The sequence below is a fragment of the Rhodomicrobium lacus genome (assembly GCF_003992725.1).
GTDB lineage: Bacteria > Pseudomonadota > Alphaproteobacteria > Rhizobiales > Rhodomicrobiaceae > Rhodomicrobium > Rhodomicrobium lacus.
On the sequence record NZ_RZNF01000012.1, the window covers coordinates 855599 to 907017 of the forward strand.

A 51419-nucleotide genomic window follows, 5' to 3' on the forward strand; every position below is an offset into this window, starting at 1 on the left:
TCTGCCCCGTCGCCAGCGCGATGAACTCGTCCGGCGTCTGATCGATGATCGGGAACGTGCCGTAGTGGATCGGCACCACCACGTCGAAGTGGAAGAACTTGCGCGCCGCGAACGCCGCCTGCTTCGCGCCCATGGTGAAGCGGTCGCCGATGGGCAGGAAACCAACCTTCGGGGAGTAAAGCGCGTCGATCAGCGCCATGTCGCCGAAAATGCCGGTGTCGCCCGCATGGTAGATCGTCTTGCCGAGGCCCTCGATCACAACGCCCGTGGGATTGCCGAGATAGACGGCCTGGCCGTTCACGCTGGTCGACGACGAATGAAACGCGTTCACGAAGCTCACCGACACGCCGCCCCCGAGATCGATGGCGCCGCCGGGATTGCCGACTTCCACCTTCTCCACGCCCTGCGCCGCGAGATGCATCGCCAGCTCGTACACGGCGACGAGCGTCGCGCCGGTCTTCTTGCAGATCGCCACCGCGTCGCCCACGTGGTCGTCATGGCCGTGCGTCAGCACCACATGCGTCGCGCCCGCCCCCGCCTCGTCCACGGAGCCCGTGAATTTCGGATTACCCGTCAGGAACGGGTCGATCAGGATGACGTGACTGCCGTTTTCCGCGCGAACGGCGGAGTGCCCGAACCATGTCAGCTTCATTGCAAATCTCCCGAAGATGAGCGACGAGTAAAAGCGGTGCCCGCACTATATGAAAATGCGGCGCGCCCGCAATTTGTAAAAAACTCCCGCAGGTGACTTTCGTGCCCTCCGAACTCGTGCCGCTTTCCGACCTTGTCTTGAGGCTCAAACGCGACGAGCGGCTGATGGGCCTCGATGTCGGCACCAAGACCGTGGGGCTTGCGCTTTCGGACGTGATGCGCCAGATCGCGTCGCCGTTCGACACCATCCGCCGCACGAAATTCACGGCCGACGCGGTGAAACTGCTGGAACACTGCAAGGCGCAAGGCGTGGGTGGCCTCGTCGTGGGCCTGCCGGTGAACCTCGACGGCACGGAAGGCCCGCGCGCACAGTCCACCCGCGCTTTCGTGCGAAGCCTCGGCGCGCTCACGGATATGCCGATGGCGTTCTGGGACGAGCGTTTGTCCACCGCCGCCGCCGAGCGCGCGCTCTTCGAAGCGGACGCGAGCCGCAAGCGCCGCGCCGAGGTCATCGACAAGATGGCCGCCGCCTACATCCTGCAAGGCGCTCTCGACCGCGTGAACTACGCATGACCGCGATCCTCGAAGCGCTCGCGCCGCTGTTTCTCATCACGGCGCTGGGTTACGGCCTCGCGCAGACGCGCTTTGGCGGCGAAGCCTTGTGGCGCGCGCTCGACACCCTTGTGTTTTATGTGCTTTTTCCCGCGCTCCTCGTGAAAACGCTGATGCGCGCCGACCTGCACAACGTGCCCGCCGCCGACTACGTTTTCGTGTCGATCGCGTCGGTGACGATCATGGCGGGGGCCTTGCTCGCGGGTTGGCTCTCCTTCGGCCGGCCGATCTCCGGCCCAGCCTTCACAAGCTTCATGCAAGGCACGATCCGCTTCCAGAGCATTGTTTCGGTCGCCGTTGCGTCGGCACTGTTCGGCGAACGCGGGCTAACCTTCGCAGCGCTCACCGTGGCATCCGTCATTCCGACGGTGCAGCTATATTCGGTGCTCGCTCTGTCGGTGTTCGGCGAAGGCGCGGCTGAAATGAGCGTAGGGCAAGCCGTGCGTCGCGTGGCGCTGAACCCGCTGTTTCTGGCCTGCGTCGCCGGTCTGATCCTTAATGTGACAGGCGCGCCTGACTTCGCGTTTCAGACGCTGTCGCTTCTCGGCTCCGCATCCATCGGCTTGACGCTGCTTTCGGTCGGCGCGGGCTTCAACATGGGCGCGGCGCGGGCGGCGATGAACCTCGTAGCGGCGAGCGCGGTGCTTCGATTGGTCGTCATGCCGCTGCTCGTGTTCGGGCTGTCCTGGATCGCGGGGCTTTCGGGCATCGCGCGCACTGCCGCCGTGATCGGCGCAGCGGTGCCAACAGCCGCTTCCGCCTACACGACCGCGCGCATCATGGGCGGCGACGCGCCGCTGATGGCGCAGATCGTGACCGTGCAGAGCATTGCGTCGATAGCGACGCTTCCCTTATTCATCTGGCTCGCGCAGAACGCACCGTAAATCGACCATTCCCGCGGACGCGGAACGAAAGGACCGGAAAGAGCGATGGCTCTGAACGAAAAAGATCTGTGGTTTGCCGTATTTCTCGGCGCGAACATCTGGATTGTCTGGGGCGCGGCGCTCCTCGCCGGCTATCTGTGCGGCTCGATCCCGTTCGGCTATTTGTTCAGCCGCATGGCGGGGCTGGGCGATATCCGCAAGATAGGCTCCGGCAACATCGGCGCGACCAACGTGCTGCGCACGGGCAAGAAGAGCCTCGCGGCGGCGACGCTGTTTTTCGATGCGGCGAAAGGCTTCGTGCCGGTTCTTATCGCGCGCCAGTATCTCGGCATGGAGGCGGCGATGGCCGTCGCGCTCGGCGCATTCCTCGGCCATCTGTTCCCCGTGTGGCTCGGCTTCAAGGGGGGCAAGGGCGTCGCAACCTATATCGGTGCGATCACCGCGCTATATTGGCCGGCGGGCGCGTTCTTCTGCGGGCTGTGGCTCGTCATCGCGCTTGTGACACGCTACTCTTCGCTTTCCGCCCTTGTCGCAGCGGCTGCGACGCCGTTTTTCGTGCTGGCGATGACATCGGTGCCGCTTTTTATCTTTCTGCTTGCACTTTCAGCGGTTCTCATTCAACGCCATCATCAGAATATCCGTAAACTGATTGACGGCCATGAATCAAAAATCGGCCAGAAAGCCGCGCCAGCGAAAGGCGCCTGAAGACCAGCCCATCGAAAGGCCCGCGCCTTCGACATCGGGAGCGGCGGGACAATCCGACGATGCCGCCGCAGATGTGAGTGCCGCCGGAACTTCGGCTTCCGGATCTTACGGCGCGGCGGCCGACAGCGAACCGCCACCCGGGTCTCGCCGGAAGCGCCGCGTCATGGAAGCTGCGCCAACGCTTCAGGACGGGGACACCGGCTTTCCCGAAGTGCCAATTGCCGCCCCGACGGGTCTGCGAGAACCCGAGGCCGACTTCGACCGTTCGCCGGAGCCGTCCCATGCAGGCAACTCGCACCGCGCGCCGACGCACCGCGAAAAACGCGATCGCCTCCGCCTCATTCGCACGCCACATATCGGCACGGTCACCTTCTGGCAGCTCATCGCGCATTTCGGATCGGCGACCTCGGCCATCGACGCGCTGCCGGAATTCGCAAGGCATGGGAGTCGCGTCTCGCCGAAAAGCGTGCCCTCGATCGCGGCAGCCGAGGCCGAGCTGGAGAGCGCGCAAGCTGCGGGATTGACGCTCATCGCGGTCGGCGAAGCGGGCTATCCTCCGCTGCTCGCGGAAATCGAAGCGCCGCCGCCTCTCCTTTATGTCAGGGGCGACCCGCGCATCTGGCAAAGGCCAGCCTTCGGCATCGTCGGCTCGCGCAACGCGTCCGGCGCGGGACTGAAATTCACAGCCGAAATCAGCGCCGAGCTTTCCCGCCTCGGTGTGCTCGTGGTGTCTGGACTGGCGCGCGGCATCGACGGGGCGGCGCATCGCGGCGCGTTGCCTTTCGGCACTTGCGCGGTCCTGCCGGGAGGCCTCGATCGCATCTACCCTCCAGGGCATGCGGGACTTGCCGCCGACATCGCGAGGAACGGTCTGCTTGTGGGGGAATGTCCTCCGGGTTTCGTCGCCCGCGCGCAGGATTTCCCGAGACGCAACCGCATCATCTCTGGCGCCAGCCTCGGCGTGCTGGTCGTCGAGGCCGCCGAGCGCTCAGGTTCGCTGATCACGGCGCGTCTCGCGGGGGAGCAGGGCCGCGAGGTGTTCGCAGTGCCCGGTCACCCGCTCGATACGCGCGCGGCCGGAACGAACCGGCTCATCAAGGAAGGAGCGGTGCTGACCACCTCCGCCGAAGACATCGTCGCGGCGCTGAAGGACCGGCTTGGCGACTGGGCCCGCTTCCATATCGGCGCATCCACCCCCGGGATCGACCCGGAAATTGCGGCGATCCACAGCCCTCCCGCCGACTCGAACAGGGTGGGCGACGGGCTTACGTCTCTGGACGAGACCATCGCAAGCGTTCTTCAGTTGCTCAGTCTCTCCCCCATCGCCATAGACGATCTCTGCCGCATGACGGGAAAGCAAACCCGCGAAGTTCACGCCGCAATCGTTTCCCTCGACCTGGCAGGGCGCCTTGAACGACGCGGCTCAAGCCACATCGTTCTGCGGGCTTGAAATACCGCGACGCGCATTTTTGTTTTCGCTCTCGACGGCGTTCAAACGGTTCCGTCGGTCGAACGGACACTCAGACCTGACAATGAAAGCGCGCCTCTTCTTCCGCGACGGAGATAAGGTCCGCCAGCAGCCGGAACTGCGACTTCGCTGCGACAACGCGCAGGGACGACAGGAGAGAGGCGATATATTCCGCCGCTTCGGCAGGCGTCATCTCGATCACATCGTCATCATACACAGCATCGGTTTCCCCGATGCTGTCTTCGGCCATGACGTGTGCGAGATAAAGTTGTTTTCGGCGCGCATTCATTTCACTCAAACCTCGCCAGATAGGGAACTGCTACTCAAGAATGGCTGGACAATTTTACCGTTAGTCAACTATAGGTTGCGAAAGATGGGGTTAGCAAGAGCGGCCTTTCGCGCCGCTTCGTTAAAACATTTTTTCCGCAAAACAGAGTGGCGCTTCGGCCACTATAGCCTTCAGCTCGATGCAAAATGCGGGTTGCGGCGTGGATTTGCCCTCATCGTGGCGTTACCGTCGCGCAGCAGTACGCTGCCGTTTCGCAACGGAGGGCCTCATTCGCAACGCGACACTCGTTTTCGATCTGGATGGAACGATCGCCGACACGGCGGGCGATCTGATCGAGGCCGCCAATGCCGCCCTTGCGGCGCAAGGCTTTTCCCGAGCGTCCGCGGCTTCCATCCGGAAAGGCGTCGGATACGGCGCGAAAGCCATGCTGCAGGCGGCTCTCGCCGAAACGGGCGAAACAGCCAGTGAAGCTGCATTGTCGGATCTGACGCACCAACTCGTCGAGTTTTACGAGCAACGCATTGCGGTTCAGACGACGCTCTTCCCCGGCTTCCTCGACGCCGCACGGACGCTTCGTCACCGTGGCGCGAAGCTCGCGCTCTGTACGAACAAGACCGAGAGGCTCATGAGGCGGCTTCTTTCAGAACTCGGCATAGCCTCGCTTTTCGACGCATTGGCGGGGCGCGATACCTTCGATTTTCACAAGCCGGACCCCCGCCATGTCACCCACCTTGTCGCGGCGGTCGGAGGGCGGCTGCCATTCGCGGCGATGATCGGGGACAGCGAAGCCGATGTGGCCGCCGCGCGCGGCGCGGGCATTGCCGCGATTGCCGTCCGTTTCGGCTATGCGGCGTTGCCGGCGGAAGAACTTGGCGCCGACGCGGTGCTTGAGAGCTTTTCGGAGCTTCCGGATCTCGTGGAGCGCCTTCTCGGTCGGGTGGCATCCGAAGCGTAAGCCCGATCCGTGAAAAATGTTGCGCAGCCGAACCTTTTGACGGGAAGCTACCTTTGTCGAAAGCAGCAAACGTCCCTTTGGCCCTCGCGCGGTTTAAGAGATGACAGGAGTTTGGCAGGAACTGGCCGAAAGCCTCCCTCGGCATTACTGGATCTTTTGGATTTGCGCCGCCGTCGCGCTTTCGATCGCGGTTTGCAGCTTCCGTTCGCGAAGCTACGGCCGGAGCATTCTGCGTCAGGCACCCGGCAGCCGGATCGCGCTGGCGGTGGATGAGACGTTCGTGCCGTCCGACCGCTTTGCGGGGTTCGTCCATGAAGCGAGCGGCGCTTCATTCGTTCTCATCGATTTGCCGCTCGTGGCGTTTGAGCAGTTCGGCAAACTCGGCAATGCAGCCGAACGCCTCAAGGCAGAGGGCGTCGGCGCCATATCACGGCATCTGCTGCCTTCGCGGGGCGGCGACTACATCTATTTTCGCGGCGAGCAAACGACGCCGGTCCGCGATTATGCGAAGTATATTCTCATTTTTCGCGAAGCCGGCGCGACGGGCATGGTGACGGCAAACATTCCGGTCGCGGTGCTCTCCTCGGGCGCTGTCACAGAGGCCCGGATCGAGACGATTCTCGCGTCGGCGACGATCCGTCCCGCGACTGCGGAAGCGAAGCCGCTCTTCTCGATGTCATATAGCGGACCGTTCGTGGAAGACCTCTCGCTGCTCGGGACCACCAAAGGATACCGTCTCAGCGCGGCGGCGATGGCGAACGGTGGCAAAGGTCGCGAGCCGCAGCCGCTTTTCCTCGTGGCGCCGTCTTTGGCGGGTGTCCCTGTTACAGACCTCGGCGAGTTCGCGCGGCGCGCCTTCGACGGCATCGAACAGTTTCGCGACAAGCAACTCCTTGAGACGAGCCGAGCAAAGATCGACGGGCTCGATGCGGTCGAAGCAATCGGGCGAGGGACGGATGGCGGCACGGGGCGGCCCACGCTCCTGTTTCAGGTCATCGTCGCGGCCAAGAAGGGCGGATATTTCCGGCTGCTCGGTCTCGCGCCTGAGGATGCGCGCGGAGAATACTTGCCGGAATTCAGAAAAATGGCACGCGGCTTCAGGCCGCTCGACTGAAGGCGCGCCGCCTCGACGTCCGCTCGCCGTTTGCCGTGCAGGCCGGCTTACCGGCCCGGTATCTTTTGCAAAGCCGCCCCAATCCGGCGATTTACAGGAAACGCGAGCAAAGGTAGTGTTGCGGCGCCGGTCCCGTAGCTCAACAGGATAGAGCACCTGCCTTCTAAGCAGGGGGTTGGAGGTTCGAGCCCTCCCGGGATCGCCAATTTTTTCAAGGCATTACCGCAGATGCTCGCACACAAATGATCGCTTCGCCCATGAAATGCCCATGAAATGGCGGTGAAAGGCGGAATCGCTCTCTGCTTGGTGGGGCTTCTGGTGGGCTCCGACCTGCCCGCCCGCATCACTGTCATCGACGGCGACACGCTGCGCTACGATGGCGTGACCTATCGGCTCATCGGTATCGATGCTCCAGAGATCCGGCGTGCGAGGTGCGATGCGGAGCGGACGCTGGCAATGCTGGCAAAGGCGCGGCTCGCGCAACTCGTAGCCGACCCTTCGGCCACGATCGAGACGCACAAACGCCGCGAAAAATACGGGCGGACGCTCGCGCGGCTGCGTGTGCGCGGTGTTGACGTTGGCGCGACGCTGGCAGCCGAGGGCCTCGCGCTGCCCTATGATGGCCGAACCAAACCGGATTGGTGCTCACGCTGACGCTGGCAGGCGCCATGTTTTCGGCGCGGTCACGTCGCCGTCGCTATCCATTTGTACACCGAGCTGTCGCGCGGCGGTGTAGAGCGTGCCGACGCTTATGCCCGCCGCGGCCGCCGCGACTTTGAGATCGGTGGCGAGCTTCGGCCCCTCGGCGAGCATACCTCGCAGCCAATCCGCCGCGCTCGTGAGCGTTTCCGAGGCCGCGCGGCGAACGGGGCGCGGCGTGGGCGGTTGCCCCTCGTACATCCCGCGCGGGAAATAATCGGCAACCGGTTCGCCAGCGTCGACAGGCTCGAACCGCACACGGCTCGTCTCGATGCCGCTCGGCAGCGTCACGCCCTCGATGCGGTAGGCGAGCTGCGCGTCGTCAGCCGCATTGTTGACGCCGACCGCGATCAGGAGCCGCCGCTTGCGCTTCGGGTTTGGTTCCGGGTCGGCCGGGTCGAGCACAACTTTCCACGCCGCCCTCGCCGCCCGGCGATAGGCTTCGGAGCCCGAGAACGCATCGCCCGCGCCGCTCTTGCCGGTCACGTGTGTGACGCCTACCACGGCCACACGCCGCTCGCGGCCCCATTCGAGGAGCGGCGCCAGGCGCGCGCGCACCGTCACCTCATCCGTGCTCGACGGCCCGAAAAACGAAATGAAGGGCGACAGCACCACAAGGCGGAGATCGCCGACCGCGCGCGCATGCGCTTCGAGCTTGCCGATCTCGCGCGACAGGTCGAGCGGACCGCCGAAGGCGATGCGGCTCATGTCCGCGCCCAGCGCCTCCAGGCGAGGCTGCACATCCTGCGCAACATCGTCCTCCAGTTCACAGATGAGCGCCGATCCGCGCCGCGCCCGCTCGCCGCCCGGCCATGCGTCGCCGCGCGATAGCGTGGCCGCGGCGAACAATGCGATTTGCGATTTGCCCATTTTCGGCGCGCCGCCGAGCAGGGTCACGTCCCCGCGTGCGACGATGCCGGGCCACACCCATTCGCGCGCCTCGGCTCGCACCGATGCTGCCGCGACGAACGGCGATACGGGCGGCGCCATCGGGGGCACCGATGGCGCAAGCTGATAATGCCCGCGCGGGGGCGGCTGGATTGGCGCAGCATGTGGACTAGGCCGAACCGCACGCCGCCAAACTAGTCCACCGCAGAACACGGCAGCTCCCGTGCCCGCGATAAGCGCGAGCAAAAGAAGGCCTGCGCCATCGTCTGCAGATTGTGAACGCTTGAATCTCTTCTGTTTTTCAATGCGATATTCCAGCCGCAACGCCTCCCGCGTCGCGGCCAGCTCGTCGGATAACCGCTCGCGCTCGGCGCAGGCCGCATCGATCCCCGCCGAGCAGGCCCGCTGCGCGCGAGCGATAGCCGCCTCGATCTCGCGCGGCAGCGAAACCCCGCCGCCGAGCTGCGCGAGCAGCGACGCGTGGCGCGTTTCGAGGTCGGCGAGCGGCGTGAGATCAACAGCCCACACAGCACCGGCGGCAAGCGCGAGCGCGCTCACCCCGGCCGCGACTGCCTTTAATCGAGTGTTATTTCTTGTCGCCATCAGGCGGTGTCCCCTCGTCGACGGTCACGTCAACGGAGGAGACACGCGGGATGCCACGCTCGCGCAGGTAGGACTCTGCGTTCTCGATAGCGAGCGACAGCATATAGGCCGACAGCGTGAGCCCTTTCCGCGCGGCGACGGCTTTCAGGGTCTCTTTGTCTTCGGCGCTGCAGCGAATGAGTATCGACACTTCTTTTGCCATGCGGTCGTTTTTTCAGATCCGCGCGCTCCCTGCAATCCCGTCGTTGACGTTTGTATAACGTTTGTATATACAATTGCAATACAAGCGCAAGGCAAAATGTCGTGCGCCGCGCAAAAGTTGCGCGCTTGCAACGGAGAGAGCCATGGGTTTTTTTGGGAGCCGAGCGCCCGCGCTCAAACTCGAACTCACCATCACGGATCAGAACAGGCACTGGCGGCGAGACCAGCGGGCAGAACTCGCGCGGCTGCTGCGCGAGTTCGCGGCCTACACCGAACACAACGGCGTCATCCCCGCTCAGCAGGCGCTGAATATTGCGGACCCGGAAACGGGCCACTCGGTCGCGCAGGTCGTGAGGGTGGCGCGATGATTCATTACGCAATCATCGCCGCGTCGACCGCGCTCGGAGCGTATCTCGCGCCCGATCGGCGCGGCGACCTCGGCGCCGCCATCGGCGGAGCCATGGGATTCATGGTCGGCTGCGCCCCGCTGTTGTTGGCGACCGTAGCCCGTCACGCGCCACACCAGATGCGCGGCATCATCGCCGAGATCGGCGTCGTCGCCGCGATCCTCGTTGCGATCACGGTCGCGTGGACCGTCGATCCCGCGTCGCGCGACCTATATGGCCGCATCGACACACGAGCTGGGTGGTGGGGTGAGAAATGAGCTGGTTCAGCAAAACCAAGCGGCGCGGCACGAGCGCGCCGCCATCATCCGCCACCGGCGCGCTCGTGCCGTACAGCGGCAAACCGCCCGCCACGGTACCCACGCCCGAACCGCAGCCGGTGCGCGTCGAGCGCGTCGGCGCATCGTTGCCAGCCGTGGCTGGACGGGGCACTCACCTGCCCCAACCGCACCCGGCCACCCCGCCAATATACCCTCCTCCGCCCGCGCCGCCTCGCGCGCCGCACGGATACGGCGGCCATGTCGTCGGGCTTGGCGAGAAATGTTGTCTCGGCTGGCGAGTCGTCGCCCAGACGGATACGGACGGCGTGGAGCGGCTGACGTGTCGCCAGACTTTTGGAGCCCCGACGCGCAATGCGCGCGGAGAGGTGATCTACGATCCCTACAGTTTCGAGATCGCCGAGCACAGGCCGTACGAGGAAATCTGTCCAGCGCTGCGCGAGGAGGCGCCTGGACGGTGCTTCCTGAAATACGGGCGGAAAAACTGGAAAATCATTTAGAGAGCAAAGCCATGTTCTGGAAAAAATCAAAAAAGGCAGCGTTGCCGTCCCCGCAAACTACAGGCCGGGACCTTGTCCCGTCAGGCGGATGGAGCATGCCGGCTCCGACCCATATTTCCACAGACGGCGCTATCGCCTCCCAGTTTCCGGTGCAGTTACCGGCGGTTCAGCCGGCTGCCCCCGAGCAGGTAGCGCGCGCTGAGCGCGTGCCGGACGGTCAGCGTCGCTCGTTGACTCTCTTCCGCCAACAGCCGCCTGCGCCTCCATCCCCGCCCGCTCCGCCCAGCCATTATGACGGCGGTGGGTACGGCGGGGGATCTAGCGGGGGGAACTATCCGACCGCGCAGGCTCGCTGCTTTTTGGGGCAGTTCGTCACCAAACGCCGCGAGGAATATTACGATGGCGAGGGGCGCGTCTCACATTACGGACACGACATCCTGTCGTGCTCGACAACGTATGTGCACCATCAGGTGTATTATGGCGGCGAATACGGCACCGAAAACATCCACCGCGGCTATCACGAAGTCTGCCCCGCTCGCGGGAGCGGCCACGGATGTTTTTTAGTATCTTGAATATACCTGCATTATTGCGAAGCAAAAGCGCGGTCAAAACTGCGCTTTTTTTGTTTTTACATCGATAATTAAGTTTTTCACTTTACGAATACTGTTTTTTCGTTATTTTACAGGGCGCAAACAAAAGCCGCGCTCGGGGCTGGCACCCCGGCGCGGCGGAACCCTCTGGTAAGGAGAGAGCAATGCACACTACAACACCCGGATGGCGCGTGCAACTGGGCACCGGAGCCGTCCTGTTCGCGATGGCGGGCGCCGCCACGGCCATCGATCTCGCAAACAACATCGAATATGGCGCAACCTACTCCACCGAACTCGCTGCGATCATGGGCCTCGCGGCCGTCGGCCTCGTCGCGATCCCGACCGCCGCGAGCGCGCTCGGATGGTCACGCCACCTGAAACTCGCAACCGCGCTCTGCGTCGTGCTCACCGTGTGGGCCGCCGCGAATGCCTACACCGCTAAACAGGGCGCGGCGATCCTCACCGCCGAGGGCGCGCAGGCCCGCTATGCCGCCGCCCAGGCCGACGCCAAGCGCGCGCGCGAAACGCTGGCCGCGATCGCCGAACGCGGCCAGGCCGAGGAGCTGACGCGCCTCCTCGCCGACGCCGCGAAGGTGCGCAAGGCGGCGTGCCGCTACTCCGGCACGGCCTGCGACACCGCGCAGGCATCCGAGCGCACGCTCACGCAGCGCCTGTCCGACGCGAAAGCCCGCGACAAGGCGGAAGCCACGCTCGCGCTGGCGGAGGGAAAAGCGGAAGCGGGCCCGGCCGAGGCGTCGATGCTCGCGACCGTGATCGCGGCCCACGTCGGCGCGGACGCGTCGTCCGTGGCGCGGTGGATTTCCGTCATCCTCGCCGGGCTGTCGATCACCGTCACGCAGGCTCTGGCGCTGATGGCGGGCTATGCGGCGAGCCTCATCGGTGGAGCGCTCGCGATGCGCAAGGCGGCTGCGCCCAAGGCCAGGCGCGAGCGCGGCGCGCCCGCTCCCACCGGCGGCACGAAAGAGCCGCTGCCCGCGAACGTCGTCACGCTCGACGCGCATCGCCACTCTGTCAAAGCGTGGCTCGGTGAGGCGACGGTTGCCGGCGGGGAGATGCGGGGCGGCGAGGCGCTGAAGGCCTACAAGCGCTGGGCGGGCCGGATGGCCGACAGCGTGGACGCGGCGCAGATTCGCTCGATCCTCGCGGAGCTGACGGGCGCGGTCGAGCGCCGCAACTCGGGCTTCGTGGTGCGCGGTCTGAGCCTGCGCACAGCGTCCGCGCCGATCGAGGCCCGCGCGGCGATTTAATTGTGTTTGAAAAACACAATTCGGGCGGGGCGCGTTGCCCCGCTTTTTTTGTTTTACGCTGCTATTTGTTGTTGACACATAGGGCAATATGCCCTATGTTGGTTTTGTCAGCAGGGCAATAGTGCCCGCCCAGAAAGGGATCAAGACAATGGCTAACTACTCAATCGCATATTCTTGTGGTCACACCGCCGACAAGCAGCTTTACGGCAAGCACGACGAGCGCCAATCCTATATCGCATGGGCGGGCAAATCAGGTATCTGCCCCGCTTGCGCGGCCGCGAACGCGCAACGCGCCGCCGAGGCCGTTGAGAGTGAGTACGCCCTGCCCGCGCTCGCGGGCTCCGACAAACAGGTTGCATGGGCGCGCAAAATCCGCGCCGAGAAGGTGGGCGAGGCCGTCAAATGGATGGATGCCGTCGCCGCCAAGGTTCCGGAAGCCAAGCTTGAAGCTTACGCTGAGCAACGCGCCCGCGCACTCCAAGCGTTCTTCGCCAAAACGTCAGCGTCGTATTGGATCGATAACAAGGACGCGAATGGCCGCACACTAACTGAGGCGGCTTACAAGGAAACGCTCAAGTGAGTGGCAGCATTTCAATCGCGGGGCAGCCGGGAGGCTGCCCTTACGAAAGCGCACAAGAACCAGACGGCGCGGGCGATACCGCCATCGCCGCCATTGAGGCGCTTAATGAGCGCATGCAGGCGCGCAAACTGTTCGGCTTTCTCGGTCCGTCACTCGTCTCAGCGACCTACTACGATTGGCCTGTGCATGACACCTCGTCCCATGGTGCCGCCTACTATTCGCGCCGCGCGCCACTCTGGATTAGCTGTGATCCATCTATCGCCTACGGCGTGCCGCGCGTTATCGAGTTCGAGTGGGCCGTCCTTTGGCGTACCGACGATTGGTATGAGGTCGGATGGCATCCTTCCTACGGTATTCACGGGCTCGTTGGAGGGTGGGGAGATCTGATCTGGGACGCGCTCAACCCCGGCAAGCGGATGGCAGGTCAACGACGCTATTAATGGAGGCGGCCTTGTGCACCCTTACCCACATCACTCTGCTGACCGGGCACGCTGCCACCTTTGATCGTGGCACTGTACGCGACGACGTGCTCATGCAGTTGCAGCCGCTCGTCGATCTTGGGCAGGGTGCAGTTCCTGCGACCAGACTACTGGTCGACATTTTGCGGCCCATAGATTCCCGCACCTCTCGCCCTATCAACGGGAGTGCCGGATTTATCTTGTTCTGGGAGCGACGCGCCCATGAAACACAGGTCGCGCGGTGTATGGTGTGCTGGCTTGAGGCTACATCGCGTGACGCATGGGATTTGGCTTGTGTCGCGCAGCGAGCGTCCGGCGATGCCGCCCATCCTTTGAGCCGCCGGCCGTCAACCGTGCCATGGCTGGCGACAGCTCTTTCCGCGCAGACAGAGATTATGCCCCGCGAAGAGATGGCGGCGCTGGGCGATCTGACGCGCTCGCTGGCGTGGACGATCATCGAAACCCCGCTGTGAGAAGGACAACATGACGCCCGAAGAACTAAAGGCCGCCCGACGCTCACTCGCGATGGTCGGCAGCCGGAATGCCTGGATGAGCTGCGCCGAGATGGCCGCGCTGATGCGGCTGAAAGGCGCGTCGGCCGGGCGGACAATCCGCCGATGGGAAGACGGCAGTCAGGATGTGCCGGGACCGGCCATCGCGCTGCTAGAGACACTCCTGCGCAGCCGTGAAGCTCGCGAAATAAACGGCGTGCTCCTTAAAAAGGATGATTGACACATAGGGCATTATGCCCTATATTGATGCGGGGAACGGGTGTATCAGACCCGCCGCATCTGCCCTGCTATCTTTCTCCCCCGCGGCCCGCCCGTGAGCCCCGCCATCGAGCGGGACTTCCGTTTTCACAGCACCCGCCACGCCACGGCGAACGCCACACCCGCCGCGCTCGCGATCAGCATCCCGTCGCCCACCAGCGCTAATGCGCGAGCAGCGCCGCGAGCGCCCGCGACAGGGCGCCCGCGTTGAGCACGTGGTCCAGCGCAAACGTCCCCGACAGGGCCGCCGCCCCGCGCAGGAGACGCCACGCCGCGTCCCGCATCTGCGATTCCGTCGCCTCCAGAGACGCCAGCCGTTTCTCGTGGCTGTCGCTCGCGATCTCCACCGTGGTGAGGCGACGCTCTGTCCTCAGCAAACGCTCCAGCGCCGCCATCAGCCAAGGGTCGTGCGAAGAATGGTCCGCGCCGTTCGGTTTCATAGCTCACGCTCATTGTCCGCTCCCGTCCGCCGGCGCGGGCGAGTGTTTTGCGCAGGCGTCATAGGTCGATGCGAGGCGCAGGCCCGCGCGCTGCGTTTCGACGAGCTGCAACTCGCGCCCGTCGATCCACTGTTTCAGTCGTGGGGCCGTCAGATCGCCCGGCGGGGCGGGCACGGGATTCCGGCGAAACGGCGCGGTATCCTGAGGGCGTAGCTCCGGGCAGCGCGTCGGAGCGAGGTCAACGGCGACGGGCGTCGCCGGTTTTTCCGCGCAGCCAGCTATCGTCAGCAGGCAGCACGACAGTGTCAAAACCCTGAGTTTGGGGGGTGCTTTCATGGCGGGCTTTCTCCAGTTCGGCCGCCCGCTGTTCGAGCGCAGCCGCGTCGGCTTGTTCGGACGCATTACGCTCGGCTTCGATGCGCGTCCGCTCCAGCACGGCCGCGTCTTCGGCTGCCTGCGTCACCTGCTCGATCGCGGCGCGGCTGATGTAGTGGTATTGCGCCCAAGCGCGGATGCCGAGGAGCGCGGCGAGGATAAGCACGCCAATGATGACGGCGCGGGCGAGGCGATCCGCCCACGCCGCGAATGCGGTGGCCACGGTTTGCGTCCACGCGTAGGAGATGGCGGAGAGTAGAATCACGGCGTTGCCCTTCCTTCCTGCACCTCGGAGAGGCGTTGTTGCTGGGCGCGGTGGAACACGAAATAGAGCGCGGCGAGACCGACCGCGCCCGCGATCCAGAGGCTTTGCGAGGCCCATCGCACGGTGTCGGCCACCGGCTCGACGAGGCCGCGCGCGTCACCGAGGAGATGCGGCACGCTCGACACGTCCGCCTGGCTCAGCGCTTCCGAACCGCCGAGGAGCGTCGCCGCCCATGCCGCCGCGCGCTTGCCGAACGAGAGAGTCCGCGCCTGCGTGTCGCCGCGCATCTTGAGCGTGTCGGCTGTAAGTTCGGCGCGCGCTGAACGGTCGAATGGCGCCGCGCGGCGCAGCACGTCGTCATAGGCCCCGACGCGCCAGCGTCCGTCCGTGTCCGGCAGGCCCTCGCGCTGCTGGAACACCAGCACCGCCGCCTTCGTGCGCTCGCCGAATGTGCCGTCCACGATCCCGACCGCATAGCCGAGATCCGACAGCGCGCGCTGCACGCGCCGCACAGCCTCGCCGCGCTCGCCGTCCTCGAGTACGCCGTCAAAGGCCGGATCGACCGCCGCCGGCCGCCCGTCGCCGATCACCGCCCAGATCCGCGCGAACGCGTCGCGGCGCGCGTCGAGACCATTCGGCGAGAGGGTGCTCGTCGGCGAGCCGCAGTTGATGCCGCGCGCGCAGGCGAGCACCGCGTCGCGGGTCGGCCCACGGTCGGCCCAGTCGTTGAGGCCGAGGTCGATCCACTCCTGCAGCGCGATTTTGAGCGAGATCGACGCGACCGCCGCCTTGTCCGGGTCTTTCACGAGGTCGACGCCCGCGATTGCCGAGCGGTTTGCGTAATTCTCGCGGCCGGTGAGCTGGATTAGCCCGCGCCCGCGATAGCGCCAGCCGTCGCGCGACAGCTCGCCCCGATTGCCGAGGCGGTTCGCATAGGCGCGGCTCAGCACCTGCTGCGGTTTGTTCGCATAAGCGCGAGCCTGCGCGGGCGTGAAATGCGTCGGGAAAATTTCGAGGAGGCGCGCGGCGCTGAAATTGCCGCTCTCCTCCGTGATTTCCAGATCGCCCGTTTCCGCCGCGAGCTGCGCGAGGAAATGCGCCATGCGCAGAGGCGTCGTGACGCCGTACTGCTCGAACAGCCGCCCGCCTTGTGCGAGCGCCTGCACATAATCGCCTCGCGCCCGTGGGAACAGGGCGCGCAGTATCGGCTCGGTGAGCGTCACCGCCATTGGAATCCCCCTTGTTGTTTCGTGAATTAGAGCGTGGCGGCGAGTCGAAAGATGTCGTCGACCGCGCCGCCGGATTTGCCGAGCGCGACGCCCATCGCGGCAACGAGTGGATCGTCACGATGGATTTCCCGGGCGAGGCCGAAATCGCGCTTGGCTATCGGGTTTGCGTCGAGCGCTGCCCAGAACGCATCTTCGGTCCCTGCCTGTCGCAGCGCGCGAACGAGTTGCAGCGGCGAGACGCTCGACGGCACCGGCTCCGGGATTTCGGGCGCCGGTGCGGGCGTGTTTCCAGCCGCCAGCCACTCCTGATAGCGCTGCCAATCCGAATTCGCCGGGTCTGATGGGATGACCGCCCCGTCGTCGCGGATCACCGAACCATTCTGTGTGCAAATATACATTTACAGCTCCGCCGATAGTTCAAAAACAACGCTATTATACGCGCCGGAAGACTGTGTGCTTGGTGGCCACGCTTTGAAATAATTTGGAGTGATTTCTGTCGCGAACGTCGTTGGATTTGTCCAAGGGCCTCCGTTATACGCTGAGACTGTGCTCAGCACGGTCGGAGATGCTCTCATTTGAATCTGGGCAGCTATTACACATCCACCGTAAGTTGCGATTCCGGCCGACATGAACGTCAAACCAACTAATTGGTAATATCTCCTGGCGAGCTGCACCTCGGTTGAGGGGTCCAAAATTTCTGGAAGCGGCGGAGCGCCATTCAGCCCCGCCGCGATTCCCGGCGTGGCGCGTACGTCCGCGCGCCCGACGCGGACGTAACCGCTGGCGGCATTGAGCGCGGCGCCGAATTGCAACTGGATTTGCAGGCCGTTGGCGATGTTGCCGTTTGGAACAAAAGTATAGGAGACAACACCCGTCGCGCCCGCCGCGATTGGCTGCAGATTGGTCGCGGCGAGATCCGCCGTCACCGTCCCGAAATTGTCGCGAGTCGAGGCGTAGCCCGTGGCGATTTTTGGCGTGATCGCCGCCGACGTGCCGTTATACACCGCAAACTGCACCGTGACGGGCTGCGCCGCCAGCGCATAGGTCAGCAACGCGGCCGACAGGTAGCTCTCGATGCGCTGTTGCAGCGTGCAGGCGGTAAGGCCGGATGCGCAATTGATCTGGAGGGACGATCCGGCGAGACCGGTATTCCAGACCTGCGACCAGGCGGCCGCAGCGCCCGTCGCCGCGATCTGCCAGCCGTCGAGCGTATAGGCTGTCGCGCCGGCGGCGACCGAACCTGACGTGCCGCGTTGGGCGATGGCGAATGAGCCGTTGCGGAATTTGTTGAGCGCGTTGCGCAGCCGCGTGTCGGAGCCGAGCACCGCCTGTTCCGGCGTCGCGTTTCCGCTCGACGGCACGTCGTGTGTCGCCGCGGTCCCGAGGGCCGCCAGCTCAAGCGCGGTTCCACCCGCATTCGCGCGGAGGATTTTGCCCGCGTCGCCGGTTCCCGCAGGCGTGGGCAGCACGGCGGCAAGCTCAAGCGCGGTTCCACCCGCATTCGCGCGGAGGATTTTGCCCGCGTCGCCGGTCCCCGCAGGCTCCGGCAGCGCCGCGAGCGCGTCTATAAAATCCGCGAGGCGCAGCGCGAGATCGGTTGCCAGCGTCCAGCCCGGTCCGGTGCGCATGATCGCGTAGGCGCCGCTCGTCACCGTCGTTCCCGCATACGAGGACGCCAGAGTGAGGTGCGTGTCGTCGGCGACGGTCGCCACCTCGTGCCAGCTCGCACCGCCGTCGAACGTGATCGCGTCGCCCGGCTTGACCTGCGCAAGCCACGCGGTCGCGCTGCCGGTCACAGCTGTGCCGCCGCTGGAAACCGAAGCGGTTCCCTGCCGATACCAACCCGCCATTTCGAGATCCTCAGGTAAACGTGCCGACGTACAATTTATAGGTGAGCGTCAGCGGCTTGATCGTGATCGAGTAGCGCTGCGATCCGCTCAGCGAAACATTGGGGCAGTAGAGCCGCACGCGCTCGTTGAGCACCGCCTGCCCGCCTCGCGCCATGAAGGTGTAGAGCGCGTACAGCCCCGGCTGCCCGTGCAGGGTCGGTTGCGTGATGGACGGCGCGAAACCGTCGAAATAATGCAGATAGGTGCCGTTGGCGACGAACCAGCCCAGATTGACCACGCCCTGCGCGACAGAGGCATCCGCGCGGAATGCGCCGATGACCGTGTTTGCCGCCGTGTTGACGTTCGCGAGCAGCCAGTCCTGATCCACGTCAACAGAAGCGCCGTCATTTTTGGTGAGCCACGCCTCGCGCTCCGGCAGCGTGATGCTGCCGGTGAGATAGTCTGTGCCGTTAAACCCTTTTTCGTTGGTGTCGAACACCACGTCGCCGTTGGTGTCGGCGATCCAGATCCGGCCGGCCTGCGCGTGAAAGCTCATGTGATTTTTTTCACGATTTCACAGTCGGCCGTCCACGTGCTCGCAGTGGTGAGCGCATAAGCGCCGGCGGCGCCGCCGTCATAGCTCGTCTGCTGCTTCACGACGCCGTTGAGCGCCCAGCGGAACACCGATTGCGTAAATGACTGCCCCGAGACAGCCGACGTGTAGAACGTGAAGGTGCGCCCCTGCGCGATCGGCGTGCCGACGCCTGCGGGCGCGCGCCGCAGGTAGCGGCGCGTGCTGTCGAATTTGCCGCCGCCCGCGATGAATCGGTGCGGCTCGATGCGGATCAGGTCGGTCATTGGAGGATCAGGTCCAGAATATCGATTTCATAGGTGAGCGTGATCGCCGGGAACCCGCCCGTGCGGTGGCACCACCACACCGCATGCGCCACCACATGCGTCGCGTCGGCGCCGAGCGTCACGAAGCGCCCCGCGCCATATTGGTCCATCTGCACCGGCACCGAGCCGCACCAACCGACAGCCGGGCTCGTCAGCCTGCCGAGCACGGCAGGGATGCCGGACCGCCCGTGCGCGAACAGCACGATAGCGGGGTTCGTGTAGGCAGGCCCAGCGCTCGCGGCCAGCGCGGGCAGCGTGAAACTCCCCGTCACAGTCTGGATCACCGTCGGGTAGGCGAGGTCGCTGTGAAAATACAGCCGGTCGAGATGGGCTTGCGGATCGTTGAAAGGCGCGAGATCCGTGCCGGAGAAGATGGCAACCTTGCCGCCTCCCGCCGCGCTCGCCTTGAGGGTCATGGTCATGAGGCGTTGGTCGAGATCACAAATTCTTTTGTGCTTAGGTCCATGTACATCAGCCCGTCCGGCGATTGCAGCCGCCCCGCCGTGACAACGCCGAGATTCGCTACGATCGCGCTGAGAGTGGCGACGTTGAGCGCCCGCGCCGTGATCGTGCCGTCCGCGAGCATGTCCCCGCGCAGCACGAGCTTCGGCGTGCCGTCAACATCGGCGATGGTGAACACCGGCACCGCGTCACCGCCATCGGCTGCGGGCAGCGCAACCTGAAACCGATCCGCAACCACAACAAACTCACTCGACGCGTTTTCGCCGGAAAGTTGCACCGCGCCGAGCACGTGGCCGTTCACGTCGACGGCAATGCCCCACATCGCGGATTGCCCCGCGACCGCCTGCATGACCTCTGTCACCTCTGCGCTGAGCGCGCCGCGCTCCGCGCGCAGCGAGCGGACTTGCTCCTGCGAGGTGAGCATTGCGGATATCGCCGCCTCGGCGTTGCGCTGTGCCTGCGCGGTGATATCCGCCGACACCGCTGCGACGGACCCTTCGACCGTGTTGGCCGCCGTGGTGAGCGACAGGCGGAACCGCGTCTGCGCATCGAGCGACGCCTCGGACACCGCCCCCGGCGCGACCGTCGTCGCTTCGGACGTGACCGCCGCCGCGACAACCTGCGACGACGCGGCCGAGGTCGCGGCTACCCACGGCGTCCACGACGTGCCGCGATCCGGGACCGCGTGGAGCGTCGCCCGCACCTCGTACGTGCCGCCAGATTGCACGCCGGAAACCCACGTCACCGCGCCGCTTTCGGGCGCGAGGCAGGTATATTCGAGCACTTCCGTGCCGCCGACGAGACGATATTGCAGGAGGATCGAATCCACCTGATCGTCCTCGGGCGGCGTCCACGTGACGGCGAGAGCCGGGCATGAGACGCTGCTGCCCTCTACCGTGATTGTCACCGCCTGCACGGTGAGATTTTCGACCGGATAGGCCGTCACGCCGCCAGACGGAAGCGGCACGGGCGCGGTGATTGACAGCTCCTGCGACGACGGCTCCCACGCATAGGCCGCCGCCTGCGTCTCTACGAGTGCCACAGCCACGGTCGCGTCCGGCTGCACCGAGATCGACTGCACCTCCCAGATTTTGTTCGTCCAGCCGTAGCGGGTCGAATTCCACACGATCCAGTCCCCCGCTTCGAGGAGCATCATGTGCGCGCGGCCCGTGAATTTCACCGTCGCCTGATTGCGGGCGAGCTGGCGGTAGATTTCGAGGATGCGCTGCCCCTGCGTGGCCGAAGTGACGTAAACGAGGTCGTAGCTCGACTCGAACCGCACGCCGCCGTCGAGCGTCTCGTCCTCGGTCGAGATGCGCGGCGGCAGAGCTTTGCTCTCATAGTAGTCGGCGGGGCTCGTGAACGAGCCGAACACCGCGTTTGTGAGGCTCGTGCGCGGCTGTTTGCCCGCGAATTCGAGCGGCGCCGACGCGATCAGATCGTCATCCGTGATCGTCAACACGGGCGAGCGTGCCGCGCCGACGCACGGGCGCACCTCGCCCCCGCTGTCGATTTCCTTGCCGCCCCACGTCGCCGCGATATCGCGGAGCACGCTTGTGTGATTGCTCCCCTTGGTAGCGATCACGGCGCCGATGCGGTAACGCGGCTCTGTGCCGCCCGCGCGCAGCGCCACCGGTTCATCGCAGGCGTTCGCGGCCTCGGTCGCGGCGTCCAGCGCAATCGCGCTCGCGGGCGTCGACATGCCGCCGATGCGCTGGCCGTGAACATAAACGCCCGTGCGATAGGCGTACCAGGCGAGCACGGGATTCTGTGTGAATTTCCACGTCGACGGGTCCGACGCCGATTGCTCCGCGTCGCGCCAGTCGTAGAGCGCCGCGCCGCGTACCACGAACCTGAATTTCGGGATTCCGCTCTGGAACGTGTTCTCGTCGTAGGAGAGCTGCAGGCGCACATAGCAGATGCCGGTGCCGATGCACTGAGCGTCCCACGCGCCGTCCGCCGCCTGCGACACGAGCCCCGCGTCCGCCGCCGTTTGCGTGCCGTCGTAAAACCACACGCTGATGCGGTTGCCCCACTCGCTGATCGTGCCCGATGTCGCAGCCGGGTCCCACGTGACGTATTCCCCGTTGATGATGATCGCCTCCAGCCCATCGCAGGGGTGATCGGCCAGCGCGAACACGAGATCGAGGTTTTTCAGCCGGTATTTGCTGTTGCTGCCCCAGGTGTTGAAATAGACGAGGCTGCCCGCCGTCGCGGCGGTGCCGAAAATAACGATGCGCGGCTCGTCGGTTTCGAGCGACAGAGACAGGTTGCGCCCGCGCGACGCTGACGCCGTCGGGAACAGAATTCGCGCCACCATGCCGAGGCCGACCGCGACCGCGCCGTTGACGAGCGCCGCGCCGACGGTTGCCGCGACGCCGGTCAGGCCGATTGCACCCGCGATTGCAACCCCTATGAACGCCATCGGTAAACCTCGAAGAGAACGCTGCGGCAGCGGGCTACCGGTCCGGATTCCGATCTCGTGAAGCCGTGTGGACCAAGAAGAATTAAGGGCGAAACCAACCTGTCCTCGATATAATCTGGCCTCGGATAGCCCACATCGCCGTCGCGCGCGTCGGACGGATCGACCGCATCGAACCTGTCGATCACCAGATCCCGCACGCTGCGGTAACCGTGGTTGCGCAGCGCCAGAAGCGCGGACGCCGCAGCCGGGTAGCCGCGCAGGCCCTTGAGCGGATCGCGGCCCGTGGCGGCGAGCAGTGGATCGGCAAAAAGGGTCGCGCAGTCGAAAACGCCCCATCGGAACGGCATTTCGAGCTGCGCGCGGACGATGGCCTGCATCATGATTTTGGCTTGCCCCACACGATCGTCTGCGACACTGCCGCGCTCACCTGTTTGTAAAACCCGTCATTCGCATTGATGAGCCGCTGATCGGCGTCGGAGCGCACGCGCGCGCCGGTGCGCGTCAGCTCGCGGCTGACCGGCTCGGCTTTGACGGTGAGCGTTGCGGTGCCGTCCGCCTGCTCGCGGCGCACGATCTGGTCGACAACCCCCGTGAACCAGCGACGCACCGCCAGAAACGCCATCGTCTCGATGTCGAGAAACGCCACGCTGACCGTGACGGGCCGCTGGTGATAGTGCTCGGTCTCGGTCATGATGAGCGCCTGCGTGTCGACGCCCGAGAAAACGACATCGACGCCGCGCACGCTCATGTCGGCCACGCTCGAAAACGCGCTGATGCTGAACCGGCCCGCGCCGCCGATATAGGTGCGCCCGTCGACGTTCACGTCATAAACGTCATCCCAGAATCCGTAATTGCCGCCGCCCAGCTCGAAATAGACGAGGTTGCGCCGCGCGAAGCGGCCAGCCTGCAGAGCCGCCAGCGCGGCCGTGTCGATCGATCTCATTTGAGCGCCTGATATCCGGTCCACTGGATCGAGGTCACGCCGTCGAGCGTGGTCACGGCGTTGATCGTCGCCGGGTCGATGACGGCGTTGCACCACGCGCCGACGAGGCGCGCGTTGCCCGCTCCGGTCACGAAACCGGGCCGCAGCGCCGGTTCGACGGTGACGGTCAGCGCGCCCGTGCCGCTCGCGACGCCACCCTCGATGACGCGATGCAGCGCGACGCTCGCGGCGGTCGGGAACGATATCCAGTCTCCCGGTGAGGCGACGTAGCCCACGGGGAGAGCGCCGAGCGTCACGGTCGACGCCGTCGCGTCGGCAGCCGTGAGATTGGCCGTGCCGTCGAACGATCCGCCGCCCGGGCGCGTGAGAGTCGCCACACCGTCAGGATAGGCGACAGGGTTCTGAAATCGCGCGTCGGTCCCCTGGAAATAGCGCAGGCCGCCGCGCAGGGAGGCGAGCCACGCTTCCCACGCGTTGGCATCCGGCGCGAGGAGCGGCACCGTCTGATAGGCGAATTTCCACGTCGCCGGGCCGAGATTGGCCACCTGCACGAGGCCGCCGCGCGTCGTCGCGCGCGTGTCCATCCGCTGCAGCGTGACGGTGCATTGCGCGATTTGCGCCACATCGAGGAGCGCGCGCGGGTAGGTAATCGTCACCGGATAAATCCTCGCTGTGTCGCATCCTGCACGGCTGCCACGGCGCGCGCAGGCAGCTCAGCATGAAGGCTTGCAATCGCCGCCTTGATCTGCTCGACGCTCTCGGGATAGGCGCCGCGCGCATCGATAGTGATCGGCATCGAGACGTGCGTCGTTCCGGCGCTCTGACCCTTCTTCAGGATCGTCTCGCCCTCTTCGAGGATCGTGGGCACCTCGCGGGGCAGCAACCCCGCAACGCCGCCCTCGTGATAGCGTACAGCGCCCTGAAAGACCGACGCCGAGACCATGCGCGACGCGCCGCCCTCGCCAGCGGTGCCGCCATCGTGAAACACGCTCGCCAAGAGCGACGGGACAACGCCCTGCTGCCCCGTGATGCCGCTCGTCTTCGTCCCGAACAGGGGCTGCATCACCGCGAGCTGAAACTCAAGCTTGATGAGATCCTGCAAGATTTGCTTAAATAGCTCTTCAGCCGAAAACTTCGAGCCGTTCACCCACGATGAGAACGCACTTTCGAGGTCTTTCGAGATCGTTTCGCTGATGCGCTTGAGGCCCTGATATTCTTCCTCGTAGAGCTTTTTCACCTTCGCGGCGGTGACGTCGGCCATGCGCTGGCGGGCCGTCTCGAATTGTTCGTTCGAGATCGCCTTTTCATCGAGCAGTTTCTGAAACCGTCGCAGTTCTTCCTGCTCTTCGGCGAAGATCAACGCGAGCGTCTGCTTGGTCTCCGTGTAATACATCTTGTTGAGGGCCGCGATCTGGCGCAGGCCCGCCTCGCGCTTGCGGGCGTCGGCCTCGTCGTCGCTGTCGTCGTCGGCCTTCGGGATGTCCAGCGGCGCGGTGCGCGAGGTCGCCTTACGGCGGGCGCGTTCGTCGAGCAGCTTGTCCATCAGCGCAATCGCCTCGGTCACATTCTGGCTGAGACGTTGGACATTCGCCTCGGTATCAGTTCCGAACAGCCAATCTGAAATCACGTTGTTGTCGAACGTACCCTTTTGGCTCGATTCCGCCTTTTTTAGCGCATCGCGCGCGCCCTCTAGAACTTTGACTTGTATCTGGATGCGCTCTTCAAGCCCTGTGTCGGTAACGGTGCCGATATCCTGAAAGCTGTCATACATGCGGCGGACAGCGTTGCTCAGCACAACTGTCCCATCGCCAACCTCTTTCAACAGCGGCGCAATGTTGAGCAGCGCCTGCTTGAATTGCGTGTCGAGCACCTTCGAGACAGCCTCGAACCCGCCGCGCATATCCTGGCTGTTTCGGATAACCGATTCATCAACGATGATGCCATAGTGACGAGCCGCTTCTGCCGCGCGCGTGAGACCGTCCGACCCGTCATTGAGGATCTTCGCGAGGTCGGCGTTCGATTTGCCGAACACCTCCGCCGCGAGCTTCGCCTGATCGTACGGCGATTTCAGCGCGGCGATCGCGTTTGCGACCATGCGCAGGCCCTGCTCGGCGGATGTCGCGCTGCTGAGCTGCTTGAGCAATTCAGCGTTCGAGCCTTCGAGATGCTCTTTCAGATCTCCTTCGTCGGCCTTGAACTTGCCGAGTTCCTGCGCAAATTCTTTCAGCCCGTCCTTCACCTTCGAGAACGCAACGTTGGCCTCGTTCGCGCGGTAGCCCATCACCTGGAAAAACGTCGTCGAAACCGTCGCCGCGTCGGCCGCGTCGCCGATGGCCTTGAACTCGTCGATGCCCTTCTGAACTTCGCTATGCAGGAAATTGAACAGCATCACCGGCGCGGCGGCCGCGAGCGCGTCTTTCGCCTCGTCGACCGCCTTGCCGACGTTCTTGAATGTTCCCTGAAACAAATCATCGATTCGCTTGAGGGTTGCGCCCGTGCTGGTCTCGAAATTGCGCATTTCCGTCGACGCGCGATCGAGCGCGGCGAGCAACTCTTTCGAGTCGCCGTCGATGACGGCGGTCATGTCGGAGGCGTTGGGCACGGGCGCTGCTCGCGATTAGAGGAAGGAGCGGCTGACGGGCGGAAGCTGGAGCGGCGCGAAAGTGACGCTGGCGCTCGAAGACCACGACAGATTGTACGTGCCGTCGACGCCGACATAGGCCTGCGGGATCGGGCCGACGAATTTGTCTCCGCTCGCGGGCACGGTAATCACGAGGTCAGGCACAGGTTGCGTGCCGACGCCCTCTTGATAGGTGTTCGTCGTCTGCGCCGCGATCGTCAGCGTGACCGCCGAGGCAGCACCGTTTTTCACGTGCAAGATGTCGCGCTCGTTGCCGCTCGCGGGCACCTTGTCGCCCGTGGTGGAGGCCGAGTTATAGGTTGCGGTAACGCCGGCGGGCGTCACCTTCTGCGGAGTGTAAGCGGTCATCTGTGATCTCCTGTCAAAGTGGGTTCGGCCCACAAAAAAACCCGGCGCGAAGCCGGGCTTTTTAGTGTGTCGCTTGTGCCGCGATCATTTTGTCACGGTGCTTTTTTCTCGATCTTGTCCGTGAAGAACGTCGCGTTCATGCACCTTGCCTCTATTTCATCGCACAATATATCGACGCTTCCATACAATTTGTATGGGCGGCCATTTAGCGACAGCGTTCCGATTGCCGAATAATTCGAACCCAAACGAAAAACATCCGCATCAATATGGGATGCTCTTTCCATCGATAATCCTTCTATGCTTTCAACAAGAATAGATTTCGCTAGCCGTTTTTGGCGATATGCATGAATCATTTCTTCCGCAGTTGTAAGCGTTCCACCAACAGCAAAAAATATTATCGTTATTACAGCCATAACAATTGCTATTAGCTTCAAAAATATACTGACATATATATTCATGGCGTCCCCCAACGCACAACACGATTGACAGCGAAACAGTTTTGACCCAGCGTAACGAGCGAGGCGAACCGGTGTTAGCGCACCGGCCCGCCTCTGACCACAACCTGCACTACGGATGCAAACCATGGCTTCGAACACACTAGCCGCGGCGGCTGCCGCGCATCAAGACGTATCTCTCACCAAATCCGACGTTGCCCTCATCGCCACCGGGCTCGAAAATGCGATCTGGAAACTTCGCATTCTCGACGCGTGGGTGAACTATAATTGCGGTCTGGAGGAACCTGACACCGACGCGATCATGGTTGGCTTCAACGATCTCTATGCCGAGATCGAAACCATCCTTGAAGGCCTTCTCCCCAAGTTCCAGACCGACAAGTGGTCCCAGTTGCTTCGGGCCTTGAAGGCCAGTGCGGCCGAAGGCGGCGCTCAATGAGCGCCGTCACCGCCTTCGATTTCGAAGAACTGCCCGTGCGCGTCATCCTGCGCGACGGGCAACCCTGGTTCATTCTCGCCGATGTGTGCCGGGTTCTCGACATCGCCAACTCAAGAGATGCCGCATCGCGGCTCGATGAAGATGAAAAGGGTGTCGGTACTACCGACACCCTTGGAGGGAAACAGTCACAGATAACCATCAACGAAAGTGGCCTCTACAGCCTGATCCTGACCTCGCGGAAGGAGAACGCGAAGCGCTTCAAGAAGTGGGTCACTTCCGAAGTGCTTCCGGCCATCCGCCGCACCGGCGAATATCGCGTGCCGGCCACGGGCTCTGACATCGTGATGCCCGACGATTGGCGCTATCAGGACGCCAACACCGAGGATCTCAAGATCTGCGTCGCCCTGCTACGCGAGGCTCGCTACAACCACGGCAAGAAGGCCGCCGTGGAACTCTGGCGGAGACTGTCTCCGCCCTTGCCTCCTATCGACGCCATCTCGAAGGACGATGTATCCCGCTTCGTGCGGGAAGTCATTCGCTCCGCCCCCGGAAACAGGGTGAAGGCCGACGCTCTCTATGCCCGCTACCGCCTCTGGTGCCGCGAGAACGGTATCGAGCCACTCACGATGACCGCACTCGGGCGCCGCCTCCAAACCTTCGATTTCGAGAAGCGGAAGCGGACGGGCGTCTACTATATGAACATCGCCCTTTCCTGATCGGTTCATCCCCGCGTAGGCGGGGAACACCGTGCCGATCCGCACTCATGCCGCCACCGTGTCGGTTCATCCCCGCGTGGGCGAGGAACACACGCTTGCCTTGTCGGCAGCGTCGCCGATGTCCGGTTCATCCCCGCGTAGGCGAGGAAAACTATAACATCGGTTGTTCGTTACGGCACACGCCTGGCATCGTCGCGAACATCATTTCGATGCGCGCCACTTTCTCGTCTTGCGTCTCAGGGTGTTCGACTGCCTGCGGAAAGCGGCCCGCGATAGAGGCGGTCAGCTCGTAAAATGTTGACTGCCAGAACGTGTCAGGCGGCCAGCCCAGGCGCGCCGCCGCACCGATCAGGTCGCCCCAATCGATGAAGCGGCCGGACGAGGGTCCGGCGCGGACGGCCCGTCTTCCGCCACGGCAAGCCGTTCGGCGAGGCGCTCCTCGCCAACGAAGAAGTTCGAGATGAGACGTGCCACATCCTGCATGGCGCGCATTGGGCCGACCGCGAGAATGTGCGCCTCGATCACGTCACGACGGCACATTCCCCAAAGTGCCTCCTCGTAGACGGCGGCAATCTGGGTGACGGGCAGGCGTGCGACCGTGACGCCGTCTGCCACGATGGCGCGGAGAACATCGCCCATCGGGCCGCATCGCTCCTCAATGCGACGGGCGAGATCGAAGGTGCGGCGAACGTGGTACGTAATACCCGCTACCTCGAAGATTTCGGCGTGCGCGCCGTGCTGCTCACCGCTCATCAGGCAGCCGCCGTGAATTGCGTCGGGCCGTCGACAGAGATCGTGGCCTTGAACGGGATCACGTCATCGACCTTGCTGCTCGCGGGGGCGTAAGACAGCACCTGCGCGAAGAACGAGAACGACGAGTTGTTCGTGCCCTTCGAGTCCGCCAGCTCGACGCGAAACCCGAACGCGGAATCGCTGTTGACGGCTCCAGCCAACAGGCGTTGGCCCGGATCGCTCGGGCGAAACTGGCCTGAAATCGTGATCTGACCGCCGTCTTTCAGCCCCTTGATGCGCCGCCGCCAGGTGTCGGACAGCGCCGTGACATCGATTTCCTTCCGCGTCGGCAGCCCGAAACCGGACAAATCGTTGACACCGTCAACCAGCACCGTTGCCGCGCCGCCCGGCGCAGCCGAAATCAGGAGCTTGAGCCCCGCGTTTTTTACTGCCGTTCCCGGCATGGTCGCCTCCTGTTGTGAAAATAACTGCCGCACGAACTGTTCGAAAATTCCGAAGAGTTGCCCGCTAATCCTGTACGAGCACGCGCACCGTCACCGCCCCCATTTGCGTCACGCCATCGGCGTCGCGGCGCGTTTCCTCCGCCGTGATCTGGCAGAGCACCGCGGCGCCCGCCGCCAGCGTGAGCGGCTTGTCGTGGAGCGCCTCGCGGATCGAGGCGATGATGCCGAGCACCTCTTTCTTGCCGCGATAGCTGCTCCAGACGCCGAGCCAGACGGTGTGCTGCGCGAAGTCGCCCGAAAGCGGCGCACCCGGCGCGTGCGGCAGCGTCTGATGCGCCTGAAACTCGACGAACGGGAACGGCACATCCTGCGGCGCGTCGTCGTAAACCGCGACCGGTGCGAGCGCCGTCGTCAGCGCGTCGAACAGCGCTTTGTGAACCTCCAGCTCGCGCGCCGGCATCAGGCGGCCAGCGCTTCGGCGTTGATTTCGGTCGCGAGCTGCTGCAGCTCGTCCGTGGTGCACTCGGCGAGGGCCGCGTCGAGCGCGGCGCTCAGCGCGCGCCAGGCGTCATAGAGCGCGTTGCCCTGCTGATTGATGTCGTCGAACGTGGGGCGATAGCGCTCGCGGATCGCGTCGATTTCCGCCTCCATGGCGCGCCATTCGGCGTTCCGGCGCTCGTCGAGGGCGCTCTGCGCCGCCTGATTTGCGTCCATTTCAGACTGGATTGCCTGCACGGTTTCAAGCGCCGCCATGATCATGTCTCCTGTAGGGCGGCCCGCACAGCCGCTGCGATGAGTGCTTTGACGCGGGGCCTCGCCGCCTCAACGGCGGGCCGGAAAAAAGGATGCGCGGGGCGGGGCGGCACCATGCGCTTCATGCGGCGCGTGCTCACCTTTCCGCCCTTGCCTATTTTCGTGACGCGTTTGTCACCCTTTTTGTAGCCCTTGGTGCCGTATTCCACCCACGCCGCGTAGTGCGCCAGCTCGCGCAGGTCTTTGGTGATGAGCCCGACCTTCCAGACGGACGCGGCGCGGAGGCGCGCCAGAGCAGCCGGGCTTGCGAATGCGTCGCGCAACTTGCCTGTCTTGACGGGCGCGCGGGCCACGATCTCGGCCTGCAGGATTTTTGCGGCCTCTTCCGTCGACGCCGCCATCGCCGCCGCGACGCGCTGTTTGGCCGCCCCGAAGCGGTCCGGGCCGCGCTTGATGTGGGACACGGTTATTCCCAGTCATCCGGGTTCAGCTCGCTCGGCATCTGATCGAGCTCCTCGTCCGTGACTCCGGACCGATCAACGACCTCCCAGCCACGACTGGTCAATTTGGAATAGTCCTCTTCGAGGTCCGCGCCTTGCTCGGCCAGTTGATCCTTTTTGCGCTGCAGATCGAGATAGCGGTCGCGCAAGTCTGCGAGCTGATCGAGTTCTGAATTCACGTCGAGCGCTTGAGGGCGCTGCTTCAGGGCTGCAGCCGGCATCAATCGTCATCCTCGTCGCTATCGGACCACTCCGGTGGAGTGAGACCGTCCATCAATTCACGGGGAGATGGCCTGTCCTCGTATGGCTCGTCTTCGATTTTGCCGAGGATGTCGTTCACGACGCGCCAGCCGGTGTCCCGCAACTGCTGCGCCTCCTCGTCGATCTCGTCGATTTGCTCGGAGATGCGCCAGAATTCCTCTCGATTTTTTCGGGCCTCGTCGCGCAGCGAGGTCAGCTCCGAAATCATCCGGTCGTACTCACGGCTCATTGCGTAACCCCCGCTTCGGCGACGATGATCATCGTGAGGGCGCGCGCCGGGCCGCGCCGCAGCTCGCGGATGTTGAGGATTTCATCGCCCCAGCGGATGCGCATGGACTCGGTGATGTCGCCGCGCCGATGCAGCGTGAACAGGTATGTGCGCGTGGCGCGCACGGCGCCCTGGTGGTCGCTTTCGCTGCCGCGCACGGCCTCGACCTTGGCGAAGGCGCGCGGCTGCACGGCGCGCCATTCGACGGTTTCGCCGCCGTAGCCGTCCGCCGTCGCGACGGGCGTCTCGAAGGTGAGCCGCTCGCTGAAATCGCCGCTCAAGCCACCCATTGACGGCTCCCACCGATTTCGCGGTGAGCGATCAGCCGCAAAAGGATACTCTCGACAGTGCCTCCAGCCCAGAATGCGGCGAAGAGATACCAGCCGACAGCCATCAGGACGGTGATCAATACGATATCCATCGCGAGCCCGAGCGGGCTGAAGCGCAAACACTTCATCGATTTTTCTCGGCGTTGGAGGTTGTCAGAAACCGGAAATGCGGTGCTGCGAGAGGAGCGCGTCGCAGGCGAAGCCGAAGCCGCCCTTGAGATCGTTGCCCGCCTCGCGGTTGACGTAGTGCATGCCGACGATCAGTTTCGCGGCCTGCCGGATGCCGAGCGGGATCTGCGCCGGCGTGTCGCCGTAGCCCGCCACAAACGCGACGCGCACCGCGTGCGGGTGCGCGGCTGTGCCGGGCCAACGGGTGACGGGCAAAATATGCCCCTGAAGGCACGCGGTTTCGACCGCGTACGCCTCAGGGTCGAGCGTCTGAAGCGTGCCCGCAGCGTCGAGATATTTGACGCTCGTGACCGATTGCAGGGGCGGCATGGGCAGGCACAGCGCGGCGCCACACTCCGGAAAAGCATGGACGCGATACTCGAAACTCTGCGTGAGGAGCGCGCGCCCGAGATAGCCGCCGCGCCCGTTGAATCCTTCGAGGTATTCGGTCGCGAGCTGCACATAGTCGGCAAGGAGCGCGTCTTCGTCATCGATCGTGATGCGCAACTGCGCTTTTGCATCGGCGACGGTGAGAATTTGCCCGGTCGGGGCCTGAGTGCGAACAAGGTACATGGGCGAGGCTCCGGGAGATGAGCGCGGCCGGGAGAGAGCACCGGCCGCGCGGACGCATGACAACTGGGGGACGGAGGAACGGGTTAGCTGACCGGCGAAAGGCTCGGATCGGAGAGACGCACGAAAACCGACGACAGCGGGACGCCGCCGGTAAAGGTGCCGGTCGCTTCGAGATCGATTGTCACGTAACGCTTGTTGCCGACGTAACCGATTTTGTAGATGCCTGCGGCCTCGGCCGGGGAGTCGATGGCCTTTACGATGCCGCTCGACACAGTCGCCTCGATGTCGCCGACGAGATCGTCCGCTGTCACAGCCGCTTGGCCGGAGCCGGACGCGTCGCTGTGCTGGAGGATGAGTTCGAGCTTGAGCGCGTTGGAAAGCGTATCTGACGCATTTTCGGCGTTGACCGCGAAAACGATGTCCATCGCGCGATAGATCACGCCGTTCTGGATGCGGTCCACCTCGACGGCGGTTTGATCGGCCGGTGCTACGCCGTTGAACACGGCGATATATTTCGACTCGGCGACGCGATTTCGGGATGCAGAGCCCATGGGAGATCCTTGTTTTTTCGGGATGGAAGCCGGGCGGTTGGGTTATGAGCCGCCGCCCGGCTTTGGCGCGCGCGATGGCTGCGCCTGTTCAGCGCAGCCTTACGCCTCGCACTTCAGGAACTTCATGTGCTCGAAGCTCTGCACGCCGCCGCCGTAGCGCTTCGTCGTGTAGAACTTGACGAAGCCCTTCCGCGTGAGGTTATCGCGCGTCATCGTCACGCCCTTACGGTCGAGGATCAGATAGGTCCGCGCGAAATCGCCGAACGCAATGGGGAATTTATTCGCACCGAGGGTCGGCATGAAATCGTCGAAATCAATCGGATAACCGAGCAAAGTCGGCTGCAACACCCCGCCTTGGAAGCTCTGTTCCCAGAGATATTCGCCCGTCGTCAGCTTGAACTTACGGACCTGCGCTGCCGTGGTGCGGTGCATCAGCCAGCGAGAACTTTTGAGCGACGCGGATTTGAGGCAATAGAGCACGTCAAGGAACACGTCCGAGGGGCTCGACGCCGCGAATCCCGTGGCACCGCCGGTTTTGACATAGCCGACCTTGCCGTAATCAGCCGATGCGTCGTAATCGCCGTAGCCCGCCTGCGCCTTGACCGGCACGGTGAGCAGACCTTGCGGCTCACTTGTTCCATTTCCCAAGAGGAACGTTCGCGCCTCATCGTCCCTATATGCGATTTCCAATTCGCTGCGTATCCACCCTTCGATGTCAAAATTTGCATCTTCGAGGAGAATTTCCGTAATGATCGGCTGCGCATAGCGCTCGTGTACTTGAAACTCCAACTTGCGCAGGCGCGACATATCGGTTTCGCCGCGATCATCAAGCTCACCGACGTTGGAGACGTTCGTGCCCCCGATGCTTGCCATCTTGGCAAGTTTTTGGGTCGTTACGCTGCGCACAGAGGCGAGTGAGCGCATTACCGTGTCCGTTTCGAGCACGCGCTCAATACCGGTCTCCCATTCCTCGGGCACGAGAAAGCCGCCGCGATCCACGTCAAACGTGGAAGCTGCGCGGGCTTGCGGAGTAATGCTTTCGAGCTTGCCGGTCGCGCCCTTGCGCATGAAGGCGAAAAACTCGCCCTTGTACTCGGTTTCCTGCTTACTCGTGCCCGGCCGCGCCGCTGCGGACGGCTTCGTGAGCTGACGCACGGCGTCCTCGGTGCGCGCCGCTTCATCGGCGAGACGATCTTCGCGGAGCTGCGCGAGGGGATCGCGACCGTTACGCTTTTCCAGCGCGGTCAGGCGCGTACCCACATCGTCGCGCAGCGCGGCGAGCGAACGGTTCATCTCGTCGATCGCAGCGCGCATGTCGCGATGGTGCGGACGCTCGGCGCGGGGCGCGCGCCGCTCGCCGTTACGAGCTGCCATTTCCGCGCTGATACGCTCGCGGGTTTCGCGCGAACGCGCGATGACATCCTGTGTCTCAGTTGCTTCGGGCATTCGCCCCTCCTCTTGTCATTCCCCGGAGCCTCGCCGCATTACTTCTGATCTGCCTCGCGAACTCCGCGACCGCCGAGGCGTCTTCATCACTCGACCGCCGCGACTGACGCGGCGATGGCGCTTGCGGCGCGGAGGCACGGGGCGAAACGCCCGGCATCAGCGCGTCACAGAACTTCTTCTGAACGGCGTCGGAGGCCGACAACCATGTTTCCCGGTCCATCATGGCGCGGATCTCATCCACGCCGAGGCCGGTGCGGGCGGCGTAGGTTTCAGCCATGCCTGCATCGATCTGTTCGAGCAGCACCGCCGTCTCGCGCAGCTCCTTCGCGTTGCCGCAGTCCATGCACCACGCGTTGTGGATCATGAAATGCGCGTTCGGGGCGATCTCGATGCGCGTTCCGGCCATCGCGATCACCGATGCGGCGGAACCCGCTACGCCAGTGATGCGCACGATGACGTTTCGACCGCTGGCGACGAGGTCATTGTAGATCGCGAGCCCGTCGAAGATGTCCCCGCCGGTCGAATTGATGCGCAGAACGATGTCCCCGGCGTCCGCCTGCGCCAGAGACTGACGAAAAGCGGCTGCCGAGATGCCGTTCGGGCCGATATCGCCGTAAATGTCGATCTCGTTGCCGCCAACGAAGGCGCGCACGGCGATTTTGGCCTCTGGAGCCGCTTCAGCGCGTTTACGGGCGAGGAAGCGCTTCGGGACGGCGGGAAATGAGGGCAGTTGGGGCATTTTTTGCCTCGCCTTGAGTTTGCGGTTTCTGATCCACGCGCTTCACGGGCACGCCGTAGTCGTCGCCGCCCTCGTCCTCGCGCGGGTTCATGCCCAGCTCGGCGCGGATCTCGTTCGGGTTCATCGCTTCGATCTCGCGCAATATCTTGTAGGCGGTGGCGCGGCTCTGCAGGTCGCCGCGGATGAGGCCGCGCAGGTCGCATGCGATCATGTGATTGGAACGTTCGGCTTCCGTGAGCAACGAGACGGTCATCTGCTGGCCGACAACCTCTCCCCATGGATCGATTGTGTGCTGCACGAAGCCGATGGCCTGCTGTTCGATGCCCGAGCCCCACGACGTTGCCTTGTCCACGTCGCCGAGCATGTGCGGCGGCACCCCGAAATACATCGCGATTTCAGAGCGCTGGAATTTCCGCCCGTCGTAGAACTGCGTTTCCTCCGCGTTCCACGCCATCGGCGTCCAGTCCATACCATCTTCGAGGATGACCACCTTGTGAGCGTTGTCGGCGCCGGAATAGAGATCGCGCCAGCGCTTGCGAAAGCGCTCGAACGCTTCATCGTCGAAGTGGCCCTGATATTTCACGACACCGGACGGTGACGCTCCGTTCGCAAACAGCTTGGCGGCGAACCGTTCTTGCTGAATCGCAAGCCCCATCGCCTCGCGGGCGGAGTCGAGAAGGGAAACACCCATCACGCCGTCGAGACAAACGCCCCGCAGGTGCAGAATTTCCTCGTTGCGGAAGTATTGTGAGCCGCCCCGCGCCCAAGAATAGTGGTAGATCACGCCGAGTTCACCCGATGGCCCTGGCTCGAACACGTCATCAAGAGCCATGCGATCCGGGTGCAGCGGGATGAGTTCGACGAGCTTGTTGCCGGATCGGCGAACGAAGGTGTAGGAGTTGCCGCGCAGCAAGATATGAGCAACCATCATCTGCTTGAGCGTGAACGGCGCCATGCGATAGCGGTTTGGCTCGACGTTCAGCAGCAGCGACGCCGGATGATCGCGCACCGGAATGCGCGCGAGGTGTCCCTTCCGCTCTTCAAGGCGGTAGACCATGAACGGGCACTTCGCGAGCGCCTGACTGATGATGCGCACGCACCCGTAAACGGCAGGGATGCACAGGGCGTTCGCTTCGCCGACGTAGACTCCGCTCGCCGTGCGCCGCGATTCCGCGATTTCCTTCACGAGATCAGCCGTCGTCATAGGCTTCGCCTGCCCCATCAGGACGCGCGTTGCGCCCTGCACGCGATGCCAGAGCGACGCGGCGGGATTTGATTTTGCCATCAAAGCACCCAAAGCTTTGGCTCGGCGCCGGTTGGCGGCGCATTGGTTTCGACCGGCTGTGGGTCGTTAAACGTGTCGTGCCCGGTCGCAACATCGATCGACATGGCGCGCAGCTCGCCGTCGTGAGCTGCTGCGGGCACGGCTTCCGCCATGGCGAGGGTCAGCGCGATGATGGTCGCGACAATGCCGTCAATGCGGTCAGTCGACTTATCCTTGATCGGCACGATGTCGCCCTGCTTGCCGACGCTCACCGCCACGTTGCTCGCCATCCACTTCAGCACCGGGTGGCCGCCGTGATCGAGGCTCCCCGCCACGACGAGACGCTCCAGCTCTTTCGCGCCCGGCGACATAGAGCCGTAGCCCTGCTGCACCATCATCACGCGCGGTTCCTGCTTACCGGTGCGCGGATTGCGCGCCATGCCGAAATGCTCGACCAATTTCGGGCCGAGCCAGCCCGTGTTCCACTTGTCGATCCCGACGCGCATCACGCTGAGCTTTGCCGCATCGCGCTGAATGTCGGCGAAGATCGTCTCCTGATCGATGGTGTTTCCCTCGGTCGCTATCAGCGAGCCCTGCGCCGCCCACTTGTCGTAGGGCACGCCGTCGCGCTTGACGCGCAGCTCGATGTTGTCGGCGGGCACGTACAGGCGGCAGGCAACGCGCGTGCGCATGTCGCCGCCGGCGGGCGGAAACACGTAGATCACGGCGGTCAGATCCTGCACGCTCGATACGTCGATGCCGATGTAGCAGGGCCGCCCCCGGCATTCGTCGAGGATCGTGCGCCAGGCGTCGGGCCGCGTTTCGTCGCAGCACTTCACCCAGCGGTGAATTTGCAGCCAGCGCACCGCCTGCTCGGTCCACTGATTGAGGTGATAGCGCCGGAAATCGTTTTCGAGGCGCGGGTTGTCCATCGCCTTGCGAAATTCGCTTCGAATGAAGTCGGGGCGCACGCTGATGCCCCAGTTCGGGTTCGCCTTGCGCCACGTTTCCTCCTGCTGCCAGTCGTCATCGGGCCCGGCGGCGTAATGCGCGATCAGCCGTTCCGGATCTTCGAGGGCGCCTTCGAGGTATTTCTGATCCTGCTGATACGCCTCCCAGCCGAATCCGCGCCGTTCGCCCGCCGTCGAGGTGTCGAATTCCAGCGGCTGGCGGCGCGCAGCCATGCTCTGGCGAATGAACTGATCTAATTTGTCGTCTGACCACTCGTGCAGCTCGTCGCCGATCTTGAGGTGGGTGTTGAGCCCGTGCTTGCCCTTCGGCTTGGCGGTGAGCGGCTCCCACTTCGAGTTCATCTCCGCGAAAACGATCTTCTTCGCGAATTTTTCGAGGCGCTGCGACAGCTCCGGCGACTGCCCGAGCATCGCGCCGCCGATGTCGAACACCAACTTCGCCTGCTCCTCGTTGGTGGCGGTCGAGTAGATCTGCGCGCCATACTCCCGATCGCCCGCGAGCACGAGCAGCCCGACGCCTGCGGCCAGCGTGGTTTTGCCATTTTTACGTGGCACCCATAGCCGGGCCTTGCGGAAGAGGCGCGAGCCGTCCGGCCGTTTCCAGCCGAACAGGGGGCGAATGATGTCGAACTCCTGCCACGGCGAGAGACGGAACGGACGGCCGTAATAGCTGCCCTCGACGCCCCGCAGATAGCGCGGGAAGAACGCGGCGGCCGCGTCGGCGGTGCGCTGGTCGTACTGCGCGCCGGGCGTGAGCGCGACCGTGCGCAGCACGTGCTCCGGCATGCGTGCGAGGTCCGGCGACGTGTCGGGGATGCGGGCGAGGGCTGTCATCTACCAATTTTGAGCGTTAAGATGTTCCGGCAGGCGTTCAAAATCTTCGTCAGACAACGCATCGATAATATTTTGTGCTTTATCTATATACGGGTCAGATTCCTCTTGAATCCTCTCCATTTCCTCACCTAGGTCCTGAATCTTGCCGTCAAGTGCCCAATACTGATCGTCAAGTTCTTTGTATTCCTGACTGTCGTCAGGATGCCGATTGCGCTCGCGCTCGACGGCGGTTTGCTCCTCGCCAACTTTCATCATCTGCTCTTCGAGGGACAGCCATTTGTTGCTGATCGGCATATAAGCGTCGCGCAGAACGCCAAGTTCAGCAACGACCACGGCGAATTCTTCGTCGGAGAGCATCAGTTCAAAATCCCAAAGTCGCGCCCACGATGTCGTCAGTCTAAAATCGCGTCCCAGCCGAGGCTGCTCACTCGGTCGGGATCAATCTCCTGCATCCGCGCTACGATCTCTTTCTTGCGCTCCTGCAGCTCATCGCTTTTGTCGGCGGTCTCATGGAAATAATCACCGACACTGCGCACCACATCCGGCGCGTAGGCCCGAGACAGCGCGTTTTGCGCATAGGTGATGGCGTAATCAGCGATTTCCCGCTGTTCACGGGCGAGTGCATTCAGCTCATCTTCGAGATCGCTGGTATCCTCTGCGCGCGGGCGACGGAAAGGCGGCATGACAAGCTCCTAGTTCAAAATCCCAAAGGGCGTAGCGGGGGCGGCTGTGGCGGCGGCAGCTTCGGCGCGATTTTCGGGCGCCTCGTCATCCTCGAACGGCAGCGACAGCACCGGGCGCGGCCCGTCGCCTTCGCTGCGGGCGCGGATTTCCTTGAGCTTGAACCGCATCAGCGGCGTGAGCGCGAAGCGGTCTTCGAGCCCCTCGATCTTGCCCTCGATGTCGAGCATCGCCTTCAGGTCCGGGTTGATGCGCTGGAGCTTGCAGTGTTTGCTTTCGGTCTCGTAGGTCTCGCCGATCGCGTTCACCTTCGCGCGGAGCTTCAGCCAGCGGGCGACGTGATCGCAGTAGCGCGCGAGCGCGGGTTCCTCGGACGGCAGCAGCAGCCCCGCGCGGCGCAGTTCCGGCGCGGTGAGCTGCCAGATTTCGCGCCCGGCGGCGTCGAGCCACTCCGGCGCGTCGGCGATTTCGACTGTATCGGTCATCGGACCATTTTGCTGAGGCCGGGAAAATGGTGCGGGGCGGCCGGATTGCCGCCCCGCCGCCGGGGGGTATTCAGGTTCGGGAGCGGGCGGCCTTGAATCTTACCTACGGCCAGGAGAGGTAGCCGCCCTTGTTCGTTTCCGTTGCCCAGTGACTCCGGCGCGAACGCCGGTCGCTTTGGTCGCAAGCCGTGTCATTGCCGAGTTATGGTGTGCACCGTCCGGCGCCCCCGAATTGGTGATCCCGTGGGGGAATTGGAATTGGTGCGGGGCGTTTAAGGTCCGCCCCGCCAAGACCGGCCACCCTCGCGGAAGGGATTCGGTTAATCGTTCTTGCAGGGGCGCGCGACGACGACGCAGCGCTTGAGGTCGAGCAGCGTGTTGCTGCCGCCAACGCGCGCGGGGTCGCAATGCACATCCACGACGCGGGCGAGTTCCCACGTCATGAAGCGCTCGCCGTGCGCGTTGATGACTTGCTCCTGCCAGCGCTTCACGGCCGAGCGCTGCGCCGAGCGGATGAGGTGATAGGCGTCGCCAGCGGCGCGGATCGGTTCGCGGCACTCGGGGCCAGGCGGCGGAGGAGCCGGGCGGCGATGATGCGGGTGCGCGGCGGCGGGCGTGGTGAGGGCAAGCGCGATCAGCAGCGCAGCGATGGGGCGCATGGGTTTCTCCGTAAGTGCCGAAAAAAGTTTCAGAAAACCCGCTCCGGCGGAGTTTTCGATTAGGCGCGCGGTTGAGGCGCGAAAGGGTGTAGAGATTTCGAGATGGGGGGAGGGGTCAGCCCTTCCGACCATCCGGCGTGCCGAAGTTGCTATCCTCGCGCGCCGTCTTCTCGTCGTGGTGGCGCTTGCACAGCGCCTGCCAGTTGTTCGTGTCCCAGAACAGAGTGCTGTCGCCCTTGTGCGGTGTGATGTGATCCACCACAGTTGCGGGCGTTGCCACGCCGTCAGCCCAGCACATCGCACACAGCGGGTGCGACCGCAGATACGTCGCGCGGGCCTTCCGCCATCGGTGATTGTAGCCGCGCACGTGGCTCGGCTCGCGATAGCGATCAAACTCGCGCTTGCGTTCGCGCTCGCGCTCGTCTCGTGTCTGATTGTCTGGGCGGAATGTTCCGGGCGCCGTGGGCATTGTGCCTACCGTGTACTCTACGCGCCATTTGACCTCACGATGTCAAGGATTCTAGGCGCGCGCAAGCCCTTCTCGCTTGGGTTGTGGATAACTACCGCGCACCATCTGGCGACGGCAGCAACCTCACGCTGCTATCGCCTTGATATGCAAGGGCGATATTGCGCGACACATGCTCCTCGACTGTGCGCCCGTCCGGCATCACCACATGCGCCATGAACGCCTGTTCGAGCGTTTCGATCCCCTCTTCGACCGACACGAGCTTTGCCTTCACGGCCAGCACGAGCGCGCGCCACTTCGTGCGGCACGCCTGTTCCCACAGCGCGTGCGCCCGCTCCGGGGTCGCCTGCCGCGTATGAGATCGATATTGGTTGTTTCGCACCGTTTCCTGCTGGAACTGCGGCGCGGACTTGTCCGGCACGATCAGCGTCATGCGCACATTGCGCTCGCCGATGCGAAACGCCACCATCGCACGCCCCGGCTCGTTGAAAAACGCCGTGTGCGTGGCGCCATAGCGTTCGAGGATCGTCTCAAGCTCCGCGCGGCTCGACGCCACGCTCACGCTCGTCTTCTCTGCATAAGCCGCTTTCTTGGTCATGCCCATTCTCCCTTTTTCCTGAGTATAATCGACATGGACTCAGTCGCGCGGTGAGCCGCTGCGATAGCGGATAGCTCGCCGTATAGTCTCCACTGCCGCTCCGCGTCCTGAGCCGACAAATCAAGTGAGGCGTTTCGCAATACCTCACGCACGCGCGGCGGCAGCCGGTCATAAGCGCGCAAATCATTTGCCGCTGGCGACACGTCAACCACGTAGCCGGACACGGGATCAAGCCCGTTCCCACTCATCTCACGCCCCACGGCTCGCGCTCCGCGCCGATGCCCGTCAGCCGCCAGCGGGTGAGCGCATCCGCCGCCATCATCGCATCGCGCAGGATGCGCAGCGCGCAGTGCCACGTCTCATAGGTGGCGCGGGCGTGCCAGAGCGCGGCCTCGGCGCGCGCGGGCGGCCATCCCTCATAGTCGATCACGCAGGCCACCGGCTTGCCGCGCCTGTCCTTCAGCGTGCGCGGCAGCCCCGCCTTCAGCTCGGCGACGACGCGCAGCGGCGGGCAGCGCGGGCACCAGTCGGGCGTGCGCTCATCCTCGGCGCAGCGCATCACGAGCTGCCGCTCGCCCGCCTGCAGGCGGCGCACGAAGTCGTGGACCGTGTAGGCGTCGGCGTGTGCCTTGATGCCGAGCTTCATGCCCTGCGCGCGGATCACCGCGCCCGTGGCGAGGTCGCCGCACACGCGCCCCGTCGCCGAAATCGACGCCTCGCCGGGCCCGAAGCCGCCCTCGTCGCGCTGCACGATCTGGCGAGCATAGGTCCATTCGAGCAGCTCGCGCATCGTCGCTGGTGTGCGCGTGTCGGCGACAGTTGACGGATTGACAGTTCGAGGGAGTTTACGGCTTGCGCCTATAGATTCACGGGGCAAAGGAGCGATTTTATAGGCGTTTTGCATGGCGTTCCTTTTTGCGTATATTAACACATGCTCAAACTATCAACTCTATCAACTCTCGATGCTAAAATCGTTCATAATCAACGATTTGAGGAATTGACAGAGACGCGATCATCACTCAACAACACTCAACCTCTATCAACTCAAAAATTGACGGTCAGTTGACAGACAACGCACCCACTATCAACTCACGCGTCACGCATCTGCGCCGCTCGGCCAATACTCGATTTTCAACTTGATCCCGATCCGTTTTACATAGCCACCCGTTCCCATTACTTTGGGATACCCTAAATCGTTGAGCCTGCGCCCGAACGGCGTCTGCTTTTTCGGCTCTTCGTTGTTCATTTCGCACCATTTGCGGTATCCCGCATAAAGCTCGGAGGCAGAGGATTTGAATTCATCTGTGGCGGCGGCAGCGGGGCGCGTTTCGCAGGCGGTGAGCACGAACTGGCCGATAGGGTCATTCTCGGCAAAATACGCATCTGTCGCCGCCAACACAGCCGCAGGAACGCGCAGCCCCTCGACGTGATAATCGCGCCATCCATCGAGCAACCAGTTGAGTATCCCCTCGCGTTCCTCAAGCAGCTCGGCGGTGAAATCGCGCCCCGGCGTGCGTGTGAAGGTGCGGCGGAACGGAACGACATGGATTCGCCGCCGGATGCCGAAATCCTTGCCGACGATCGAGGGCTTGACGTTCAGCGACATCGTGAGCTTGCCGACCGGCTTGAACTCGAAGAACGGCTTGTTGAGGTGGCGCGCCTTCATGCGTTCGCCGCCGGTCCACTGCTTGATGACGCTTTCCGAGAGACGAACGCCGGCCTCCGGCTCGCTCGTGCGCACGAGACGCACGCCGGGCAATTCGGCCAGGTCGGGTGACGGTCCGGAGCCTGATTTACGATCCGTGTAGAGCCACGTCTCGATTGGCGTCGTCGCCGCGTAGTCGCCGAGGATCGTGGAAACCACGTCGATGATGGTCGATTTGCCGTTCGATCCCTGACCCTCGAAAATCGCCACGCATTGTTCGAGGATCGAGCCCGAGAGGCAGTAGCCGAGCCACTGCTGAATGAAGCGGCGCATATCCTCCTCGGGCTGACACTCTTCGAGGAATTTCAGCCAGCGCTTCGGCGTGGGTGCGTCGGGGTTATAGCGGACGGTGCAGCACCGTGTGATCAGGTCAAAGCGGTTGTGCTTGCGGAGCTGCACGACATCGTCTTCGCCCTCCGCGCGCAAAAACAGCGTGCCGTTCTGGACGTTCAGCAGATAGGGATGTGCGTCGAAATCGTCGCTGACTTTGCGGCTGTAGGCCGCCGCCTCGGTCAACATCGAGGCGATTCCGCCGCTGTTGCCGCTGCGCACGGCGTGCTTGCGGAACGATTTCTTGCGGTCGCCGACGACGTGCTGCACCTCGTCCCACAGCGCATCGCTCGTCTTGTGTGCGTAGCGCCGCGCCACGGCCGCGCCGTCGCGATCCGACCAGCGTGTGCCGTCCCAGGCGAGCCAGCCGCGCTCGTCGGTATAAGCGATGTCGCTACCGAATCGCGCCAGCATGCGCCGCGCATTGCCGAGGTCGTTCAGCTCCAGCTTGGCAAGCTCGGCGTCGTCGACCGCGCCGGGTGCCTCAGCCGCATCGAGCGCGGCAAGCACCTGATTTTCTTTCGGAAATAGATCGTCTGTCATGGCCGCGCCGATGGCGCGCCCGCTAGATGTGGACAAAACTGTATAAGTTGCACCACTACATACGGTGTGCTAGTTTCGTCCACGCAACGGACGCTAGGTTGAGATCCACAAACGTCGCACCCGTCCGCCGCCCGCGAGTGTTACCAGCACGCGCGGGAGCTTCGCACGGAAGCTGAGCCGCAGGGAGACGCAACCTCCTCTGCGGCTTCCTTGTTTTATGCCGCCGCAGGCAGCGTCAGCGCGCGCAGTTCGTCGAGGTTCGCTGTCGGCGGCATGGGCCGGAACGCCTTCGGTTCCATCTTGTGGATGAGAAAACCGGGCATGCACCGCCATTCTCCTGCGAAATAGACGGATTCATCTCCAAGAGGATCGCGAATCCAGATCGCCTTGTCGACCATGGGCGAGTCGTCGCCTTTATCTGGATGGAGTTGCACGAGGAAGGGATCGCCCGACGCGAACAACTCCTCGCTGAAATACTCAATCGGAATCCACCCTTCCTTCGTTCGCGGCAGCGACTCTAGCGGCGGTATTTGTGTCTGAACTTCAGCCATCGTCATCTCTCCTTCATGCCGCTTCTTCGACGAGGATCGGGAGAGATGCCTCGTCCGACGGCACCGTCACCGTGGGGATTTCCGGCCGGATCGGCACGCGCACCGTCAGCAGCGTGACTCTGGTCAGATCCCATTTTATGTCGAACTGCGTGCCGCCGTCGCCGTCGAGGATGTCCGCCTGCTGACACCCCTCCAGATCGTACCCGACCGCGATTTTGAACTCGTCATACTCCGGCTTCGCCTGCGTCGCCGGTGTTGCTGCCTGTGTCATCACTCTCTCCTTGCTGTTGAACGGTGTCACGCGCCCTGCGTCGCGGTTGATGCATCATCGCGCGCGGGTTTCGCACTCTCGATTGCACGGTTGCGCGGCCATTGCAGGATCGTTGCAGGATGCCTGCGCGGTTTGAGTTGCACGCCGAGGTAGCAGGTCCCGAACCCGCCCGCGTGGCTCCCACGCTTCCCGGTGAGGCCGAAGGTGCGCTTCACATGGCGGTAGAACGCCGTCTCGGAGAGGAGCGGCGTGGCGCGCCCGCGCTCCCGGCTCCACCGCTCATAGGCCGCCAGCGCGTCCGCAGCGGCGAGCCGCGCCCCTTCGCGCCGCTCGACATTGGCATCGAGAAACGCCGCGAGATCGGCCACGCGTGGATCGGGAAAACCGGTCACGTCGTCGTCGTCAATCCGCGCCAATTCGACCTGACGACGCTCTGACACCGCGCTCGCCGCCACGATTGACGACGACGACGGCGCTTTCGGGCGCGGCTTCGAGCCGATCAGAACCGCCGGCGAAATGAGGCTGCCTGCCTCGATCAGGAACACGACGACGAGCGCGAGCAGCTCCTGCGTGGAGCCGACCGGAAGCCCCACGGCCGCCAGCGCCTGGCCGACCGGGCCGAGCGCGTCGGCGTTGCCGCCGGCGGGCGCGAGCCGCTCCATCCGCGCCTTGGCCTTTTCGAGGGCCGTCGCCAGCTTGTCGCGCTCCTGCGCGGTTGCGAGTTCAGCGCGCAGCGACGTTACAGTGGGGCAGTTGTTACGCTGCACGTAGTTTTCGATGATCTTGCAGTCACCGAGTCCATAGAGTGCGAGTTTCCCGTCAAGTTCTGCGAGGACCGTGCCTGTGGGCCGCACCGTGCCCATCGCCTTGATCGCGCGCAATGCGGCGTCCGCGTCGCCCTTCGCGGCGAGATAGGCGGGGCTTTCCGCCACCGTCGCCCACTCGTGACGGCCGAAATATTTCTCCATCGTGCGGTTGTTCGCGGTGAGGCTGTAGCCGACGCACACAGCCAGGATCGGCAGGCCGATCAGCCCCGCAGCCCAGCGCCCGCGCCGCCACGTCACCATGATGTAAAACGATTTGTACAGCTCGCCCGCGAGGATCACGGCAAGCAGCGCGCCGGTGAGCGCGAGCGGCATCGTTTGCGATTCGTCCCACGCGAACACAAGGCCAACCGTGGTTGACGCCGCCACGAAAAACCCCGCAACGATGGCGCCGACCGTGTCGCCGGGCCGCTCGCGCATGAATTGCCAGATTGAGCTGAGCGATGCCATTACGCCGCCTCCTTGGCCGCGCGGAGCGGCTCCCACGAAATTCGCTTGATTGTGGTGTCGCCTCGGTGCTCGCGGTCCCACACGAACCACGCGTAATCCATCTGCGAGCTGACGCGCGGCCCGGTCCAGCCGTCGCGGTGCATCATCGGCAGACGACGCCGGAACACGAGCACACGAGCCAGATGCCCGCCGTCGAGCACCGCGCGCCGGGCGCGACCTTCGGCATCGTTCTTGTTGCCCGCCGTGATGAACGCCAGCCGCAACAGCATGCAGACGCGCGGGCAGAGATCGAGCGCGTGCTGCGCGAATTGCGAGGCGAGTTTGTAGGGCGGGTTCGTGACGATGCATTCGATTCGTCCGGCGCCGACCCGCGAACGCGGAGCTTCGCGCTCCATCAGGAAATCCGCGCCCGACAGATCCTGCTGAAACCAGCCGTAATCCACCAAGTCGCTGGAGAACACGCTATGCTCGGCGGCACGCAAAACACGCACGATGGACCCCGGCCCGCAGGCTGGCTCCCAGATCTCGAAGGGCAGCCTCTCATGCTCCAGCAGCGCCCAGACGGCCTCCGGCGGCGTCTCGTAGAGATCGTTGCCGCGCTCGGATAGCGCCGCGCGCTTGTTCCCGCCCCCCATCACGCCACCTCTGCCGGGATAGGCTCGTGCCTCTGTTCTTCCGAAACGTCCTCGAACTTCCAGACGCCCAGCTTGTGCCGCGCCGCCCAATCCTGCGCTGCAGCATTCAGCACGCGCGCCAGATCGGACCATTGATCTTCCGTCACCTGATCAGTGGCACACTCATCGTCGTCAGGGTCACTGTTTTCCGAGTTTATCTCGTCAAAGGCTTCAGCTAGCAGCCCTTGATCAAACACCTTGGCGTAGAACTTGCCCGGCGTGCAGAGCGCCGTATAGGTGGCGACATCCGGATTATCGGCGATCCCTTCGCGCAACGCCTCTTCGCGAATTTCATAGGGGCCGAAATAATATTCTTGGTTGTGCGAGTAGTACCAGTTCGCCTTCATCACGCAGCCCTCAAAATCTTGAACTTCGGGAGACGCCGCGCCTCGGCGTCGAGCCAGTCGCGCAGCGGTTCGGATTCGAGCCGCGCCTGGCGCATCAGGTGTTCGGCGTGGCGGATCTCGCGCTCATCGATGCGCAGCAGCGCGCCGATCGCGCCCACCGGCACACCCGCCTGCCGCATCAGCCACACGGAGAGGTGCTGACCGGTCCACGTGTCGCGGGGGCCGCGCAACTGCGCCCACGGAAAAAACGTCTGTGCCGCGATCACGCGCGCATAGATGCGCCGCGCGAGGGCCTCGGAGCCGAATGTCTGGCGGTCAGTGCTATCGAGCATGTGCGGCGCCTCCACGGTCGCGGTAAAACTCGACGAGCGGTGCGCCCAGCACGCGCGACGCGGCATAGAGCCGGCCGGCGCTGATGCGGTTCGTGCCCGTCTCGTATTTCTGGATCTGCTGCATGCTGACGCCGATGGCCGCGCCGAGCATGCCCTGCGTCAGCCCGCGCTCCTCGCGGATCTGGCGCAGCCGCACGGCGACGATCTCGTCATATTCGGTCCTCAGGCGCTGGCCGCGCGCCGCCCTAGCCACGATTTGCACAGCGCCGCTCCATCAGCATGTCGTTAAAATCCTTGCCGGGCGCAGCCATCGCAATGCGCGTGTCGATTCCCTGCACCTGGCGAAATTTGAGCGCGCCGCGATCCAGCATGAGCCGCGTGCGCGCCGGGTCTTTGCCGTCGGCGTCGCCGAGGAGCGTGAGCCGCTCGACACCGCGCGGCATCAGCGCGCCGATCTTGTCGAGCGTCGGCACGGCATTGAGCCCGCCGCCTGTCATGTTGCCGAGCGACAACCCGCTGAAAAAGCACGCGCGCCGCCCGACTTCGGCCAGATCGCTCATCACCGAAAGCGTCGTCTCGTAGCCCTCGCCCATGATCGCGTCAGCCGCGAATGGGGTCAGAAATCCGAGCGAACCCCACACATTGCCGAGCGCCAGTTTCGCCTTCGGCAGCCGCGCCTTGCCGCGCCCGTCCGGCGCCAGCCAGGTGCGATGCACGCCCGCGAAATCGCGGTCGCGCGTGAGAATTGCGCCCACCATCGCGGGGCCGACGTGATGCACATCCTGCCGGTGATATTCGAGCGCCGGGTGAAACCGGAGGCTCGCGGGAATGAGGAACCCGTAAACGGCCTCCATCGCGTCGAGATTGATGCAACGCCAGCGGAGGTAGACCTCGACCAGCGTGCCGCGCGCGGGCACGCATTCGTCCCAGATTGCGCGGGCGCGGCGGAGCTTCGCGGCTTTCTCGCGCCGCTCTTCTTCCTCGGTCGCGGCTTCCTGCACGCGCCGCTTCTCGGCCTGCGCCTGCGCCGCCTTCTCGCGCCGCTCGCGCGCCTCGGCGTCGTCATCCTCGCGCGGCAGCAGCCCGGCCCATCCGGCCAGCGTCTGGAGTGCCTCGCGGAAATCGCAGCCGTCCATGAGCTGCACGAAGCGGATCACATCGCCGCCCTCGTCGCTCGCAAAACATTTGAACACCTGCTTGCCGGGATGGACGTAGAACGACGCCGTGCGCTCGCGCTTGAACGGCGACAGTCCGACGAACTCGCGGCCGTCGCGCTTCAGCGCGACGTGATAGCGGTTGCGCACCACGTCCTCGATGCGGTGCGCCGCCTTCACGCTCTCGATGTCGATTCCCTGCCGCATCGCCGCCTCGGTTGAAATTCGGTGCCACCCTCTCAGGTGGCGTGGGCCAGCGGCTTGCCTTTACTGCCGATGCTTGCCCGGATCACGCCTCGCCTACGGCCAGCGTTACCTTCCCGGGGTGCGCATTTCGAACCGCCCATCGGCGGAAACTGGGTGCCGGGTTCTTTCCCCCCGGCTAAGTCACGCGTGTGGATCACCGGGGCGCGTTCCCGGCGCGGCGCTCGACTTACTTGAGCGCCGGTAGCTCGGTCGGGATCGCGTAGGACAGGCCCACGCGCACGACATGCAGCTCGGGGTGCCAGGTCGCCGTCTGCGCGGCTGCCTCGCCGCTCGCGGGCGCGGTCACGGACACGTCGCCGAGGTCGACGTAGAGATACTCGCCGCGCAGGCGCAGACGGTCGGCGAGCGCCCATTCGACGCCCGCGCCCGCCGTCCAGCCGACCTTGGTCTGCCACTCGCTTTTGCTGGTGGACACCGTCACGTCGGGATCGGCGAACGTGTAGCCGTTGCCGAATTTGAGATCGGCGTAGGCGAGACCGCCCGTCGCGTAGATCAGCGCGTTGCCGAGCGGCGCGCCGACGCGGCCGCGCACGGTGCCGAACCAGTCGATATGCGCGGCGCTGCGCGTGACGACGGTGTCGCCCGCCGTCTTGCGGCTGGTGTCGGAGATGTCCGCGCCCTGAAAATCGGCCTCGACGCCGAGAACGGAGCGCCCGAGCACGAGATTATAGCCGACGAGACCGCCGCCGAACGCTCCCTCCGGCGTCACGTGATCGCTCGGCGAGCCCGCCCAGCCCGCGTTTGCGCCCGCATAGAGACCGCCCCACGCGGGGCTTGCCTCGGCCACGGCGAGCACGGCGCGGGCCGGGCTCGAATAGAGGTCCGCCGCGGTGGCCGCGCCGATCCCGGCGAGCAGGGCGATAGCAGAAATTACAATGCGTTTCATGAGTCCCTCGTGGTTAATGGCGCAGGGCCGCGATGACGAAAATTCCGACAATCGCCGTCGCGTAGAGCGCGAACGCCGTCAGAAGGCCCATCGCGATCAGGTCGAGTACCCGTCTCGAAGTCATTTCCTCATCGTCCATGGTCGCTCCTTTCCGGGCGTAGCTTCGCCGACCCGCCGCGCGAGCGCGGTGGGTGTACGCATGACATCGAAAAACTCTGTTCACGCCGTTTGCCGACGCTGGAATACGTTTTCGGTTGTGGGGTCAGTGTCGATACGCGCCCGTTGCGCCGAATAGCGCCGGTGCATATCGTCTACGGTCACGGCACCGCCTGAGTGCTCGACGATAGAATCGATCAGGGAAGCGCGGGGCCATATGAGCCCGCGCGCGATTCGGCGCATGTGGCCCACATCAATGGGCAGCCGCAACTTATCCGCGAGCTGCTCATAGGTGAGGCCTAATTCGTGACGGTACGATTCCACATCCATGGAATGGATAGTGGCATATCATTCCACACTGTCAAGCGACCTCTGCGAAACAGTGGAATAAAAAGCGATTTCGCGGCACAGTCGGCTGCGCAACATATGAGGAATGGTCAAGATCGAGATGCGAAAAAAGAACAGGATCGCAAAACTGCGAAAGGAGCGCGGGCTGTCTCAGCCAATGCTCGCGGCGAAGGTGGGGCTCTCGAAATCCACGATCTCCAAAATCGAGACAGGCGGCCAACGAATGCTGGGGCATCAAGCGCTTGCGATTTCGGACGCGCTCGGCGTCTCCATGAACGATCTTTACGAAGACGGCGGTGTCGTGTCGCCTGCGCGCGGCGGCTTTGCTGAAGAGGCTGCGCCATTTACACCCGAAACCGATACGCTTGAGTCGCGCATTCCGCTCGAAGAACACCAATCCTGGTATAAGATTGAGACGAGCTATCTGGATCAAATCGGCTATCTCGACGGCGATCTCGTTGTGATCGATATATCGCGAGAGGCGCTCACCGATCTTCAGATCGGCGACGTCGTGATAGCGAATTACTACCCACGCAAAAACGGCGCTGAAACTATAGTGCGTCAATTCATACCGCCTTCTCTACTCATTACGAACGGGCGTAAAAATCTTCCTTCGCTAAATACCGAGTCCGACAATGTTTCTATTCTCGGGAAAGTGGTATATCCGCGACGTCGGCCCGCTAGGGCGCGTTAGAATTCTTCAGGAATATTAGTTTTGGTTTGAAACATAGCGTTTCGTGTGCGCCACATACTTTCTCGACGCGTATCTGATATACGAAATCTTGCCTGCGCGCAGTCGCTGTGCCGCCGATGATTGTCGCACCATCGGGTGCGGTCTTTTTCACTAATGGCAAAAATGTCACAGTTGCAGGCTTAAATGCCTGCTGAACTGTGGCTATCGCGACCACCTCTTCCAGATAGGCGTCGGACGGACCGGAGATCGCTCGGAACCCGACCCACGCCAGCGCAATAATTCCCAGCACTTTCAATGCATTTGTCATTGTAAACCCACGCATAACCAACAAACAGCTTAAGCCTGAACATAAAAAGAAGTGGAAGGCAAGCGGGCGGTTGCACGCGGCATTAGGAATGAGGTGTGTCGCGCGAGGTTCCACACCGTCGCTTGACGGTAGTGGAATATCATGCCACTTTTAACCCGCCATTAAGTCTTCCGCGAGGCAATTCGATGAAACCGCAAGTAGCAGAGCAGACCGGGCCGGTTATGCCCGGGCAGGTTATCCCACTCCGCACGCCACACTGGACGCAAACCCACTCCGGGCTCGCGTTCGACCTCACCGCACAACTGCCGCATCAGGTGAATATCCACGACATCGCCGCCGCGCTGGCGAAGCAGTGCCGATTCGCCGGAGCCTGCACGCAGTTCTATTCGGTCGCGCAGCACTCGGTGATCGTTGCCGACGCGCTGAAAAAGCACACGCCGATCGTGCAGCTCTACGGACTGCTGCATGATGCGCACGAGGCCTATATCGGCGACGTGATCCGCCCGGTGAAGGAACTCGTCGCGAGCGTGCTGCCCTACGATCCGTTCAGCGCCCTGGGCGACGCGGTGCAGCGCACAATCTACGCGGCGTTCCGTCTGCCTGAGCCGTCCGAGGCGGTGCGCCAGCTCGTGCACCGCGCCGACAATCAGGCGCTGGCGACAGAGCAGCGCGACGTGATGGCCGATCCCGAACGCGAATGGGGACTGACCGAAGCGCCGCTATCTCGCCCGATCATCCCGCTGCCCTGGCCGCGCGCCGAGGAAAAATTCCTGCAGGCGTTCGCCGATCTCAGCGTTCAAGCCGGACTCGGCGTCGGGAGGCGGTCATGATCGACTTGAGCGTTTTTTGCTCCGAGGCGTCTATTTATTCACTCGACAAACCGTTTTCGATCGGTGCCTACACCTATGCCACCAACGGGCACCTGGTTATCAGGGTGCCCCGTCGCGCGGATGTGCCAGAGCGCGACGGCACTCCCGCAATTGATCGGCTGCCCCATCCATGGATAGGCCGAGATTACCGGCCCCTTCCGACCCTGCCAGAGAGTATTTTTTACGATTGCGACATCTGCGCGGGCGAAGGGCGCGTAGTCGATTGCCCCGACTGTGACGACGGCACGGTGGAGTGCCCTCATTGCGGCGCAGAGAGTAATTGCAAAAATTGTGACGGTCGGGGCGTCGTTCCTGCCTCCGAACATCCGGACGAGGAATCGCAAGCGTGCACATGCTATGGGGGGCAGCGCCCAACAAAAGCCGCCGTATGTCTCGGTCAAGGGCGGACGTTTGGAACTCTGTATCTGCTTAAAATCAGCAAGTTGCCCGGATTGCGGTTTTCGGTCGCCCCCGCAGACGAATCTCGCAGCTCACCGTCTCACTTCATTTTTGACGGTGGGGAGGGGCTTATCATGCCCCGTCAAGGCGATATCCCGGAAGACACTATCAACCTGATGATCGACGAGGAGG

At 63.9% G+C, this 51419-nt stretch carries 76 protein-coding genes and 1 tRNA gene (2 of these 77 running past the window's edge); 22 read left to right on the plus strand and 55 right to left on the minus strand.

Features of this window, described 5'->3' with window-relative positions:
* Nucleotides 1–652 carry the 5' portion of a metal-dependent hydrolase gene (locus EK416_RS13380; protein ID WP_127078286.1) on the minus strand. The gene continues 41 nt to the left of window position 1, outside the view, so the window shows 652 of its 693 coding nt (coding positions 1–652); it begins with the start codon at nucleotides 650–652; its stop codon lies beyond the left edge, outside the window.
* A gap of 101 nt (nucleotides 653–753) precedes the next feature.
* On the opposite strand from EK416_RS13380, the gene ruvX reads away from it, so the two are divergent.
* The 4 genes from ruvX (at nucleotide 754) to dprA (ending at nucleotide 4302) form a co-directional block, all read left to right on the plus strand.
* The gene (ruvX, locus tag EK416_RS13385) at nucleotides 754–1224 is read left to right on the plus strand and encodes a Holliday junction resolvase RuvX (RefSeq protein ID WP_127078288.1); all 471 of its coding nucleotides are present in this window, start codon (nucleotides 754–756) and stop codon (nucleotides 1222–1224) included.
* Nucleotides 1221–2147, plus strand: a complete 927-nt coding sequence (locus EK416_RS13390) for an AEC family transporter (RefSeq protein ID WP_127078291.1) — start codon at nucleotides 1221–1223, stop codon at nucleotides 2145–2147. The genes ruvX and EK416_RS13390 overlap by 4 nt, the downstream gene beginning before the upstream one ends.
* Before the next feature lie 45 nt (nucleotides 2148–2192).
* Nucleotides 2193–2852, plus strand: coding sequence for a glycerol-3-phosphate 1-O-acyltransferase PlsY (gene plsY, locus EK416_RS13395; RefSeq protein ID WP_245434058.1), 660 nt, complete (start codon nucleotides 2193–2195; stop codon nucleotides 2850–2852).
* A 163-nt stretch (nucleotides 2853–3015) separates the two neighbouring features.
* Nucleotides 3016–4302: a DNA-processing protein DprA gene (gene dprA, locus EK416_RS13400; protein WP_127078293.1), complete on the plus strand. Its 1287-nt coding sequence runs from the start codon at nucleotides 3016–3018 to the stop codon at nucleotides 4300–4302.
* Nucleotides 4303–4372: 70 nt separating this feature from the next.
* On the opposite strand, the gene EK416_RS13405 is transcribed toward dprA, so the two are convergent.
* A complete protein-coding gene (locus EK416_RS13405; protein ID WP_127078295.1) occupies nucleotides 4373–4570 on the minus strand; it encodes a hypothetical protein in 198 nt (65 codons plus the stop codon).
* Between the two features lie 238 nt (nucleotides 4571–4808).
* Between EK416_RS13405 and EK416_RS13410 the strand changes: the two genes are divergently transcribed.
* The 4 genes from EK416_RS13410 to EK416_RS13425 all read left to right on the plus strand — a co-directional run bounded on the left by EK416_RS13410 (nucleotide 4809) and on the right by EK416_RS13425 (nucleotide 7332).
* A complete protein-coding gene (locus EK416_RS13410) occupies nucleotides 4809–5564 on the plus strand; it encodes an HAD-IA family hydrolase (RefSeq protein WP_164730023.1) in 756 nt (251 codons plus the stop codon).
* Nucleotides 5565–5664: 100 nt separating this feature from the next.
* Nucleotides 5665–6678: a hypothetical protein gene (locus EK416_RS13415; RefSeq protein WP_127078299.1), complete on the plus strand. Its 1014-nt coding sequence runs from the start codon at nucleotides 5665–5667 to the stop codon at nucleotides 6676–6678.
* 128 nt (nucleotides 6679–6806) lie between these two features.
* Nucleotides 6807–6883 (plus strand) — tRNA-Arg (locus tag EK416_RS13420).
* A gap of 74 nt (nucleotides 6884–6957) precedes the next feature.
* Nucleotides 6958–7332, plus strand: coding sequence for a thermonuclease family protein (locus tag EK416_RS13425; RefSeq protein ID WP_210211002.1), 375 nt, complete (start codon nucleotides 6958–6960; stop codon nucleotides 7330–7332).
* Here EK416_RS13425 and EK416_RS13430 read toward each other — a convergent pair.
* Both EK416_RS13430 and EK416_RS13435 read right to left on the minus strand, forming a co-directional pair.
* Entirely contained in the window at nucleotides 7324–8823 is a 1500-nt protein-coding gene (locus EK416_RS13430) for an AAA family ATPase (RefSeq protein WP_127078303.1), read from the minus strand. The genes EK416_RS13425 and EK416_RS13430 overlap by 9 nt on opposite strands.
* Nucleotides 8824–8851: 28 nt before the next feature.
* Complete coding sequence (locus EK416_RS13435) at nucleotides 8852–9070, minus strand: plasmid mobilization protein (RefSeq protein ID WP_127078305.1); 219 nt, start codon at nucleotides 9068–9070, stop codon at nucleotides 8852–8854.
* Between the two features lie 142 nt (nucleotides 9071–9212).
* Between EK416_RS13435 and EK416_RS13440 the strand changes: the two genes are divergently transcribed.
* From EK416_RS13440 to EK416_RS13480, 9 genes are all read left to right on the plus strand, one after another.
* Entirely contained in the window at nucleotides 9213–9437 is a 225-nt protein-coding gene (locus tag EK416_RS13440) for a hypothetical protein (protein ID WP_127078307.1), read from the plus strand.
* A complete protein-coding gene (locus tag EK416_RS13445; protein ID WP_127078309.1) occupies nucleotides 9434–9733 on the plus strand; it encodes a hypothetical protein in 300 nt (99 codons plus the stop codon). The genes EK416_RS13440 and EK416_RS13445 overlap by 4 nt, the downstream gene beginning before the upstream one ends.
* Nucleotides 9730–10251, plus strand: coding sequence for a hypothetical protein (locus tag EK416_RS13450; protein WP_127078311.1), 522 nt, complete (start codon nucleotides 9730–9732; stop codon nucleotides 10249–10251). The genes EK416_RS13445 and EK416_RS13450 overlap by 4 nt, the downstream gene beginning before the upstream one ends.
* A 95-nt stretch (nucleotides 10252–10346) precedes the next feature.
* Nucleotides 10347–10823 (plus strand): hypothetical protein, encoded by a 477-nt coding sequence (locus tag EK416_RS13455; RefSeq protein WP_127078313.1) that lies wholly within the window; start codon nucleotides 10347–10349, stop codon nucleotides 10821–10823.
* Between the two features lie 182 nt (nucleotides 10824–11005).
* Nucleotides 11006–12109: a hypothetical protein gene (locus EK416_RS13460; protein WP_127078315.1), complete on the plus strand. Its 1104-nt coding sequence runs from the start codon at nucleotides 11006–11008 to the stop codon at nucleotides 12107–12109.
* An 88-nt stretch (nucleotides 12110–12197) separates the two neighbouring features.
* On the plus strand, nucleotides 12198–12689 hold the full coding sequence (locus EK416_RS13465; RefSeq protein WP_210211003.1) for a hypothetical protein: 492 nt from the start codon (nucleotides 12198–12200) through the stop codon (nucleotides 12687–12689).
* Complete coding sequence (locus tag EK416_RS13470; RefSeq protein ID WP_127078317.1) at nucleotides 12686–13129, plus strand: hypothetical protein; 444 nt, start codon at nucleotides 12686–12688, stop codon at nucleotides 13127–13129. Before EK416_RS13465 ends, EK416_RS13470 begins: the two co-directional genes overlap by 4 nt.
* 11 nt (nucleotides 13130–13140) lie before the next feature.
* The gene (locus tag EK416_RS13475; protein ID WP_127078319.1) at nucleotides 13141–13620 is read left to right on the plus strand and encodes a hypothetical protein; all 480 of its coding nucleotides are present in this window, start codon (nucleotides 13141–13143) and stop codon (nucleotides 13618–13620) included.
* Nucleotides 13621–13630: 10 nt separating this feature from the next.
* Nucleotides 13631–13879 (plus strand): helix-turn-helix domain-containing protein, encoded by a 249-nt coding sequence (locus EK416_RS13480; RefSeq protein WP_127078321.1) that lies wholly within the window; start codon nucleotides 13631–13633, stop codon nucleotides 13877–13879.
* A 199-nt stretch (nucleotides 13880–14078) separates the two neighbouring features.
* On the opposite strand, the gene EK416_RS13485 is transcribed toward EK416_RS13480, so the two are convergent.
* The 16 genes from EK416_RS13485 to EK416_RS13555 all read right to left on the minus strand — a co-directional run bounded on the left by EK416_RS13485 (nucleotide 14079) and on the right by EK416_RS13555 (nucleotide 26229).
* Nucleotides 14079–14357 (minus strand): hypothetical protein, encoded by a 279-nt coding sequence (locus EK416_RS13485; protein WP_127078323.1) that lies wholly within the window; start codon nucleotides 14355–14357, stop codon nucleotides 14079–14081.
* A gap of 9 nt (nucleotides 14358–14366) precedes the next feature.
* Nucleotides 14367–14531 carry a hypothetical protein gene (locus EK416_RS17770; protein ID WP_164730025.1) on the minus strand — a complete coding sequence of 55 codons (165 nt, stop codon included), beginning with the start codon at nucleotides 14529–14531 and terminating at the stop codon, nucleotides 14367–14369.
* 64 nt (nucleotides 14532–14595) lie between these two features.
* Nucleotides 14596–14997, minus strand: a complete 402-nt coding sequence (locus tag EK416_RS13490) for a hypothetical protein (RefSeq protein WP_127078325.1) — start codon at nucleotides 14995–14997, stop codon at nucleotides 14596–14598.
* The gene (locus EK416_RS13495) at nucleotides 14994–16226 is read right to left on the minus strand and encodes a peptidoglycan-binding protein (RefSeq protein WP_127078327.1); all 1233 of its coding nucleotides are present in this window, start codon (nucleotides 16224–16226) and stop codon (nucleotides 14994–14996) included. The genes EK416_RS13490 and EK416_RS13495 overlap by 4 nt, the downstream gene beginning before the upstream one ends.
* A gap of 26 nt (nucleotides 16227–16252) precedes the next feature.
* The gene (locus EK416_RS13500) at nucleotides 16253–16624 is read right to left on the minus strand and encodes a hypothetical protein (RefSeq protein WP_127078329.1); all 372 of its coding nucleotides are present in this window, start codon (nucleotides 16622–16624) and stop codon (nucleotides 16253–16255) included.
* A complete protein-coding gene (locus tag EK416_RS13505; RefSeq protein WP_127078331.1) occupies nucleotides 16625–18076 on the minus strand; it encodes a hypothetical protein in 1452 nt (483 codons plus the stop codon).
* Between the two features lie 10 nt (nucleotides 18077–18086).
* Complete coding sequence (locus tag EK416_RS13510) at nucleotides 18087–18611, minus strand: hypothetical protein (RefSeq protein WP_127078333.1); 525 nt, start codon at nucleotides 18609–18611, stop codon at nucleotides 18087–18089.
* Entirely contained in the window at nucleotides 18608–18913 is a 306-nt protein-coding gene (locus tag EK416_RS13515) for a hypothetical protein (protein ID WP_127078335.1), read from the minus strand. The genes EK416_RS13510 and EK416_RS13515 overlap by 4 nt, the downstream gene beginning before the upstream one ends.
* Nucleotides 18910–19374 carry a hypothetical protein gene (locus tag EK416_RS13520; RefSeq protein WP_127078337.1) on the minus strand — a complete coding sequence of 155 codons (465 nt, stop codon included), beginning with the start codon at nucleotides 19372–19374 and terminating at the stop codon, nucleotides 18910–18912. Before EK416_RS13520 ends, EK416_RS13515 begins: the two co-directional genes overlap by 4 nt.
* A complete protein-coding gene (locus EK416_RS13525) occupies nucleotides 19371–21839 on the minus strand; it encodes a phage tail tip fiber protein (RefSeq protein ID WP_127078339.1) in 2469 nt (822 codons plus the stop codon). Before EK416_RS13525 ends, EK416_RS13520 begins: the two co-directional genes overlap by 4 nt.
* The gene (locus EK416_RS13530) at nucleotides 21827–22237 is read right to left on the minus strand and encodes a DUF6950 family protein (RefSeq protein WP_127078341.1); all 411 of its coding nucleotides are present in this window, start codon (nucleotides 22235–22237) and stop codon (nucleotides 21827–21829) included. The genes EK416_RS13525 and EK416_RS13530 overlap by 13 nt, the downstream gene beginning before the upstream one ends.
* Entirely contained in the window at nucleotides 22216–22782 is a 567-nt protein-coding gene (locus EK416_RS13535; protein WP_127078343.1) for a hypothetical protein, read from the minus strand. The genes EK416_RS13530 and EK416_RS13535 overlap by 22 nt, the downstream gene beginning before the upstream one ends.
* Entirely contained in the window at nucleotides 22779–23438 is a 660-nt protein-coding gene (locus EK416_RS13540; RefSeq protein WP_127078345.1) for a hypothetical protein, read from the minus strand. Before EK416_RS13540 ends, EK416_RS13535 begins: the two co-directional genes overlap by 4 nt.
* Nucleotides 23435–25384 carry a phage tail tape measure C-terminal domain-containing protein gene (locus EK416_RS13545; protein WP_127078347.1) on the minus strand — a complete coding sequence of 650 codons (1950 nt, stop codon included), beginning with the start codon at nucleotides 25382–25384 and terminating at the stop codon, nucleotides 23435–23437. The genes EK416_RS13540 and EK416_RS13545 overlap by 4 nt, the downstream gene beginning before the upstream one ends.
* Nucleotides 25385–25399: 15 nt before the next feature.
* Nucleotides 25400–25771, minus strand: a complete 372-nt coding sequence (locus tag EK416_RS13550) for a hypothetical protein (RefSeq protein ID WP_127078349.1) — start codon at nucleotides 25769–25771, stop codon at nucleotides 25400–25402.
* Between the two features lie 92 nt (nucleotides 25772–25863).
* On the minus strand, nucleotides 25864–26229 hold the full coding sequence (locus EK416_RS13555) for a hypothetical protein (RefSeq protein WP_127078351.1): 366 nt from the start codon (nucleotides 26227–26229) through the stop codon (nucleotides 25864–25866).
* 124 nt (nucleotides 26230–26353) lie between these two features.
* Here EK416_RS13555 and EK416_RS13560 point away from each other — a divergent pair, with 124 nt between their 5' ends.
* Both EK416_RS13560 and EK416_RS13565 read left to right on the plus strand, forming a co-directional pair.
* Nucleotides 26354–26662: a hypothetical protein gene (locus EK416_RS13560; protein WP_127078353.1), complete on the plus strand. Its 309-nt coding sequence runs from the start codon at nucleotides 26354–26356 to the stop codon at nucleotides 26660–26662.
* A complete protein-coding gene (locus EK416_RS13565; RefSeq protein WP_127078355.1) occupies nucleotides 26659–27378 on the plus strand; it encodes a BRO family protein in 720 nt (239 codons plus the stop codon). Before EK416_RS13560 ends, EK416_RS13565 begins: the two co-directional genes overlap by 4 nt.
* Before the next feature lie 151 nt (nucleotides 27379–27529).
* Here the strand turns inward: EK416_RS13565 and EK416_RS18235 are convergent, their stop codons facing one another.
* The 34 genes from EK416_RS18235 to EK416_RS13730 form a co-directional block, all read right to left on the minus strand.
* Nucleotides 27530–27745, minus strand: a complete 216-nt coding sequence (locus EK416_RS18235) for a phage tail assembly chaperone (protein WP_127079785.1) — start codon at nucleotides 27743–27745, stop codon at nucleotides 27530–27532.
* On the minus strand, nucleotides 27727–28131 hold the full coding sequence (locus EK416_RS13575) for a hypothetical protein (RefSeq protein ID WP_127078357.1): 405 nt from the start codon (nucleotides 28129–28131) through the stop codon (nucleotides 27727–27729). The genes EK416_RS18235 and EK416_RS13575 overlap by 19 nt, the downstream gene beginning before the upstream one ends.
* Entirely contained in the window at nucleotides 28131–28574 is a 444-nt protein-coding gene (locus EK416_RS13580; protein ID WP_127078359.1) for a phage tail tube protein, read from the minus strand. The genes EK416_RS13575 and EK416_RS13580 overlap by 1 nt, the downstream gene beginning before the upstream one ends.
* A gap of 64 nt (nucleotides 28575–28638) precedes the next feature.
* A complete protein-coding gene (locus EK416_RS13585) occupies nucleotides 28639–29034 on the minus strand; it encodes a DUF3168 domain-containing protein (protein WP_127078361.1) in 396 nt (131 codons plus the stop codon).
* Nucleotides 29034–29327, minus strand: coding sequence for a hypothetical protein (locus tag EK416_RS13590; RefSeq protein WP_127078363.1), 294 nt, complete (start codon nucleotides 29325–29327; stop codon nucleotides 29034–29036). Before EK416_RS13590 ends, EK416_RS13585 begins: the two co-directional genes overlap by 1 nt.
* Nucleotides 29328–29329: 2 nt before the next feature.
* Nucleotides 29330–29791 carry an HK97-gp10 family putative phage morphogenesis protein gene (locus EK416_RS13595; RefSeq protein ID WP_127078365.1) on the minus strand — a complete coding sequence of 154 codons (462 nt, stop codon included), beginning with the start codon at nucleotides 29789–29791 and terminating at the stop codon, nucleotides 29330–29332.
* 2 nt (nucleotides 29792–29793) lie between these two features.
* On the minus strand, nucleotides 29794–30048 hold the full coding sequence (locus EK416_RS13600; protein WP_127078367.1) for a hypothetical protein: 255 nt from the start codon (nucleotides 30046–30048) through the stop codon (nucleotides 29794–29796).
* The gene (locus EK416_RS13605) at nucleotides 30048–30317 is read right to left on the minus strand and encodes a hypothetical protein (protein ID WP_127078369.1); all 270 of its coding nucleotides are present in this window, start codon (nucleotides 30315–30317) and stop codon (nucleotides 30048–30050) included. The genes EK416_RS13600 and EK416_RS13605 overlap by 1 nt, the downstream gene beginning before the upstream one ends.
* The gene (locus EK416_RS13610) at nucleotides 30314–30646 is read right to left on the minus strand and encodes a phage head closure protein (RefSeq protein WP_127078371.1); all 333 of its coding nucleotides are present in this window, start codon (nucleotides 30644–30646) and stop codon (nucleotides 30314–30316) included. The genes EK416_RS13605 and EK416_RS13610 overlap by 4 nt, the downstream gene beginning before the upstream one ends.
* Entirely contained in the window at nucleotides 30634–30813 is a 180-nt protein-coding gene (locus tag EK416_RS13615) for a hypothetical protein (RefSeq protein WP_127078373.1), read from the minus strand. Before EK416_RS13615 ends, EK416_RS13610 begins: the two co-directional genes overlap by 13 nt.
* A gap of 25 nt (nucleotides 30814–30838) precedes the next feature.
* Nucleotides 30839–31426 carry a head-tail connector protein gene (locus tag EK416_RS13620; protein WP_127078375.1) on the minus strand — a complete coding sequence of 196 codons (588 nt, stop codon included), beginning with the start codon at nucleotides 31424–31426 and terminating at the stop codon, nucleotides 30839–30841.
* Nucleotides 31427–31509: 83 nt separating this feature from the next.
* Nucleotides 31510–31977, minus strand: a complete 468-nt coding sequence (locus EK416_RS13625) for a hypothetical protein (RefSeq protein ID WP_127078376.1) — start codon at nucleotides 31975–31977, stop codon at nucleotides 31510–31512.
* A gap of 99 nt (nucleotides 31978–32076) precedes the next feature.
* The gene (locus EK416_RS13630; protein ID WP_127078378.1) at nucleotides 32077–33423 is read right to left on the minus strand and encodes a phage major capsid protein; all 1347 of its coding nucleotides are present in this window, start codon (nucleotides 33421–33423) and stop codon (nucleotides 32077–32079) included.
* Nucleotides 33407–34162 carry a head maturation protease, ClpP-related gene (locus tag EK416_RS13635; protein ID WP_127078380.1) on the minus strand — a complete coding sequence of 252 codons (756 nt, stop codon included), beginning with the start codon at nucleotides 34160–34162 and terminating at the stop codon, nucleotides 33407–33409. Before EK416_RS13635 ends, EK416_RS13630 begins: the two co-directional genes overlap by 17 nt.
* Complete coding sequence (locus tag EK416_RS13640; RefSeq protein WP_127078382.1) at nucleotides 34110–35447, minus strand: phage portal protein; 1338 nt, start codon at nucleotides 35445–35447, stop codon at nucleotides 34110–34112. Before EK416_RS13640 ends, EK416_RS13635 begins: the two co-directional genes overlap by 53 nt.
* Nucleotides 35447–37231 carry a terminase large subunit gene (locus EK416_RS13645; RefSeq protein ID WP_127078384.1) on the minus strand — a complete coding sequence of 595 codons (1785 nt, stop codon included), beginning with the start codon at nucleotides 37229–37231 and terminating at the stop codon, nucleotides 35447–35449. The genes EK416_RS13640 and EK416_RS13645 overlap by 1 nt, the downstream gene beginning before the upstream one ends.
* A complete protein-coding gene (locus EK416_RS13650; protein ID WP_127078386.1) occupies nucleotides 37232–37588 on the minus strand; it encodes a hypothetical protein in 357 nt (118 codons plus the stop codon).
* Nucleotides 37589–37623: 35 nt separating this feature from the next.
* Nucleotides 37624–37914, minus strand: a complete 291-nt coding sequence (locus EK416_RS13655) for a hypothetical protein (RefSeq protein ID WP_127078388.1) — start codon at nucleotides 37912–37914, stop codon at nucleotides 37624–37626.
* Between the two features lie 9 nt (nucleotides 37915–37923).
* Nucleotides 37924–38397: a phage terminase small subunit P27 family gene (locus tag EK416_RS13660; protein WP_127078390.1), complete on the minus strand. Its 474-nt coding sequence runs from the start codon at nucleotides 38395–38397 to the stop codon at nucleotides 37924–37926.
* A gap of 320 nt (nucleotides 38398–38717) precedes the next feature.
* A complete protein-coding gene (locus EK416_RS13665; protein WP_127078392.1) occupies nucleotides 38718–39056 on the minus strand; it encodes a hypothetical protein in 339 nt (112 codons plus the stop codon).
* A gap of 115 nt (nucleotides 39057–39171) precedes the next feature.
* Nucleotides 39172–39525 carry an HNH endonuclease signature motif containing protein gene (locus EK416_RS13670; RefSeq protein ID WP_127078394.1) on the minus strand — a complete coding sequence of 118 codons (354 nt, stop codon included), beginning with the start codon at nucleotides 39523–39525 and terminating at the stop codon, nucleotides 39172–39174.
* A gap of 91 nt (nucleotides 39526–39616) precedes the next feature.
* A complete protein-coding gene (locus tag EK416_RS13675) occupies nucleotides 39617–40120 on the minus strand; it encodes a hypothetical protein (RefSeq protein WP_127078396.1) in 504 nt (167 codons plus the stop codon).
* A complete protein-coding gene (locus tag EK416_RS18240) occupies nucleotides 40117–40368 on the minus strand; it encodes a DUF6525 family protein (protein WP_425376119.1) in 252 nt (83 codons plus the stop codon). The genes EK416_RS13675 and EK416_RS18240 overlap by 4 nt, the downstream gene beginning before the upstream one ends.
* Nucleotides 40365–40910, minus strand: coding sequence for a hypothetical protein (locus EK416_RS13680; RefSeq protein ID WP_127078398.1), 546 nt, complete (start codon nucleotides 40908–40910; stop codon nucleotides 40365–40367). The genes EK416_RS18240 and EK416_RS13680 overlap by 4 nt, the downstream gene beginning before the upstream one ends.
* 306 nt (nucleotides 40911–41216) lie before the next feature.
* Nucleotides 41217–42698, minus strand: coding sequence for a DNA primase family protein (locus tag EK416_RS13685; RefSeq protein ID WP_127078400.1), 1482 nt, complete (start codon nucleotides 42696–42698; stop codon nucleotides 41217–41219).
* Nucleotides 42699–42913: 215 nt separating this feature from the next.
* Nucleotides 42914–43249: a hypothetical protein gene (locus EK416_RS13690; protein ID WP_127078402.1), complete on the minus strand. Its 336-nt coding sequence runs from the start codon at nucleotides 43247–43249 to the stop codon at nucleotides 42914–42916.
* Nucleotides 43250–43262: 13 nt separating this feature from the next.
* Complete coding sequence (locus EK416_RS13695) at nucleotides 43263–43520, minus strand: hypothetical protein (protein WP_127078404.1); 258 nt, start codon at nucleotides 43518–43520, stop codon at nucleotides 43263–43265.
* Nucleotides 43521–43546: 26 nt separating this feature from the next.
* Complete coding sequence (locus EK416_RS13700; protein WP_127078406.1) at nucleotides 43547–44794, minus strand: hypothetical protein; 1248 nt, start codon at nucleotides 44792–44794, stop codon at nucleotides 43547–43549.
* Nucleotides 44794–45429 (minus strand): class I SAM-dependent methyltransferase, encoded by a 636-nt coding sequence (locus EK416_RS13705; RefSeq protein ID WP_127078408.1) that lies wholly within the window; start codon nucleotides 45427–45429, stop codon nucleotides 44794–44796. The genes EK416_RS13700 and EK416_RS13705 overlap by 1 nt, the downstream gene beginning before the upstream one ends.
* A complete protein-coding gene (locus EK416_RS13710) occupies nucleotides 45429–45818 on the minus strand; it encodes a hypothetical protein (protein ID WP_127078410.1) in 390 nt (129 codons plus the stop codon). The genes EK416_RS13705 and EK416_RS13710 overlap by 1 nt, the downstream gene beginning before the upstream one ends.
* Nucleotides 45815–46147, minus strand: a complete 333-nt coding sequence (locus EK416_RS13715) for a hypothetical protein (RefSeq protein ID WP_127078412.1) — start codon at nucleotides 46145–46147, stop codon at nucleotides 45815–45817. Before EK416_RS13715 ends, EK416_RS13710 begins: the two co-directional genes overlap by 4 nt.
* Complete coding sequence (locus tag EK416_RS13720; protein WP_127078414.1) at nucleotides 46137–46409, minus strand: helix-turn-helix domain-containing protein; 273 nt, start codon at nucleotides 46407–46409, stop codon at nucleotides 46137–46139. The genes EK416_RS13715 and EK416_RS13720 overlap by 11 nt, the downstream gene beginning before the upstream one ends.
* Nucleotides 46393–47508 (minus strand): DUF7146 domain-containing protein, encoded by a 1116-nt coding sequence (locus tag EK416_RS13725; RefSeq protein ID WP_127078416.1) that lies wholly within the window; start codon nucleotides 47506–47508, stop codon nucleotides 46393–46395. Before EK416_RS13725 ends, EK416_RS13720 begins: the two co-directional genes overlap by 17 nt.
* 226 nt (nucleotides 47509–47734) lie before the next feature.
* Nucleotides 47735–48454 carry an outer membrane protein gene (locus tag EK416_RS13730; RefSeq protein ID WP_127078418.1) on the minus strand — a complete coding sequence of 240 codons (720 nt, stop codon included), beginning with the start codon at nucleotides 48452–48454 and terminating at the stop codon, nucleotides 47735–47737.
* Between the two features lie 589 nt (nucleotides 48455–49043).
* On the opposite strand from EK416_RS13730, the gene EK416_RS13735 reads away from it, so the two are divergent.
* The gene (locus EK416_RS13735; protein ID WP_127078420.1) at nucleotides 49044–49652 is read left to right on the plus strand and encodes a helix-turn-helix domain-containing protein; all 609 of its coding nucleotides are present in this window, start codon (nucleotides 49044–49046) and stop codon (nucleotides 49650–49652) included.
* Here the strand turns inward: EK416_RS13735 and EK416_RS13740 are convergent.
* A complete protein-coding gene (locus tag EK416_RS13740) occupies nucleotides 49639–49959 on the minus strand; it encodes a hypothetical protein (RefSeq protein WP_127078422.1) in 321 nt (106 codons plus the stop codon). The genes EK416_RS13735 and EK416_RS13740 overlap by 14 nt on opposite strands.
* A gap of 185 nt (nucleotides 49960–50144) precedes the next feature.
* On the opposite strand from EK416_RS13740, the gene EK416_RS13745 reads away from it, so the two are divergent.
* Both EK416_RS13745 and EK416_RS13750 read left to right on the plus strand, forming a co-directional pair.
* Nucleotides 50145–50789, plus strand: coding sequence for a phosphohydrolase (locus EK416_RS13745; protein ID WP_127078424.1), 645 nt, complete (start codon nucleotides 50145–50147; stop codon nucleotides 50787–50789).
* Nucleotides 50786–51419, plus strand: partial view of a hypothetical protein gene (locus EK416_RS13750; RefSeq protein ID WP_127078426.1) — the 5' portion only. Its footprint extends 8 nt past the window's final position; 634 of the gene's 642 nt are visible here — the first part of the coding sequence; it begins with the start codon at nucleotides 50786–50788; its stop codon lies off the right edge, out of view. The genes EK416_RS13745 and EK416_RS13750 overlap by 4 nt, the downstream gene beginning before the upstream one ends.

Excerpts from the sequence above, each read along its gene's own strand:
- EK416_RS13390 (WP_127078291.1), top strand. The coding sequence starts at position 1,221 with ATGACCGCGATCCTCGAAGCGCTCGCGCCGCTGTTTCTCATCACGGCG.
- plsY (WP_245434058.1), top strand. The coding sequence starts at position 2,193 with ATGGCTCTGAACGAAAAAGATCTGTGGTTTGCCGTATTTCTCGGCGCG.
- dprA (WP_127078293.1), top strand. The coding sequence starts at position 3,016 with ATGGAAGCTGCGCCAACGCTTCAGGACGGGGACACCGGCTTTCCCGAA.
- EK416_RS13405 (WP_127078295.1), bottom strand. The coding sequence starts at position 4,570 with ATGGCCGAAGACAGCATCGGGGAAACCGATGCTGTGTATGATGACGAT.
- EK416_RS13415 (WP_127078299.1), top strand. The coding sequence starts at position 5,665 with ATGACAGGAGTTTGGCAGGAACTGGCCGAAAGCCTCCCTCGGCATTAC.
- EK416_RS13435 (WP_127078305.1), bottom strand. The coding sequence starts at position 9,070 with ATGGCAAAAGAAGTGTCGATACTCATTCGCTGCAGCGCCGAAGACAAA.
- EK416_RS13440 (WP_127078307.1), top strand. The coding sequence starts at position 9,213 with ATGGGTTTTTTTGGGAGCCGAGCGCCCGCGCTCAAACTCGAACTCACC.
- EK416_RS13445 (WP_127078309.1), top strand. The coding sequence starts at position 9,434 with ATGATTCATTACGCAATCATCGCCGCGTCGACCGCGCTCGGAGCGTAT.
- EK416_RS13450 (WP_127078311.1), top strand. The coding sequence starts at position 9,730 with ATGAGCTGGTTCAGCAAAACCAAGCGGCGCGGCACGAGCGCGCCGCCA.
- EK416_RS13455 (WP_127078313.1), top strand. The coding sequence starts at position 10,347 with ATGCCGGCTCCGACCCATATTTCCACAGACGGCGCTATCGCCTCCCAG.
- EK416_RS13460 (WP_127078315.1), top strand. The coding sequence starts at position 11,006 with ATGCACACTACAACACCCGGATGGCGCGTGCAACTGGGCACCGGAGCC.
- EK416_RS13465 (WP_210211003.1), top strand. The coding sequence starts at position 12,198 with ATGCCCTATGTTGGTTTTGTCAGCAGGGCAATAGTGCCCGCCCAGAAA.
- EK416_RS13480 (WP_127078321.1), top strand. The coding sequence starts at position 13,631 with ATGACGCCCGAAGAACTAAAGGCCGCCCGACGCTCACTCGCGATGGTC.
- EK416_RS13485 (WP_127078323.1), bottom strand. The coding sequence starts at position 14,357 with ATGAAACCGAACGGCGCGGACCATTCTTCGCACGACCCTTGGCTGATG.
- EK416_RS13495 (WP_127078327.1), bottom strand. The coding sequence starts at position 16,226 with ATGGCGGTGACGCTCACCGAGCCGATACTGCGCGCCCTGTTCCCACGG.
- EK416_RS13500 (WP_127078329.1), bottom strand. The coding sequence starts at position 16,624 with ATGTATATTTGCACACAGAATGGTTCGGTGATCCGCGACGACGGGGCG.
- EK416_RS13505 (WP_127078331.1), bottom strand. The coding sequence starts at position 18,076 with ATGGCGGGTTGGTATCGGCAGGGAACCGCTTCGGTTTCCAGCGGCGGC.
- EK416_RS13510 (WP_127078333.1), bottom strand. The coding sequence starts at position 18,611 with ATGAGCTTTCACGCGCAGGCCGGCCGGATCTGGATCGCCGACACCAAC.
- EK416_RS13515 (WP_127078335.1), bottom strand. The coding sequence starts at position 18,913 with ATGACCGACCTGATCCGCATCGAGCCGCACCGATTCATCGCGGGCGGC.
- EK416_RS13520 (WP_127078337.1), bottom strand. The coding sequence starts at position 19,374 with ATGACCATGACCCTCAAGGCGAGCGCGGCGGGAGGCGGCAAGGTTGCC.
- EK416_RS13525 (WP_127078339.1), bottom strand. The coding sequence starts at position 21,839 with ATGGCGTTCATAGGGGTTGCAATCGCGGGTGCAATCGGCCTGACCGGC.
- EK416_RS13535 (WP_127078343.1), bottom strand. The coding sequence starts at position 22,782 with ATGAGATCGATCGACACGGCCGCGCTGGCGGCTCTGCAGGCTGGCCGC.
- EK416_RS13550 (WP_127078349.1), bottom strand. The coding sequence starts at position 25,771 with ATGACCGCTTACACTCCGCAGAAGGTGACGCCCGCCGGCGTTACCGCA.
- EK416_RS13555 (WP_127078351.1), bottom strand. The coding sequence starts at position 26,229 with ATGAATATATATGTCAGTATATTTTTGAAGCTAATAGCAATTGTTATG.
- EK416_RS13560 (WP_127078353.1), top strand. The coding sequence starts at position 26,354 with ATGGCTTCGAACACACTAGCCGCGGCGGCTGCCGCGCATCAAGACGTA.
- EK416_RS13565 (WP_127078355.1), top strand. The coding sequence starts at position 26,659 with ATGAGCGCCGTCACCGCCTTCGATTTCGAAGAACTGCCCGTGCGCGTC.
- EK416_RS13575 (WP_127078357.1), bottom strand. The coding sequence starts at position 28,131 with ATGAGCGGTGAGCAGCACGGCGCGCACGCCGAAATCTTCGAGGTAGCG.
- EK416_RS13580 (WP_127078359.1), bottom strand. The coding sequence starts at position 28,574 with ATGCCGGGAACGGCAGTAAAAAACGCGGGGCTCAAGCTCCTGATTTCG.
- EK416_RS13585 (WP_127078361.1), bottom strand. The coding sequence starts at position 29,034 with ATGCCGGCGCGCGAGCTGGAGGTTCACAAAGCGCTGTTCGACGCGCTG.
- EK416_RS13590 (WP_127078363.1), bottom strand. The coding sequence starts at position 29,327 with ATGGCGGCGCTTGAAACCGTGCAGGCAATCCAGTCTGAAATGGACGCA.
- EK416_RS13600 (WP_127078367.1), bottom strand. The coding sequence starts at position 30,048 with ATGCCGGCTGCAGCCCTGAAGCAGCGCCCTCAAGCGCTCGACGTGAAT.
- EK416_RS13605 (WP_127078369.1), bottom strand. The coding sequence starts at position 30,317 with ATGAGCCGTGAGTACGACCGGATGATTTCGGAGCTGACCTCGCTGCGC.
- EK416_RS13610 (WP_127078371.1), bottom strand. The coding sequence starts at position 30,646 with ATGGGTGGCTTGAGCGGCGATTTCAGCGAGCGGCTCACCTTCGAGACG.
- EK416_RS13615 (WP_127078373.1), bottom strand. The coding sequence starts at position 30,813 with ATGAAGTGTTTGCGCTTCAGCCCGCTCGGGCTCGCGATGGATATCGTA.
- EK416_RS13620 (WP_127078375.1), bottom strand. The coding sequence starts at position 31,426 with ATGTACCTTGTTCGCACTCAGGCCCCGACCGGGCAAATTCTCACCGTC.
- EK416_RS13625 (WP_127078376.1), bottom strand. The coding sequence starts at position 31,977 with ATGGGCTCTGCATCCCGAAATCGCGTCGCCGAGTCGAAATATATCGCC.
- EK416_RS13630 (WP_127078378.1), bottom strand. The coding sequence starts at position 33,423 with ATGCCCGAAGCAACTGAGACACAGGATGTCATCGCGCGTTCGCGCGAA.
- EK416_RS13635 (WP_127078380.1), bottom strand. The coding sequence starts at position 34,162 with ATGCCCCAACTGCCCTCATTTCCCGCCGTCCCGAAGCGCTTCCTCGCC.
- EK416_RS13640 (WP_127078382.1), bottom strand. The coding sequence starts at position 35,447 with ATGGCAAAATCAAATCCCGCCGCGTCGCTCTGGCATCGCGTGCAGGGC.
- EK416_RS13645 (WP_127078384.1), bottom strand. The coding sequence starts at position 37,231 with ATGACAGCCCTCGCCCGCATCCCCGACACGTCGCCGGACCTCGCACGC.
- EK416_RS13650 (WP_127078386.1), bottom strand. The coding sequence starts at position 37,588 with ATGCTCTCCGACGAAGAATTCGCCGTGGTCGTTGCTGAACTTGGCGTT.
- EK416_RS13655 (WP_127078388.1), bottom strand. The coding sequence starts at position 37,914 with ATGCCGCCTTTCCGTCGCCCGCGCGCAGAGGATACCAGCGATCTCGAA.
- EK416_RS13660 (WP_127078390.1), bottom strand. The coding sequence starts at position 38,397 with ATGACCGATACAGTCGAAATCGCCGACGCGCCGGAGTGGCTCGACGCC.
- EK416_RS13665 (WP_127078392.1), bottom strand. The coding sequence starts at position 39,056 with ATGCGCCCCATCGCTGCGCTGCTGATCGCGCTTGCCCTCACCACGCCC.
- EK416_RS13670 (WP_127078394.1), bottom strand. The coding sequence starts at position 39,525 with ATGCCCACGGCGCCCGGAACATTCCGCCCAGACAATCAGACACGAGAC.
- EK416_RS13675 (WP_127078396.1), bottom strand. The coding sequence starts at position 40,120 with ATGACCAAGAAAGCGGCTTATGCAGAGAAGACGAGCGTGAGCGTGGCG.
- EK416_RS18240 (WP_425376119.1), bottom strand. The coding sequence starts at position 40,368 with ATGAGTGGGAACGGGCTTGATCCCGTGTCCGGCTACGTGGTTGACGTG.
- EK416_RS13680 (WP_127078398.1), bottom strand. The coding sequence starts at position 40,910 with ATGCGCGAGCTGCTCGAATGGACCTATGCTCGCCAGATCGTGCAGCGC.
- EK416_RS13685 (WP_127078400.1), bottom strand. The coding sequence starts at position 42,698 with ATGACAGACGATCTATTTCCGAAAGAAAATCAGGTGCTTGCCGCGCTC.
- EK416_RS13690 (WP_127078402.1), bottom strand. The coding sequence starts at position 43,249 with ATGGCTGAAGTTCAGACACAAATACCGCCGCTAGAGTCGCTGCCGCGA.
- EK416_RS13695 (WP_127078404.1), bottom strand. The coding sequence starts at position 43,520 with ATGACACAGGCAGCAACACCGGCGACGCAGGCGAAGCCGGAGTATGAC.
- EK416_RS13700 (WP_127078406.1), bottom strand. The coding sequence starts at position 44,794 with ATGGCATCGCTCAGCTCAATCTGGCAATTCATGCGCGAGCGGCCCGGC.
- EK416_RS13705 (WP_127078408.1), bottom strand. The coding sequence starts at position 45,429 with ATGGGGGGCGGGAACAAGCGCGCGGCGCTATCCGAGCGCGGCAACGAT.
- EK416_RS13715 (WP_127078412.1), bottom strand. The coding sequence starts at position 46,147 with ATGCTCGATAGCACTGACCGCCAGACATTCGGCTCCGAGGCCCTCGCG.
- EK416_RS13725 (WP_127078416.1), bottom strand. The coding sequence starts at position 47,508 with ATGCGGCAGGGAATCGACATCGAGAGCGTGAAGGCGGCGCACCGCATC.
- EK416_RS13730 (WP_127078418.1), bottom strand. The coding sequence starts at position 48,454 with ATGAAACGCATTGTAATTTCTGCTATCGCCCTGCTCGCCGGGATCGGC.
- EK416_RS13735 (WP_127078420.1), top strand. The coding sequence starts at position 49,044 with ATGGTCAAGATCGAGATGCGAAAAAAGAACAGGATCGCAAAACTGCGA.
- EK416_RS13740 (WP_127078422.1), bottom strand. The coding sequence starts at position 49,959 with ATGACAAATGCATTGAAAGTGCTGGGAATTATTGCGCTGGCGTGGGTC.
- EK416_RS13745 (WP_127078424.1), top strand. The coding sequence starts at position 50,145 with ATGAAACCGCAAGTAGCAGAGCAGACCGGGCCGGTTATGCCCGGGCAG.